The 46,744-nt window shown below is 59.6% G+C and carries 44 protein-coding genes; 24 read left to right on the forward strand and 20 right to left on the reverse strand.

The window, feature by feature from the left end; genetic code table 11:
- The first annotated feature begins 211 nt into the window (after nucleotides 1–211).
- The gene (locus PMI18_RS05635) at nucleotides 212–469 is read left to right on the forward strand and encodes a hypothetical protein (RefSeq protein WP_007905458.1); all 258 of its coding nucleotides are present in this window, start codon (nucleotides 212–214) and stop codon (nucleotides 467–469) included.
- Nucleotides 470–623: 154 nt separating this feature from the next.
- Here the strand turns inward: PMI18_RS05635 and PMI18_RS05630 are convergent, their stop codons facing one another.
- The 5 genes from PMI18_RS05630 to norR form a co-directional block, all read right to left on the reverse strand.
- Nucleotides 624–1,373, reverse strand: a complete 750-nt coding sequence (locus tag PMI18_RS05630; protein ID WP_007905460.1) for a YkgJ family cysteine cluster protein — start codon at nucleotides 1,371–1,373, stop codon at nucleotides 624–626.
- A gap of 83 nt (nucleotides 1,374–1,456) precedes the next feature.
- Nucleotides 1,457–1,783 (reverse strand): hypothetical protein, encoded by a 327-nt coding sequence (locus PMI18_RS05625; RefSeq protein ID WP_007905462.1) that lies wholly within the window; start codon nucleotides 1,781–1,783, stop codon nucleotides 1,457–1,459.
- Nucleotides 1,784–1,929: 146 nt separating this feature from the next.
- A complete protein-coding gene (locus PMI18_RS05620; RefSeq protein ID WP_033036828.1) occupies nucleotides 1,930–2,388 on the reverse strand; it encodes a GNAT family N-acetyltransferase in 459 nt (152 codons plus the stop codon).
- A gap of 27 nt (nucleotides 2,389–2,415) precedes the next feature.
- Nucleotides 2,416–3,318, reverse strand: a complete 903-nt coding sequence (locus PMI18_RS05615; protein WP_007905472.1) for a chemotaxis protein CheV — start codon at nucleotides 3,316–3,318, stop codon at nucleotides 2,416–2,418.
- A gap of 273 nt (nucleotides 3,319–3,591) precedes the next feature.
- Nucleotides 3,592–5,145 carry a nitric oxide reductase transcriptional regulator NorR gene (gene norR, locus PMI18_RS05610; protein ID WP_007905473.1) on the reverse strand — a complete coding sequence of 518 codons (1,554 nt, stop codon included), beginning with the start codon at nucleotides 5,143–5,145 and terminating at the stop codon, nucleotides 3,592–3,594.
- 147 nt (nucleotides 5,146–5,292) lie between these two features.
- On the opposite strand from norR, the gene hmpA reads away from it, so the two are divergent.
- Both hmpA and PMI18_RS05600 read left to right on the forward strand, forming a co-directional pair.
- On the forward strand, nucleotides 5,293–6,474 hold the full coding sequence (gene hmpA / locus PMI18_RS05605) for an NO-inducible flavohemoprotein (RefSeq protein ID WP_007905475.1): 1,182 nt from the start codon (nucleotides 5,293–5,295) through the stop codon (nucleotides 6,472–6,474).
- Between the two features lie 233 nt (nucleotides 6,475–6,707).
- The gene (locus PMI18_RS05600) at nucleotides 6,708–7,484 is read left to right on the forward strand and encodes an ABC transporter substrate-binding protein (protein ID WP_007905477.1); all 777 of its coding nucleotides are present in this window, start codon (nucleotides 6,708–6,710) and stop codon (nucleotides 7,482–7,484) included.
- 131 nt (nucleotides 7,485–7,615) lie between these two features.
- Here PMI18_RS05600 and PMI18_RS05595 read toward each other — a convergent pair whose 3' ends face one another.
- The 5 genes from PMI18_RS05595 to PMI18_RS05575 all read right to left on the reverse strand — a co-directional run bounded on the left by PMI18_RS05595 (nucleotide 7,616) and on the right by PMI18_RS05575 (nucleotide 12,944).
- On the reverse strand, nucleotides 7,616–8,257 hold the full coding sequence (locus PMI18_RS05595; RefSeq protein ID WP_007905478.1) for a helix-turn-helix transcriptional regulator: 642 nt from the start codon (nucleotides 8,255–8,257) through the stop codon (nucleotides 7,616–7,618).
- A gap of 92 nt (nucleotides 8,258–8,349) precedes the next feature.
- Nucleotides 8,350–9,477, reverse strand: a complete 1,128-nt coding sequence (locus tag PMI18_RS05590; RefSeq protein WP_007905480.1) for an NAD(P)/FAD-dependent oxidoreductase — start codon at nucleotides 9,475–9,477, stop codon at nucleotides 8,350–8,352.
- 151 nt (nucleotides 9,478–9,628) lie between these two features.
- Nucleotides 9,629–10,576: an ornithine cyclodeaminase family protein gene (locus PMI18_RS05585; RefSeq protein ID WP_007905482.1), complete on the reverse strand. Its 948-nt coding sequence runs from the start codon at nucleotides 10,574–10,576 to the stop codon at nucleotides 9,629–9,631.
- Nucleotides 10,577–10,714: 138 nt separating this feature from the next.
- Nucleotides 10,715–12,202: an ATP-dependent RNA helicase RhlB gene (gene rhlB / locus PMI18_RS05580; protein WP_007905484.1), complete on the reverse strand. Its 1,488-nt coding sequence runs from the start codon at nucleotides 12,200–12,202 to the stop codon at nucleotides 10,715–10,717.
- Between the two features lie 85 nt (nucleotides 12,203–12,287).
- Nucleotides 12,288–12,944, reverse strand: coding sequence for an alpha/beta hydrolase (locus PMI18_RS05575; RefSeq protein ID WP_007905486.1), 657 nt, complete (start codon nucleotides 12,942–12,944; stop codon nucleotides 12,288–12,290).
- Between the two features lie 469 nt (nucleotides 12,945–13,413).
- Between PMI18_RS05575 and PMI18_RS05570 the strand changes: the two genes are divergently transcribed.
- The 4 genes from PMI18_RS05570 to PMI18_RS05555 all read left to right on the forward strand — a co-directional run bounded on the left by PMI18_RS05570 (nucleotide 13,414) and on the right by PMI18_RS05555 (nucleotide 17,575).
- Nucleotides 13,414–14,445 (forward strand): amino acid ABC transporter substrate-binding protein, encoded by a 1,032-nt coding sequence (locus PMI18_RS05570; protein ID WP_007905487.1) that lies wholly within the window; start codon nucleotides 13,414–13,416, stop codon nucleotides 14,443–14,445.
- 65 nt (nucleotides 14,446–14,510) lie between these two features.
- Entirely contained in the window at nucleotides 14,511–15,692 is a 1,182-nt protein-coding gene (locus tag PMI18_RS05565) for an amino acid ABC transporter permease (RefSeq protein ID WP_007905489.1), read from the forward strand.
- 10 nt (nucleotides 15,693–15,702) lie between these two features.
- The gene (locus PMI18_RS05560; RefSeq protein ID WP_007905491.1) at nucleotides 15,703–16,800 is read left to right on the forward strand and encodes an amino acid ABC transporter permease; all 1,098 of its coding nucleotides are present in this window, start codon (nucleotides 15,703–15,705) and stop codon (nucleotides 16,798–16,800) included.
- Nucleotides 16,801–16,810: 10 nt separating this feature from the next.
- Nucleotides 16,811–17,575, forward strand: coding sequence for an amino acid ABC transporter ATP-binding protein (locus PMI18_RS05555; RefSeq protein ID WP_007905492.1), 765 nt, complete (start codon nucleotides 16,811–16,813; stop codon nucleotides 17,573–17,575).
- A 66-nt stretch (nucleotides 17,576–17,641) separates the two neighbouring features.
- Here PMI18_RS05555 and PMI18_RS05550 read toward each other — a convergent pair whose 3' ends face one another.
- Entirely contained in the window at nucleotides 17,642–18,130 is a 489-nt protein-coding gene (locus PMI18_RS05550; RefSeq protein ID WP_007905494.1) for a type II toxin-antitoxin system MqsA family antitoxin, read from the reverse strand.
- Entirely contained in the window at nucleotides 18,127–18,438 is a 312-nt protein-coding gene (locus tag PMI18_RS05545) for a type II toxin-antitoxin system MqsR family toxin (RefSeq protein WP_007905496.1), read from the reverse strand. The genes PMI18_RS05550 and PMI18_RS05545 overlap by 4 nt, the downstream gene beginning before the upstream one ends.
- Before the next feature lie 167 nt (nucleotides 18,439–18,605).
- On the opposite strand from PMI18_RS05545, the gene PMI18_RS05540 reads away from it, so the two are divergent.
- From PMI18_RS05540 to PMI18_RS05520, 5 genes are all read left to right on the forward strand, one after another.
- Complete coding sequence (locus PMI18_RS05540) at nucleotides 18,606–19,265, forward strand: FadR/GntR family transcriptional regulator (protein WP_033036831.1); 660 nt, start codon at nucleotides 18,606–18,608, stop codon at nucleotides 19,263–19,265.
- Entirely contained in the window at nucleotides 19,255–20,571 is a 1,317-nt protein-coding gene (locus PMI18_RS05535) for a CynX/NimT family MFS transporter (RefSeq protein ID WP_007905500.1), read from the forward strand. The genes PMI18_RS05540 and PMI18_RS05535 overlap by 11 nt, the downstream gene beginning before the upstream one ends.
- A 100-nt stretch (nucleotides 20,572–20,671) precedes the next feature.
- On the forward strand, nucleotides 20,672–21,142 hold the full coding sequence (locus tag PMI18_RS05530; protein ID WP_007905502.1) for a nuclear transport factor 2 family protein: 471 nt from the start codon (nucleotides 20,672–20,674) through the stop codon (nucleotides 21,140–21,142).
- Nucleotides 21,143–21,182: 40 nt separating this feature from the next.
- Nucleotides 21,183–21,503: a GIY-YIG nuclease family protein gene (locus tag PMI18_RS05525; protein WP_007905504.1), complete on the forward strand. Its 321-nt coding sequence runs from the start codon at nucleotides 21,183–21,185 to the stop codon at nucleotides 21,501–21,503.
- An 88-nt stretch (nucleotides 21,504–21,591) separates the two neighbouring features.
- Nucleotides 21,592–22,527 carry a glutathione S-transferase family protein gene (locus tag PMI18_RS05520; RefSeq protein WP_007905507.1) on the forward strand — a complete coding sequence of 312 codons (936 nt, stop codon included), beginning with the start codon at nucleotides 21,592–21,594 and terminating at the stop codon, nucleotides 22,525–22,527.
- Between the two features lie 105 nt (nucleotides 22,528–22,632).
- Here the strand turns inward: PMI18_RS05520 and PMI18_RS05515 are convergent, their stop codons facing one another.
- The gene (locus PMI18_RS05515) at nucleotides 22,633–22,983 is read right to left on the reverse strand and encodes a glutaredoxin family protein (RefSeq protein ID WP_007905509.1); all 351 of its coding nucleotides are present in this window, start codon (nucleotides 22,981–22,983) and stop codon (nucleotides 22,633–22,635) included.
- Nucleotides 22,983–23,987 carry a nucleoid-associated protein YejK gene (gene yejK, locus PMI18_RS05510; protein WP_007905511.1) on the reverse strand — a complete coding sequence of 335 codons (1,005 nt, stop codon included), beginning with the start codon at nucleotides 23,985–23,987 and terminating at the stop codon, nucleotides 22,983–22,985. The genes PMI18_RS05515 and yejK overlap by 1 nt, the downstream gene beginning before the upstream one ends.
- A 498-nt stretch (nucleotides 23,988–24,485) precedes the next feature.
- Here yejK and PMI18_RS05505 point away from each other — a divergent pair, with 498 nt between their 5' ends.
- Nucleotides 24,486–24,767: an HU family DNA-binding protein gene (locus PMI18_RS05505; protein ID WP_007905514.1), complete on the forward strand. Its 282-nt coding sequence runs from the start codon at nucleotides 24,486–24,488 to the stop codon at nucleotides 24,765–24,767.
- Between the two features lie 212 nt (nucleotides 24,768–24,979).
- Here the strand turns inward: PMI18_RS05505 and rlmF are convergent, their stop codons facing one another.
- The 5 genes from rlmF to PMI18_RS05480 form a co-directional block, all read right to left on the reverse strand.
- Nucleotides 24,980–26,002, reverse strand: a complete 1,023-nt coding sequence (gene rlmF / locus PMI18_RS05500; RefSeq protein ID WP_007905515.1) for a 23S rRNA (adenine(1618)-N(6))-methyltransferase RlmF — start codon at nucleotides 26,000–26,002, stop codon at nucleotides 24,980–24,982.
- A gap of 239 nt (nucleotides 26,003–26,241) precedes the next feature.
- Entirely contained in the window at nucleotides 26,242–29,088 is a 2,847-nt protein-coding gene (locus PMI18_RS05495) for a valine--tRNA ligase (protein WP_007905517.1), read from the reverse strand.
- A gap of 268 nt (nucleotides 29,089–29,356) precedes the next feature.
- Nucleotides 29,357–29,746, reverse strand: coding sequence for a hypothetical protein (locus PMI18_RS05490; RefSeq protein WP_007905518.1), 390 nt, complete (start codon nucleotides 29,744–29,746; stop codon nucleotides 29,357–29,359).
- Between the two features lie 8 nt (nucleotides 29,747–29,754).
- Nucleotides 29,755–30,183, reverse strand: a complete 429-nt coding sequence (locus PMI18_RS05485; protein WP_007905519.1) for a DNA polymerase III subunit chi — start codon at nucleotides 30,181–30,183, stop codon at nucleotides 29,755–29,757.
- Nucleotides 30,184–30,243: 60 nt separating this feature from the next.
- Nucleotides 30,244–31,734: a leucyl aminopeptidase gene (locus PMI18_RS05480; protein ID WP_007905521.1), complete on the reverse strand. Its 1,491-nt coding sequence runs from the start codon at nucleotides 31,732–31,734 to the stop codon at nucleotides 30,244–30,246.
- Between the two features lie 296 nt (nucleotides 31,735–32,030).
- On the opposite strand from PMI18_RS05480, the gene lptF reads away from it, so the two are divergent.
- From lptF to pdxJ, 8 genes are all read left to right on the forward strand, one after another.
- The gene (gene lptF / locus PMI18_RS05475) at nucleotides 32,031–33,149 is read left to right on the forward strand and encodes an LPS export ABC transporter permease LptF (protein WP_007905522.1); all 1,119 of its coding nucleotides are present in this window, start codon (nucleotides 32,031–32,033) and stop codon (nucleotides 33,147–33,149) included.
- Nucleotides 33,142–34,203, forward strand: coding sequence for an LPS export ABC transporter permease LptG (lptG, locus tag PMI18_RS05470; protein ID WP_007905523.1), 1,062 nt, complete (start codon nucleotides 33,142–33,144; stop codon nucleotides 34,201–34,203). Before lptF ends, lptG begins: the two co-directional genes overlap by 8 nt.
- Nucleotides 34,204–34,374: 171 nt before the next feature.
- Entirely contained in the window at nucleotides 34,375–36,174 is a 1,800-nt protein-coding gene (lepA, locus tag PMI18_RS05465) for a translation elongation factor 4 (protein ID WP_007905525.1), read from the forward strand.
- Nucleotides 36,175–36,179: 5 nt separating this feature from the next.
- Nucleotides 36,180–37,034, forward strand: a complete 855-nt coding sequence (lepB, locus tag PMI18_RS05460; RefSeq protein WP_007905526.1) for a signal peptidase I — start codon at nucleotides 36,180–36,182, stop codon at nucleotides 37,032–37,034.
- Nucleotides 37,035–37,218: 184 nt separating this feature from the next.
- Nucleotides 37,219–37,908, forward strand: coding sequence for a ribonuclease III (gene rnc, locus PMI18_RS05455; RefSeq protein WP_007905528.1), 690 nt, complete (start codon nucleotides 37,219–37,221; stop codon nucleotides 37,906–37,908).
- Nucleotides 37,901–38,803, forward strand: a complete 903-nt coding sequence (gene era, locus PMI18_RS05450) for a GTPase Era (RefSeq protein ID WP_007905529.1) — start codon at nucleotides 37,901–37,903, stop codon at nucleotides 38,801–38,803. The genes rnc and era overlap by 8 nt, the downstream gene beginning before the upstream one ends.
- 172 nt (nucleotides 38,804–38,975) lie before the next feature.
- Nucleotides 38,976–39,665, forward strand: coding sequence for a DNA repair protein RecO (gene recO / locus PMI18_RS05445; protein ID WP_007905530.1), 690 nt, complete (start codon nucleotides 38,976–38,978; stop codon nucleotides 39,663–39,665).
- Nucleotides 39,666–39,715: 50 nt separating this feature from the next.
- Nucleotides 39,716–40,462: a pyridoxine 5'-phosphate synthase gene (pdxJ, locus tag PMI18_RS05440; RefSeq protein ID WP_007905532.1), complete on the forward strand. Its 747-nt coding sequence runs from the start codon at nucleotides 39,716–39,718 to the stop codon at nucleotides 40,460–40,462.
- Nucleotides 40,463–40,589: 127 nt separating this feature from the next.
- Here pdxJ and mltF read toward each other — a convergent pair whose 3' ends face one another.
- A complete protein-coding gene (gene mltF / locus PMI18_RS05435) occupies nucleotides 40,590–42,050 on the reverse strand; it encodes a membrane-bound lytic murein transglycosylase MltF (RefSeq protein ID WP_033036832.1) in 1,461 nt (486 codons plus the stop codon).
- Nucleotides 42,051–42,324: 274 nt separating this feature from the next.
- On the opposite strand from mltF, the gene purL reads away from it, so the two are divergent.
- From purL to PMI18_RS31635, 3 genes are all read left to right on the forward strand, one after another.
- A complete protein-coding gene (purL, locus tag PMI18_RS05430) occupies nucleotides 42,325–46,221 on the forward strand; it encodes a phosphoribosylformylglycinamidine synthase (protein WP_007905536.1) in 3,897 nt (1,298 codons plus the stop codon).
- A gap of 19 nt (nucleotides 46,222–46,240) precedes the next feature.
- The gene (locus PMI18_RS05425) at nucleotides 46,241–46,552 is read left to right on the forward strand and encodes a Nif3-like dinuclear metal center hexameric protein (RefSeq protein ID WP_007905538.1); all 312 of its coding nucleotides are present in this window, start codon (nucleotides 46,241–46,243) and stop codon (nucleotides 46,550–46,552) included.
- Nucleotides 46,531–46,744: hypothetical protein (locus PMI18_RS31635; protein ID WP_238542621.1), on the forward strand; the 214-nt coding region annotated here is incomplete at its 3' end. The genes PMI18_RS05425 and PMI18_RS31635, both read left to right, overlap by 22 nt.

A 46,744-nucleotide genomic window follows, 5' to 3' on the forward strand; every position in this document is an offset into this window, starting at 1 on the left:
CGCTCCCACAGGATTTGTGCCATACACAGATTTTGTATATGACCGCTGTCCCTGTGGGAGCGGGCTTGCCCGCGATAGCGGCAGGTCGGTCAACACAAAACCCGACGGACTCGCTTGCGGCGTGAAGCTTGCGGCTCCCGACACAGGTATACTGCCGCCTTTCGCGGCTCGCCTACCGGGCCCGACTCTTTGAGCATCACCCGGAGCTTTCATGACTTCCCCGACACAACCGCCGGTTGCCGACGCTTTGAGCGACGACCAGGCAGACCTGCCAGACAGCGTCGACTCCAGCGCAGACAGCGAAACCAAAGCGGCGATCCCAGCGTTCAAGTTTCCGTTCAAACCGGGAGAATTGGCCGCGGCGAAGAATGCCAGCCAGCCTTGGTACAAGAATGGCGCGAAGAATGGCCACACCAAGACCCCAGGTGCAGCGCCTCCTGGCACTCGTCGTTCGATGGGTAAGCGCTGAGTTTTTGCCTCTGCGGTGCCTGATCTATCGTCATCGCGAGCAGGCTCGCTCCCACAGGTGATCTTCATGAGACACAGATAGTGTGTACGACGAAATCCACTGTGGGAGCGAGCCTGCTCGCGATGAGGCCATTAAATACAACACATCCTCTGGCTCAAGCCGCCCGCAACGAAATAAACGCATAGTTCAGCGGCACTTCGGTCGCCACCAGCGCCCCGGCTGCCTGCACTCGCCCGGCGATATCGTCGCCTGACACATGAAAGACCCATTCACCGTCCGATCCTGCCAACGGCTGCTGCGCCACCTGATCGATGACGATGGCAAACGCCGTCATGTCCGGCAAATAAGCAGTAAATCCATCGCCCTTCAACGCAGTCGTCCGAATCCCCAATAGCGCACAAATCGCCTCCTTGGCCTGAATCTCATCGCGATCCGCCTGACGGGAGCGCTGGATCAATCCCACAAGCTCCTGATCCACCAGTTCACCACCGATGATCAAATCCGGCCCTGTTTCCCAGGACTCGGGCGGGCATTCTTTGATCGCCGGGTTGAGCGGGATGTGCGGATTGATTTCCATCGGGTAGATGCGGCACACCAGCGGTCGGCGTTCGTAGATGCGGCAGAGGTTGTCTTCGTCAAGATTCCGGCAGGGGCCGACGTTGTACGCGGCAAAGGTGATCGCCACGTGGGCCTCGCAGGCGCCGCTTCGAACCGCCACCGAACGGCGTTCGGCATGTTCGCGTTGCTGCGCGGGCAGGCCCAGGCCATTGGCGAGGAAGGCCTCTACCAGCACGATCACCTGACCGCCATCGGCCGCCCACATCCGGGCTTCGGCCAGTGTCAGGGGTACATGGTGGTCGTTGCAGCATTTGCCACAACCTACGCAGGAAAACGTTGTATTCATCTAACGGCCAGTCACCTGTGAGGGCATGAAATGGCGACAAAAAGCCACCGCAAAGGCCTGTGCCGAAGCAAGTTATGCGCCATTCATTGCGCTTTTGCTGTTGGGCGGATGGAGTCCCACTCAGTCACGTAGGCGGTTTTGTTTTTCTTGTTGTAGAGGCACAACTCGGTGCCTTGCTGGCCTTTCATGTGTTTTTGCGGGTACTGGCCTTGCAGCAGGAGCGCGGTATAACCGACCCGGTCATCGAACTGCGCGGCGTTGCCGACGGGGTTGGCGTTCTTCAGGCCGCTGGCCTTGGTGCAACTGGCGAGCACGGCTTTATCGTAGGCGGCCCAGGCGTCGGGGCTGGAGGCATGGGCTTGGGTGGTGAGGGTGATGAGGCAGAGGAAGGTCAGGGTGGTGGCTTTCATGGTTTGGGCATCCTTGGCGTGTCGTGGCCGAGGTCGGAGTATGCCTGATGGTTTTGGGTGGTTGTGCGGGCCTCTTCGCGGGCAAGCCTCGCTCCTACACAGGTCACCGAACCCTGTAGGAGCGAGGCTTGCCCGCGAAGGCGGTGTCAGGTTGGAACCTGCTCCCGGCGGACCACATACATCCCGGCACTTTCATACAAGCGCTGGGCCCGAAGGTTGTTTTCCAGCACCTTCAGATCCACAAAGCCTTCGCGACGTTGTTGAAATGCGTTGAAAGCATTTAGCAGCAATGCACGGCCAAGTCCGAGGCCTTGAGCGCGCGGGTGCACCACCAGGCTCTTGATGTAAGCGCTGGTCCAGCACTGGGCGACGCCGACGATTCCTTCGGCGTCGAACGCGATGAAGCACAGGGACGGATCGTATTCGGGATCGGTTTCGAAACGCTGTTGCCAGACGTCCAGCGCCGGCACGCGACCGCTACCTTCCCGATAGCCGAGTTCCATCAAGTGATGAACGGCTTCAGCAAGTTCGGGACGGTACCGGGTCAACTCAATGCCATTTGGCCAAGTGAAAGGCGGCACAACCTCACCCAGGTTGCGCCGCATCAGAAAACAATAGTCCTCGGCCAAAACTCAGTGACCTTGTTCGGCGACGGCCCTGGCCGCCGCGATCAGGCATTTGGTCAGTTCCGGCGAGGAGAATTTAGTCAGCACCGCGTTGGCCCCGGCCAGTCGAGCTTTCTCGCTGTTCATCGCGCTGTCCAGCGAGGTGTGCAGCAACACATAGAGGTGTGAGAAGTCGGGGGTTTCGCGCAATGTGCGGGTGAGGGCGTAACCGTCCATTTCCGACATTTCGATATCGGAGACGATCAGATTGATCTGCTGGGCGGTGCCTTGCAGGTCCAGCAGGCAGTCGATGGCTTCCTTGGCGCTGCGAGCAGTGTGGCATTGCAGGCCGAGGTTGCGCAGGGTGTGCACCGATTGTTGCAAGGCGACTTGGCTGTCATCGACCACCAGAATCCGCGCATTGCCGAGGACTTCGGCGTCTTCCATGCTCAGTTCGGTCGGGGCCGTTTCGATCTGCGCCGGAGCGATGCCGTGGATAACCTTTTCGATGTCCAGCACTTGCACCAGCGTGCCGTCGACCGAGGTCACGCCAGTGATGTACGAGCGCACGCCGCCGGAGCCGAAGGGTGGTGGACGGATGTCGGTGGTCAGACAATGGACGATCTTGCTCACCGCCTGAACGTGCAGGCCCTGTTTGGAGCGGCTGACGTCGGTAACGATCAGGCAGCCACCGTTGGGGTCTTCCAGCGGTCGCTCGCCGATGGCGCGGCTCAGGTCGATCACCGACAACGATGCGCCGCGCAGGGTGGCGATGCCTTTGACGTGGGGGTGCGACTCCGGCAGCTTGGTCAGCGGCGGGCAGGGGATGATTTCGCTGACTTTCAGCAGGTTGATCGCCATCAGCTTGCCGCTGCGCAAGGTAAACAGCAGAAGCGAAAGTGAATCTGCGCGGGCTTTGTTGGAAGACATAAAAACCTTCTGTGGAGAAAGGTGATGGGCGATTGTGAAGATCGCCAACAGCTATCGATGCCGGGTTATCGACTTGTCGGGGGCAGGCTTTAGGGGAAATGCCCACTGCCAGCCAAACGGTGAACCCCTGTGGCGAGGGAGCTTGCTCCCGTTCGGCCGCGAAGCGGTCGTGAAACCAGCAATGAGGTTCTACTCTGGAAAAAACGGGAGCGCTACGCACTCCAACGGGAGCAAGCTCCCTCGCCACAAGAGTACGATGTTATCCGGGTGAGACTATTTCATACCCAACCGCTTGGCCATCCGTCCAAGGTTCGCCCGATCCAGGCCCAGCTCCCGCGCCGCGCTGGCCCAGTTGTTCTGGTGTCGTTGCAGGCAAGCGCTGATCAGTTGGCGCTGATAATGCTCGGTGGCCTCACGCAAGTCCCCTGAAATTAACGCAACCGTTGGCGCAGCAATCACCTGTTCTGGCGCGGGTTCAACGCTGCCATTGGGCAAATCCAGATCCGCCGCGTTTAAGCTGAGAATCTTCGGCCGTTGCTTGCAGTTACCCAACGCCTTCAATGCGCTACGGCCAATCAAATGCTCCAGCTCCCGCACGTTCCCCGGCCAGTCATACGTCAACAATGCCGCTTGCGCATCGCTGGTCAGGCGCAGGCTGTTGAGGCCCATGCGTGAGCGGTTTTGTTCCAGGAAGAAGCCGCTGAGCAACAGCACATCCCGACCGCGATCGCGCAGTGCGGGCACCAGCAGCGGGTAAACGCTCAGGCGATGATAGAAGTCGGCACGGTAGCGACCGCTGCGCACTTCTTCGGCCAGGTCGCGATTGGTCGCTGCGATCAATCGCACGTCGACCTGATGTTCCTTGTCTGAGCCCAGGCGCTGCAGTTGACCGCTCTGCAGCACCCTCAACAATTTGGCTTGAACTGTCAGCGACAGTTCGCCCACTTCATCGAGGAACAACGTACCGCCATTGGCCAGCTCGAACTTGCCGCGCCGATCGTTCGTCGCCCCGGTGAAAGCACCGCGCACATGGCCGAACAATTCGCTCTCCACCAGCGTGTCTGGCAGGGCGGCGCAATTGAGGCTGATGATCGGTTTGTCGGCCCGTGGGGACGCGGCGTGGATGGCTTGGGCCACCAGCTCTTTGCCGACTCCGGTTTCGCCGGTGATCAGCACCGTCAGGTCACTGCCGCCCACCAAGCTGATCTCTTCCACCAGTCGCTTGTAAGTCTTGCTCTGGCCGATCATTTCGCGGTTCTGTTGGCCGCTGGCCTGACGGTAAACCTCGGCGCGCTGATGTTCGTCTTCGACGCGATTGGCCAGCCGTTCGATGCGCTCGGCGGCGTTGACCGTGGCGGCGGCGAGGCTGGCGAAGGCTTGCAGGGCGTCCAGTTCGATCGGTTCGAAACGTTCCGGGTCGAGCGCGTCGAGGGTCAGCAAACCCCACGGGCGCTCGTCGATAAACAGCGGGCAGCCCATGCAGTCGTGGACTTCCAGGTGATCGTGAAGACCATCGACCAGGCCGTCATAAGGGTCAGGCAAATCGCTGTCGGCGGCGAAGCGAGTCGGGCCGGGGCTGCTGAGCAGCGCTTCGAAGCGCGGGTGTTCGCTGACCTTGAAACGTCGACCGAGGGTGTCGGTGCTCAACCCGTCCACCGCCAGCGGCACCAGCCATTCGCCATCGAGTCGCAGCAGGGCCGCGGCGTCGCACGGGAGCAGGGCGCGCATGGCTTCGAGCAGGCGCCGGTAGCGCTCGCCTTCGGGCAGTTCGCGGGACAGGTCGGAGACCAGGGGCAGTAGGGTCGTGAGCAGTAATTTTGCAGTCATAATGACTCCGTGTAGTCGGTGTGACTATAAAGCGTCGTGTGTCGATATGACTACTGTGTTTTTAACTAACTGATTTATAAGGATTTAATAGTTGGCATGGAAACTGATACGTAAAGGTTATTCATATAAAGCCCAGGAGTTGCTCTTATGCTTAGCGTTCAAGACCGTGCCATCGTCAAGTCCACCGTTCCGTTGCTGGAAAGCGGCGGCGAAGCGTTGATCACTCACTTCTATCGCATGATGCTCTCCGAATATCCGGAAGTCCGCCCGCTGTTCAACCAGGCCCACCAGGCCAGCGGCGATCAGCCTCGCGCCCTGGCCAACGGTGTATTGATGTATGCGCGGCACATCGACCAACTCGATCAGTTGGGCGACCTGGTGGCCAAGATCATCAACAAGCACGTGGCCCTGCAGATCCTCCCGGAGCATTACCCGATTGTGGGCAGCTGCCTGTTGCGAGCGATCTCCGAAGTGCTGGGCGAAGAGATTGCCACGCCTGAAGTGATGAGCGCGTGGGGCGCGGCCTACGGTCAATTGGCCGAGATCCTGATTGGCGCCGAAGCCAGCATCTACGACCAGAAAGCACAGGCGCCGGGCGGCTGGCGTGGTGCGCGGGAGTTCATCGTGGTGGCCAAGGTCGAGGAGAGCGCAGAAATCATTTCTTTCTACTTCGAACCGGCGGACAAGGGCCCGATTCTCGCGGCAGAGCCAGGCCAGTACATCGGCATGAAACTGATCCTCGATGGCGAAGAAATTCGGCGTAATTATTCGCTGTCGGCGCTGGCCAACAAAGGCCAGTACCGCATCAGCGTCAAGCGCGAAACCGGCGGCCGCGCTTCCAACCATTTGCACGATCAACTGCATGTCGGCGCAAGTATCCTGCTGTTCCCTCCAGCGGGGGATTTCACCCTGACCGCCAGCGACAAACCGCTGGTGCTGATCAGTGGTGGCGTCGGCATCACCCCGACGCTGGCGATGCTCGAAGCAGCTCTGGCGACCGAGCGGCCGGTGCACTTTATCCACTGCGCACGCAACGGTAGCGTGCATGCTTTCCGTGACTGGATCGATGGCCTGGCCGAGCGTCATCCGCAGCTCAAGCGTTTTTATTGCTATGCCGAAGACGATGGGATCAGCCCGGCGGCGGACAAGGTTGGCCTGTTGAGCCAGGAACAACTTGGCGAGTGGTTGCCGGAACAGCGTGATGTGGATGCGTACTTCCTGGGGCCTAAAGGCTTCATGGCGGCGATCAAGCGTCACCTCAAGGCTTTGGGTGTGCCGGAGAAGCAGAGTCGTTACGAGTTCTTCGGGCCGGCTGCCGCGCTGGAGTAACGCTCTGGGAGGTTCCTGAGGGCCGGGTCGGTGCTTCGCTTGTTCGCGAAGTATCGACCCGGCCTTTTTTGCATTCGGCTAGCACCCGACCAGAGGCCGGGTATAAGGCTGTCTGCTCGATTGACGGATAATACGTAAAAGTCCAGTATGGAATTCTAAGTACAAAAAAGGTTTACCCCGTTTCAGTTTTCTTCTGTCTTGCCAAACCAACAACAACCCGCGAGAGAACGAATATGAAGAAATTCCCCCTCATCACCGGTCTGGCCCTGAGCCTGTTGGCGTGCAGTAGCTTGTTCGCCGCCGAGAAAGACCTGCGTATCGGTATCGAAGCGGCTTATCCGCCGTTTGCATCCAAAACCGACAAAGGCGAGATTGTCGGTTTCGACTACGACATCGGCAATGCCCTGTGCGCGCAGATGAAGGTCAAGTGTGTGTGGGTTGAAGGCGAGTTCGACGGTCTGATTCCTTCCCTGAAAGTGAAGAAAATCGACATGGCGCTGTCGTCCATGACCATTAACGAAGACCGTAAGAAGTCGGTGGACTTCACTCACAAGTACTACTTCACCTCATCGCGTCTGGTGATGAAGGACGGCGCGGTAGTGGATGATCAGTACGCCAGCCTCAAGGGCAAGAACATCGGCGTGCAGCGCGCAACCACCACTGACCGTTACGCTACCGAGGTTTTCGAACCCAAGGGCATCAACGTCAAGCGCTACGGCAACAACGAAGAAATCTACATGGACCTGGCAGCCGGTCGTCTCGATGCGATTTTTGCCGACACCATTCCACTGAATGACTTCCTGTCGATGCCGCGTGGCAAGGGCTATGCGTTTGTCGGGCCGGAATTGAAAGACCCGAAATACGTGGGTGAGGGCGCCGGGATTGCCGTGCGCAAGGGCAACACGCAGTTGGTGGCGGATCTGAACAAGGCGATCGACGAGATTCGCGCCAATGGCGAGTATCAGAAGATTTCGCAGAAGTACTTCAAGTCCGATATTTACGGCGATTGATCGATCGCCATCGCGGGCAAGCCTCGCTCCTACAGTCCAACGTTGTTCACAAATCGGGTGAACGACGCGAAACCTGTAGGAGCGAGGCTTGCCCGCGAAGGGGCCCTTTCAATCGACGAAGATCTCAACACTCAACCCTTCAATTCCTTCAAATGCTTGTACACCGTCGCCCGCCCCATGTTCAGCACATTGGCCACATAGTTGGAGGCGCTTTTGCCTTTGAAGGCGCCTTCGGCGTGCAGCGCCAGCACCAGTTCGCGTTTGTGGTCGCGAGTCAGCACATTCAGGCTCAACTGACGCTCGCGCAGCCAGGCGTGCAGAAAGGTGTTGATCCGTTCCTGCCAGTCATCGCGAAACAGTGAGTCCGGTTGCGGGATCAGCTTGGTCGGCGACAGGAACAAATCCAGCGCCGCTTTCGCGTTCTCGAACAACGAGATATTCAGGTTGATGCACAGCACCGCCAGCGGGCGACCCTCGCTGTCGCGCAGCACGCTGCTGAGGCTGCGAATCTTCTGGCCGTCCCAGTTGAGCTTTTCGTACGGCCCGATGTTTCGTTCGCTGACGTCTTCGCTGAGCATGTCTTCCAGCGACGAATCGTCGCCGATTTCCCGTTTGGACAGGTTGTTGGCGATGTAATCGACCTTTTGCGTGCGCAGGTCGTGCAGCACCACCTCGGCGTGAGGGAAGAACAACGTGGCGATCGCATCGGCAATCGCGCGAAAGTTGTCCATGGACGTAGCGTCCAGGGCCGAGTCTTTTTCAGGTGCGTTCATACAGTGGAACTCCAGGCAGCGTCAGTGCCCCGTTAAAAAGGGGCACTGGAAGTTTGCCGCAATCGTGTGGACACGTCACCTGACGGGCAGGATCAGCTCAGGCGGGCGGGGGAGAGCATCTCGGCGTCCAGGCCGAAACGGGTGAGCTGCTCGGGCAAGGCTTCACCGCGTACCAGTGCCGCGCTGGCCTGGCCCATGGCCGGTGAAGTCTGGATGCCGTAGCCGCCTTGCGCCGCGACCCAGAACAGCCCCGGCACCTGCTGATCGAAGCCGGACAGCAAATCGCCGTCGCGCACGAAACTGCGCAGGCCGGCCCAGGTGCGGGTCGGACGGCGAATGGTCAGGGTGGTGGCTTCTTCGATCTGGTAAATGCCCATGGCGATGTCCAGCTCTTCGGGCTGCACGTCGTGCGGTTCCACCGGGTCGGCGTTGGCCGGTGAGCCGAGGAACATGCCGGCATCGGGCTTCATGTAGAAGGATTCATCGAGGCTGACCAGCATTGGCCAGTCGTGGATATCCAGACCTTCAGGGCCGGCAAAGATAAAGGCTGCGCGGCGCTTGGGTTGCAAACCCAGCGGTTTGGCGCCAGCGAGCTCGCCAATCTTGTCGGCCCAGGCACCGGCGGCGTTGATGATGATCGGGGCGCTGAAGGTCTGAGTCGCGGTTTGAACCTGCCACTGTCCTTCGGCATCACGGCTCAGGCTCAACACTTCGCTGTCGGTATGAACTTCACCTTTATTGCGTCGGATACCGCGCAGATAGCCCTGATGCAGAGCATCGGTATCGATGTCGCTGGCGGTCGGGTCGTAGATCGCGCCATGGACTTTTTCCCGACGCAGGATTGGCAGGCGCGCACAGGCTTCGTCGGCACTCAGCTGCTGCATTTCTGGCACCGTGGCTTTGGCGCTCAGGTATTGATTGCTCAGCTCGGCCGGATCGCCGGTGAAGTCGACGGTCATCTCGCCGCGCGGGGTCAGCAGCGGGTGTTCGCAGAAACCGGGCGGTGGAGCGTCGAAGAAGTCGCGGCTGGCCTGGGTCAATGCCCGAACCTGCGGTGTGCCGTAGGCGGCGGTGAACAGCGCCGCCGAGCGTCCGGTGGAGTGATAGGCCGGATGGGATTCGCGTTCGAGCACAATCACCCGCCCGTGCTGCGACAGCCAGAAACCGGTGGAAGCGCCGGCAATCCCGCCGCCGATGATGATGAAGTCTGCCTGGCTCATGAACGTCTCCTGTGGGGGCGCAAAATGCCGAAATTGTAGAGAACTGCTGTAGGAGCGAGGCTTGCCCGCGAAGGCGATGTGTCAGTCTTGGTTTATGTCTACTGACACACCGCCTTCGCGGGCAAGCCTCGCTCCTACGAAGGGCGTGGTGTTAGCGCTGTAGTTGGTAAAGGGCATTGGCCAGTGCGATGTCTTCCAGGCCCAGGCCGATGGAGCGGAAGAACACCGGGCGGTCGTAGTCGGGGCGCTGGACTTTTTCACTGAGCAAGTCGGGCAGGTCGCCGACAATCGAACGCTTGTCCCAGCCATGCTGCTCACCGGCGATCAGCATTTCGCCGGCCGAGCCCGGAGTGGTTTGACGATAGTCACAGAACACCTGCATGTCATTGAGGCTCTGCGGCGGCACTTCATGGGCGCGTGGGGCGTTGGTGCTGATGGAGGTGATCAGCGCCGGTTTGCTCAAAATTGACGGGTCGATCACCGGGCCGGCGGACGAGGTGCAGAGCATGATCACGTCGGCATCCTGAATCGCGGCTTCGCAACTGTCGACGAGGGTCAGCCGTGGATCGAGGCTTTTAAGCTGTGCCAGCGCTTCGGGATTCTTGCCCTTCAGGCTCGGCGAATAAAGGCTGATGCTTTGCCAGTCCCGCAGGCCCTTGACGTAGTGCAGGTGCGCCTGGGCCACGTTACCGCTGCCGATGATCGCCAGGCGCCGGGCGTTCAATGGAGCAAGGGCATCGACCGCCACCGCCGTCGTCGCGGCGGTGCGTGCGGTGGTCAATTCACCGGCATCGCAGAGCAGCAGCGGCTGACCGGTCTGCATCGACATCAGCAACGTCCAGGCGGTTACCAGCGGGCCTTGCTCGCGCACGATGTAAGGCGACGTCTTGACGCCATAGACCCCGTCTTCGGCCAGCACACCCAGGTAGTTGATGAAGTCCCCGGCACCCTGCGGGAATTCCACCCACTGTTGCGCCGGTTGCACAGCCTGCCCGGCGGCCAGGTCGCGGAACAGTTTGCGCAGGATCTGCGGTACGTCGACTTGCGCCAGCAGTTCGCGGGCCTGGGGTTGGGTGATCACGTAAGGCGTGCTGGGCATGGTCGGCTCCGGGCGCTGAAAGTAAACTAATTTGTCCATTATGGACTTTTAGTTGTCTCTAGCAAGCTCCTGTTAAAAAAACCGGACGAAAAAAAAGCGCAGTCCGTTTCCGGCTGCGCCTCTTTCTGAAGGCCCGCGTTACGGGCGCTTGCGCTCAACCGCCCGCAGCAGGTGCGTCGGTGGCGTTTCACAACTGATCTTGCGACCCAGCAGCGCCTCGATGGACGGTAGCTGGTAGGAGTCGTCTTCACCGGCAAAACTGATGGACACGCCATCCGCGCCGGCACGGCCGGTACGACCGATGCGGTGCACGTAGTCGTCCGGGACTTCCGGCAGGGTGAAGTTGATCACGTGGCTGATGCCATCGATGTGAATGCCGCGACCGGCCACATCGGTGGCTACCAGCACGCGGATCTTGCCTTCGCGGAAACCTTCCAGGGTCTTGATGCGCTTGTGCTGCGGCACATCGCCAGACAGTTGCGCCGCGTTGACGCCATCGCGCACCAGGCGTTCTTCGATGCGCCGCACTTCGTCCTTGCGGTTGGCGAAGACCATGACCCGTTCCCAGCCGTTATCGTTGACCAGGTTGTAGAGCAGTTTGTATTTGTCGGCACCGGCCACCGCGTAGATGTGTTGCTCGACGTTTTCGCTGGCCACGTTCTGCGCTTCGATCTCGACGATCGACGGGTCGGTGGTCCATTGCTTGGCGAGGTTCATCACGTCTTCGGTGAAGGTCGCGGAGAACAGCAGCGTCTGGCGCTCGTTCTTCGGCGGAGTCTGGCGAATGATCTGACGCACTTGTGGGATGAAACCCATGTCGAGCATCCGGTCGGCTTCGTCCAGCACCATCACTTCGACCATGTCCAGGTGCACATCGCCGCGCTGGTTGAAGTCCAGCAAGCGGCCCGGAGTGGCCACCAGGATGTCGCAGTGACGGGCCTCAAGGTGCTTGAGCTGCTTGTCGAAGTCCATGCCGCCGACAAACGTCATGACGTTGAGGCCGGTGTACTTGGTCAGGTCGGCTGCGTCCTTGGCGATCTGTACCACCAGCTCCCGGGTCGGGGCGATGATCAGTGCCCGCGGTTCACCCATGTAGCGCTCTTTGGGCGGCGGGGTTTGCAGCAGCTGAGTGATGATCGAAATCAGGAAGGCAGCGGTTTTGCCGGTGCCGGTCTGGGCGCGACCGATGGCGTCTTTGCCCGCGAGGGTGAAGCCGAGCACCTGCGCCTGGATCGGCGTGCAATACGGAAAACCCAGGTCCTGAATGGCGTGCATCAGTTCGGGGGCGAGTTTGAAATCGTGGAAGCGGGTTTTGCCTTCCTGGGGTTCGACGACGAAGTCTTCGAGTTTCCAGGGAATAACCGGCGCTTTTGGTTTTGGTTCGCGACGCGGTTTTGCCGGTTTCGGGGCTTCGCTGCGCGGCTGTTCAGAGACAATGGCCGGGGCAGAGGGGGCGGTCGGTGTGGTCACCGGCTCGTGCTTCGGTGCCGCTACGGTTGCGGTCCGGCCAGGCTGATTACCGTCGGTGCGGTGGCTGGGAATATGAGAAGGAGCGCTGGAGACTGGCGCGAGCTGCTCAGTCTCGCTTTTACCGAACATTTTCTTGAGTGCTTTGAGCACGGTCATCTCATCAATTGGTTAAGGAATATACGCCGGCCAGTGTAATGCAAGAATCGGGCGCGGCGTAGTGGGATGGATCAATGGGTAGCTTTTAACGCAAACGCTCGGCGAGCCAGACGCCGATGTCACGAATTTCTTCGGGTAACACTTCGTGGCCCATTGGGTATTCCTGCCATGTCACGGTGACACCACGCTGCTTCAAATGCTCATAGGCGGTTCGGCCCATGGAGTTTTGAACCACCTCATCGTACTGGCCGTGCAATGACAGCACCGGAATGCGCTGCTGGCTGGCGGAAAGCTCCAGTTCATCACTGAAGGTCGGTGCATAAGTAGAGAGGGCAAGTACGCCACCCAGCGGTCCCTGCCATTGCACAAAGGCCGTGTGCAATACCACGGCGCCACCTTGGGAAAAACCGGCGAGAAAGATGCGCGAGGCGTCTATTCCGCTGGCCTTCTGCTCTTCGATCAAATCAAAGACCCGTTGCGCGGACACTTCTAGCTGCTCGCGGCTGATCGCGCGCGCCGGGCTCATGGCCAATATGTCGTACCAGCTCGGCATTTCGTAGCCACCATTAATAGTGACGGCGCGAGTCGGTGCCTGGGGCAGGACGAAGCGGGTAGTGAGCAGACTTTCCTGTAGCGCTTCGGCTACCGGCAAAAAGTCGTAGCGGTCGGCGCCCAGCCCGTGCAGCCAGATTACGCAGGCATCTGCGGGCTTGACGGGTTCCAGAATCAAGGGCTCGGTCATGGGTGCTCCATATTTGTGCATGCGCTCTCATTTAAGTGCGAGGTTCGAGTGCGCAACGGGTTGATCAGTTAAGAAGATGTCGCAAGGCTGCAAGTTTTGCTATTGACCTGTCGCTGAATCGCTTTAGCGAGCGGTCTGGTACGGGCTTTGCTATAGGGAAGCCTGTGCAACCAATCTTATGCCTGGCGGTAACACTATCAGTGTACGGCTGGTCTTGGGATAGCAAAGAATCCGGTGATGGATGTTCGCCAAAGGCCGCTACGGGCTTCGCGAACGTGAAAGGGCTACCGCCCGTTCGGCCGATTGGTGAGAAGGGAGTTGTCCATGATGTGGATTTTCTCCTACTAGACTCATAGCGACGGTCCTGCTTCGGTTGACCCTAAAAAAAGCCAACACGGGTCAACAACGCCTCATAAGGGTGCGACAGGGCTTAAGCTCCGACACAACAAGAGCAAAACTGGAGGTTTGAATGAAGATGTTGAAATCCACCCTGGCCATCGTGACTGCAGCCGCAGTGCTCGGTGTCAGTGGGTTCGCTCAGGCGGGTGCAACCCTGGATGCAGTGCAGAAGAAAGGTTTCGTACAGTGTGGTGTGAGTGACGGTCTGCCGGGTTTCTCGGTTCCGGACTCTACCGGCAAGATCGTTGGTATCGATGCTGACTTCTGCCGCGCTGTGGCTGCTGCCGTATTCGGCGACGCGACCAAGGTCAAATTCAGCCAGTTGAATGCCAAGGAGCGTTTCACTGCTCTGCAATCTGGCGAAATCGACGTGCTGTCGCGCAACTCCACCATGACCAGCTCTCGTGACGCGGGCATGGGCCTGAAGTTTCCAGGCTTCATCACCTACTACGACGGCATCGGCTTCCTGGCCAACAGCAAACTGGGCGTCAAGAGCGCCAAGGAACTGGACGGTGCAACCATCTGCATCCAGGCCGGTACCACCACTGAGCTGAACGTCTCCGACTACTTCCGCGCCAATGGCCTGAAATACACCCCGATCACTTTCGACACCTCCGATGAAAGCGCCAAGTCGCTGGAATCCGGTCGTTGCGACGTGCTGACCTCCGACAAGTCCCAGCTGTTCGCCCAGCGCAGCAAGCTGGCTTCGCCGAAGGACTACGTAGTTCTTCCGGAAACCATTTCCAAGGAACCACTGGGCCCGGTCGTGCGTAACGGCGACGACGAGTGGCTGGCTATCGTGCGCTGGACGGGCTATGCCCTGCTCAACGCCGAAGAAGCAGGCGTGACTTCGAAGAATGTCGAAGCCGAAGCCAAGTCGACCAAGAACCCTGACGTCGCTCGTATGCTGGGCGCTGACGGTGAATACGGTAAAGACCTGAAACTGCCCAAAGACTGGGTCGTGAAGATCGTCAAGCAAGTCGGCAACTACGGTGAGATGTTCGAGCGCAACCTCGGCAAGGACACTCCGCTGCAAATCGACCGCGGCCTGAATGCGCTGTGGAACGCTGGCGGCATTCAATACGCACCACCAGTGCGCTGATGGTTCTATCACCCGGCGGGCCAACCGCCGGGTGATGTTCTGTTCCATTATTTCCGGGGCACTTCATGCAAAATTCAATCGGCGCACCAAAGCAGAGGCTCAGCCTCAGCGATCCACGAGTGCGTGCGTGGCTGTTTCAGATCATCACGGTTGTCGCCGTGGTCGGGATGGGTTGGTACCTGTTCGACAACACGCAAACCAACCTTCAGCACCGGGGCATTACCTCCGGTTTCGACTTTCTTGAGCGCAGTGCCGGTTTCGGCATCGCTCAGCACCTGATCGACTACACCGAATCGGACAGCTATGCCCGTGTGTTCGTCATCGGCCTGCTCAACACCCTGCTGGTCACCTTTATCGGTGTGATCCTGGCGACGATCCTCGGTTTCATCGTCGGTGTGGCACGGCTGTCGAAGAACTGGATCATTGCCAAGCTGGCGACGGTGTATGTAGAGGTCTTCCGTAACATTCCGCCGCTGCTGCAAATCCTGTTCTGGTACTTCGCGGTGTTCCTGACCATGCCAGGGCCACGCAACAGCCATAACTTCGGCGACACCTTCTTCGTCAGCAGCCGCGGCCTGAACATGCCCGCAGCGTTGGCGGCAGACGGTTTCTGGCCGTTTGTGGCGAGCATCGTCGTGGCCATCGTCGCGATCGTGCTGATGAGCCGCTGGGCGACCAAACGTTTCGAAGCGACCGGCGTACCGTTCCACAAATTCTGGGCAGGCCTGGCGCTGTTCCTGGTGATCCCTGCGCTGTGTGCCTTGATCTTCGGCGCGCCATTGCACTGGGAAATGCCGGAGCTCAAGGGCTTCAACTTCGTCGGTGGCTGGGTGCTGATCCCGGAACTGTTGGCGCTGACCTTGGCCTTGACGGTGTACACCGCGGCGTTCATCGCCGAAATCGTGCGTTCGGGCATCAAGTCGGTCAGCCACGGCCAGACCGAAGCGGCCCACTCGTTGGGATTGCGCAACGGTCCGACCCTGCGCAAGGTGATCATCCCGCAAGCCCTGCGCGTGATCATTCCGCCGCTGACCAGCCAATACCTGAACCTGGCGAAAAACTCCTCGCTGGCGGCCGGTATCGGTTATCCGGAGATGGTGTCGTTGTTTGCCGGTACGGTGCTGAACCAGACCGGGCAGGCGATCGAAGTCATTGCCATCACCATGAGCGTGTACCTGGCGATCAGTATCAGCATTTCCCTGCTGATGAACTGGTACAACAAGCGCATTGCGCTGATCGAGCGGTAAGGAAGAGCGCATGACGACTCATACTTTCAAACCCGACATGCCACCACCGAGCAGTAGCATCGGTATCGTGGCGTGGATGCGGGCGCACATGTTCTCCAGCTGGATCAACACCCTGCTGACGCTGTTCGCGTTCTATCTGATCTACCTGATAGTTCCGCCTGTCGTGAGCTGGGCGATTCTCGATGCCAACTGGGTCGGCACCACTCGCGCCGATTGCACCAAGGAGGGCGCCTGCTGGGTGTTCATCCAGCAGCGCTTCGGCCAATTCATGTACGGTTACTACCCGACAGACCTGCGCTGGCGCGTAGACCTGACCGTGTGGTTGGCGGTGATTGGCGTGGCGCCGTTGTTCATCGCACGCGTTCCACACAAGGCAATCTACGGCCTGAGCTTTCTGGTGCTCTATCCGATCATTTCCTACGTCTTGTTGCACGGTGGATGGTTCGGTCTGACCGAAGTGGCGACCAGCCAATGGGGCGGCTTGATGCTGACTCTGGTGATCGCCACCGTCGGTATCGTCGGCGCACTGCCGCTGGGTATCGTTCTGGCCCTGGGCCGACGTTCGAACATGCCGGCGATTCGCGTGGTCTGCGTGACCTTCATCGAGTTCTGGCGCGGCGTGCCGTTGATCACGGTGCTGTTCATGTCTTCGGTGATGTTGCCGTTGTTCCTGCCCGAAGGCATGAACTTCGACAAACTGCTGCGGGCGCTGATCGGTGTGATCCTGTTCCAGTCGGCCTACATCGCTGAAGTGGTGCGTGGCGGTCTGCAAGCGATCCCCAAAGGTCAGTACGAAGCGGCTGCAGCGATGGGCCTCGGTTACTGGCGCAGCATGGGCCTGGTGATTCTGCCGCAAGCCCTGAAACTGGTGATCCCTGGCATCGTCAACACCTTCATTGCGCTGTTCAAGGACACGAGCCTGGTGATCATCATCGGCCTGTTCGACCTGCTCAACAGCGTCAAGCAGGCCGCCGCCGACCCGAAATGGCTGGGCATGGCCACTGAAGGCTATGTGTTCGCGGCCCTGGTGTTCTGGATTTTCTGTTTTGGTATGTCGCGCTATTCCATGCATCTGGAACGCAAGCTCGACACTGGCCACAAGCGTTAGGAGTTCTGTAATGAGCGAAGCAATCAAAAAGCCTGTGAGCCCTGAAGGCATTATTCAGATGCAGGGCGTGAACAAGTGGTACGGCCAGTTCCACGTGTTGAAAGACATCAACCTGAACGTCAAGCAAGGCGAGCGTATCGTCCTGTGCGGCCCGTCGGGTTCCGGCAAATCCACCACCATCCGTTGCCTTAATCGTCTGGAAGAACACCAGCAGGGCCGCATCGTGGTCGATGGCGTGGAGCTGACCAACGACCTCAAGCAGATCGAAGCGATCCGCCGTGAAGTCGGCATGGTGTTCCAGCACTTCAACCTGTTCCCGCACCTGACTATCCTGCAGAACTGCACCCTGGCACCGATGTGGGTACGCAAGATGCCCAAGCGCAAGGCCGAAGAGATCGCCATGCATTACCTGGAGCGCGTACGCATTCCGGAGCAGGCGCATAAATACCCGGGGCAACTGTCTGGTGGTCAGCAACAGCGTGTGGCAATTGCCCGTGCCCTGTGCATGAAACCGAAAATCATGCTGTTCGACGAACCGACTTCGGCACTCGACCCAGAGATGGTGAAAGAGGTTCTGGACACCATGATCGGCCTGGCCGAAGACGGCATGACCATGCTCTGCGTGACCCACGAAATGGGCTTCGCCCGTACCGTGGCCAACCGCGTGATCTTCATGGACAAGGGTGAAATCGTCGAACAGGCCGCGCCGAACGACTTCTTCGACAACCCGCAGAACGAGCGCACCAAACTGTTCCTGAGCCAGATCCTGCATTGATTGGCGCTTGGCAGTGAAATAAACCCGGACAGTGTTCCGGGTTTATTTTTTGTTCTGCGTATGGGGTCAGGAGGTGAGCTCTGCCTCCCGTTCCGGATGGCGAGCGGCCAATAGTTGTTTGAGGGCGGCACCTTCGTTCAAGACCTGAATTTCAGCCAGCAAATAGGGATGACGATCCAATAGCTGCATTAGTGTGAGTAACGGTTTTGGTGCAGGTAGCTCGCCTCGTTCATACCGCGAAAAAGCATTGTTCCCACCGCCGGACAGCAACTGCACTGCGTTTTTTTGCGTAAGATGGAGTTTACGGCGGATGCGCTTTATCTCGGAGCCGATCAGTTGCAAGCAGTCCTTGAGCAACTGATCGCCTGCTTCCGAATAACGGTCAGCGCTGTCGGTGTCATGATCGAATTCGATTTCCCCGCAAACTCTGCATTCCCAGCCCGCAAGATTGTTAACAAGTCGAGACATTTGTTTGTAATTGACGGAGAGGGTGCGTCCTTCAAAGTGCCCCATTCCATCGTGAGTACCGCAGTTGACGCATTGCTGCGTTCTCATAGGTTTTTCTCCTTGAAGGAGACTACCGGATGTCCACCACCGGGGCGGTAAGACACTTTGATGTAAATCTCCATTCCATGAAATGTTGTGTGATAAACGTCTTGCCAGACCCGATGGTCGACATAGGTGGTCATGGATTTGAAGAGCATTCGGCGTTCCAGTGCGCTGGTCGCCTGGATCATTTGGCAGAGGTTTAAGCCCATGTCATTGCCTGATTCCAGAGCTCGTCGGGTGAATGCCTTTCTGCCCAGCCTGACAATCTCCGCCTTGACCACTGCCAAGTCGTAGTGGGGGGTATTCTTTTCCATAAGAAGCCGCTTGCCCTGTCCCTGAAATTACCCTTAAAGGGTAATTTTGACTAATCGAAAATCCCGCTCCTTCTCCTGCCCTTTGAACGTAGGCGGTTGCCGTCCTACATGAAGCTGACTAACATGTCAGAAAATTCATCCTATGATTGGATGAAATGGCGAATCCTATGTCAGACATTTCTCCATTAATTAAACGATCCCTCGTCGATCAGGCCCTGGACCAGTTACGCCTGCGCATCAATCAAGGTGTCTGGACGGTCGGCCAGCGCTTGCCCACCGAGCCGGAACTGGCGACTGAGCTGGGCATCAGCCGCAACACGGTGCGTGAAGCCATGCGCGTATTGGCGTTTTCCGGGTTGATCGAGATTCGCCAGGGCGACGGCAGCTATCTGCGGGCGGTGATTGATCCGCTGGACACCATGAAGGCGCTGTCCCTTTGCACTCAGGAACAGGCTCGGGAAACCCGGCACATTCTGGAAGTCGAAGCCATCGGCCTCGCGGCGTTACGCCGCACCGATGAAGACCTGGTGGCATTGCGCGAAGCGCTAGGCGTCAGCGGCAGTCACTACCACGGCGATCTCGACACCTACATCGCCTGCGATTTGGTGTTTCACCGTCGACTGGTGGATGCGGCGCACAACCCGACACTCAGCGAACTGTATCGCTATTTCTCCAGCATCGTCGGCGCGCACTTGCGCCAGACCCTGAACATCTCACCCCGACGCCAGGCGGTGTTCGACCTTCATGTCGCGTTGCTTGATGCCGTCGAGCAACGCGACCCGGAACGGGCAAAAGCCCTGTCGAGGCAGTTGATCAATGAACCTTGAAACCGAGAACCCCATGTCCACCCAGCAGGCCAGCAACAGCAGCATTATTGAGCGCAAGCGTACGGCGGAGCTCGAAGAGCTGTTGATCGATGCCGAGGCCGATGACGAGCAGGTTCAGCAAACTCACCCGGTCCTGCGGCGACCGTGGCTGTTGTTGCTCGGCCTGATTCTGGTGGCGCTGAACCTGCGCCCGGCATTGTCGAGCATGGCGCCGATGCTCAGCGATATCTCGAAGACGCTGGGGCTATCGGCTGCCCAGGCCGGTTTGCTGACGACCTTGCCAGTACTCTGTCTCGGTCTGTTCGCCCCCTTGGCGCCGGTGCTGGCACGACGTTTTGGTGCCGAGCGGGTGGTGTTGGGGATTCTCCTGATGCTGGCCGGCGGGATCATTTTGCGCAGTTCGTTCGGCGAAGTTGGCCTGTTCGCTGGCAGCGTGCTGGCCGGCGCCAGTATCGGGGTGATCGGCGTGCTGCTGCCCGGCATCGTCAAACGCGACTTCCCGAAACAGGCTGGCACCATGACCGGCGTCTACACCATGGCCCTGTGCCTGGGCGCGGCTATGGCGGCCGGGGCGACCGTGCCGTTGAGCGAACATTTCGACAAAAGCTGGGCCTTGGGTCTCGGCTTCTGGGTGGTTCCAGCGTTGGTCGCGGCAATTTTCTGGCTGCCGCAAGTTGGTCAGAAACACGGCGCGCATCATGTTGCCTATCGGGTCCGAGGGCTGTTGCGTGATCCGCTGGCCTGGCAAGTGACCTTGTACATGGGCCTGCAATCGTCTTTGGCCTACATCGTGTTTGGCTGGCTACCGTCGATTCTGATCGGCCGCGGTCTGACACCGACGCAAGCGGGGCTGGTGTTGTCGGGGTCGGTGATTGTCCAGTTGATCAGCTCGCTGGCGGCACCCTGGCTGGCGACCCGTGGCAAGGATCAGCGATTGGCGATCGTGATCGTCATGGCAATGACGCTCGGCGGTTTGTTCGGTTGCCTTTATGCGCCGATCGATGGCTTGTGGGGCTGGGCGATCCTGCTGGGGTTGGGGCAGGGCGCCACGTTCAGCCTGGCGCTGACCCTGATCGTGCTGCGTTCGCGGGATGCTCATGTCGCGGCCAATCTGTCGAGCATGGCCCAGGGCTTCGGTTACACCCTGGCGTCCATGGGGCCGTTCGCGGTTGGCGTGGTACATGACTGGACCGGCGGCTGGAGCGCCCTGGGCTGGATCTTCGGTGTCATTGGCCTTGGCGCGATCATCGCCGGCCTCGGTGCCGGGCGTTCGCTGTACGTGCAGGTCGAAAGCGAAAAGATCTGATTTGCACACACTGTCGGTATTCGGAGTGCGAATGCTGATGGTGTTTCGTCCGCTTGCAGATTATCGTGCTGGCAATCTGCCTATTCTCCGGAGCCTGCCCATGAGTGATGCCCACAACGCCTTGATCACCCGGTTCTACCAAGCCTTCCAGCGGCTGGATGCCGAGGCCATGAGCGCTTGCTACACCGACGATGTGGTGTTCAGTGATCCGGCGTTCGGCGAACTGCGCGGGCGCGATGCCGGCGACATGTGGCGCATGCTCACCACCCGGGCCAAGGACTTCTCCCTGACCTTCGATCACGTGCGCAGCGATGAGCGCACCGGCGGTGCCCACTGGGTGGCGACCTACCTGTTCAGCCAGACTGGCAATACCGTGGTCAACGACATCCAGGCGCGTTTCGTGTTTCGCGACGGCAAGATCTGCGAGCATCACGACAGCTTTGACCTGTGGCGCTGGTCGCGTCAGGCGCTGGGTTTCAAAGGGCTGTTGTTGGGGTGGACGCCAGTGGTGAGAAACGCCGTTCGTGCCCAGGCCTTGAAGGGGCTGAAGGCATTCCAGGCCAGTCGCTGATAAGATCGCGGCTTATTTCCTTTCAAGCCTTGATCGTCACGTGAACACCTCGAGCGAATCTTCCGTCATTGCCGCCGAACCGCCGCTGCCCGTCAGCAAACCCTGGTTCGTCTACCTCGTTCGCGCGGCCAATGGTTCGCTCTACTGCGGGATCAGCGACGATCCCGTTCGCCGTTTCGCCACTCACCAAAGTGGCAAGGGCGCGCGCTTCTTTCTGTCCAGCCCGGCCGTGGCATTGGTCTACACCGAAGTCTGTCGTGACAAAAGTGAAGCCCTGCGCCAGGAGCGCCTGATCAAAAAACTCAAGAAAAGCGCCAAGGAATGTCTGGTGGCGAGCGCGGCTGCGGGCTTATCAATCTGACTGATAAGCGCCCATCAGGCAGATGGGTAGGCCGCTTGCGGATTGCGCGCTAAGCTGCGGGCTCCTTATCCGAGCGGCGGAGCCGAGCATGTCCGAGTTGATTCTTCATCACTACCCGACGTCCCCTTTCGCCGAAAAGGCCCGGTTGCTGCTGGGCTTCAAGGGGCTGTCCTGGCGCTCGGTGAACATCTCGCCAGTGATGCCCAAGCCCGATTTGACGGCGCTGACCGGCGGCTATCGCAAGACGCCGGTATTGCAGATTGGCGCTGATATTTATTGCGACACCGCGTTGATGGCTCGTCGTCTGGAGCAGGAAAAAGCCTTGCCGGCGTTTTTTCCGGAAGGCCAGGAAATGATCACCGCCACCTTCGCGGCGTGGGCCGATTCGGTGGTGTTCCAGCATGCGGTCAGCCTGGTGTTCCAGCCGGCGTCGGTGGCGGTGCGCTTTGGCAAGTTGTCGCCGGAAGCGATCAAGGGGTTCCTGGCCGATCGCGCTGGCTTGTTCAGCGGTGGCAGCGCCACCCGGTTATCGGCCGAACAGGCTCGGCATCAGTGGCCAACGATCATGGCGCGTCTGGAGCAGCAGCTTCAGCGCGAACAGGGCGACTTCCTGTTTGGCGAGCCGTCGATTGCCGACTTTGCTCTGGCTCACTCGTTGTGGTTTCTCAAGGCAACGCACGTGACGTCACCGTTGGTGGATGCTTATCCGGCCGTTTCGGCGTGGTTTGGTCGTGTGATGGGCTTTGGTCATGGCGCGTTCAGCGAGATGACGGCCGAGGAAGCCTTGGCGATTGCCCGCAACGCCACACCGGCGGCGTTGCCGGATGAGCAGTTCGATGAGCCGAACGGGTTCGAGGTTGGCCAGCAAGTGGTGATCGCCGCGACTGATTACGGTGTTGATCCGGTGGCGGGTGAGTTGTTGTTTGCGGGTAGCGAGGAGCTCATTTTACGTCGCGAAGACGAGCGGGCTGGCGTGGTGCATGTGCACTTTCCGCGGTTCGGGTTCCGAATCGAAAAACGCTGAACCCCGTAGGAGCGAGGCTTGCCCGCGAAGAACGATGACGCGGTACAACAGATACACCGCGTTATCGTTCTTCGCGGGCAAGCCTCGCTCCTACAGGTTTTGGATTTACTTCAATGCAGCAAGAACCTTGTCCGGGTCATACCCGCGTATCAACGTGCCGTTCACATCGATCAGCGGAATCCCGCGTCCTCCGAGCGCCTCGTAGGCCTTGCGCGCCAGGGCATCTTTCTCGATATCGAATTCCTTGTATGGAATGCCCTTCTGGTCGAGAAAGCGTCGGGTCAGCTTGCAGTAGCCACACCATTCAGTGGCGTAGAGCACGACGTTGGCCTTGGCCTGGGTCTGCTCGGACACCACTTGCGAGGGGTGAAACACCCGCTCGATCTTGCCCCAGTTCTGGTAAATAACGACCACCAGCAGAATCAGCAGGCATTTCTTCAATACACCGCCGAGCATCAGTTGCGTCGCTTGAGCTGATCAGTCAATTGGGTCGGCAGGCCTTTGATGATCAGCGTACCGGCTTCTTCGTCGTATTCGATCTTCGAGCCCAGCAGGTGCGCTTCGAAGCTGATGGACAAGCCCTCGGCACGGCCGGTGAAGCGGCGGAACTGGTTCAGGGTGCGCTTATCCGCAGGGATCTCAGGCGAGAGGCCATAGTCTTTGTTGCGGATGTGATCGTAGAAAGCTTTCGGGCGTTCTTCGTCGATCAGCCCGGACAGTTCTTCCAGGCCCATGGGCTCGCCCATTTTTGCCTGGCTGCTGGCGTAATCCACCAGGGTCTTGGTCTTCTCGCGCGCGGATTCTTCCGGCAGGTCTTCGCTTTCGACGAAGTCACTGAAAGCCTTGAGCAGGGTGCGGGTTTCGCCGGGGCCGTCGACGCCTTCCTGGCAGCCGATGAAGTCGCGGAAGTACTCCGAAACCTTTTTGCCGTTCTTGCCTTTGATGAACGAGATGTACTGCTTGGACTGTTTGTTGTTCTGCCACTCGGAGACGTTGATCCGCGCTGCCAGGTGCAACTGGCCAAGGTCCAGGTGTCGCGAAGGGGTCACATCCAGCTGATCGGTCACTGCTACGCCTTCGCTGTGGTGCAGCAGGGCGATGGCGAGGTAATCGGTCATGCCCTGCTGGTAATGCGCAAACAGCACGTGGCCGCCCACAGAGAGGTTCGATTCTTCCATCAGCTTCTGCAGATGTTCCACCGCCACCCGGCTGAAGGCTGTGAAGTCCTTGCCGCCGTCGAGGTATTCCTTCAGCCAGCCACTGAACGGATGCGCCCCGGACTCGGCATGGAAGAAGCCCCAGGCCTTGCCTTGTTTGGCGTTGTAGCTCTCGTTGAGATCGGCAAGCATGTACTCGATGGCGCTGGACTCGGCCAGTTCGGAATCGCGGGCATGAAGAACTGCAGGTGTGCCGTCGGGTTTTTTGTCGATCAGGTGGACGATGCAATGACGGATCGGCATGGGCTTCTCGGCTGATTGAAGAGAGGAGGGCGTGCTCCCCCGAAAAAGCGCTCAGTGTACCCGATTCTCTCGACAGGACGTTGTAACCGTCCCCCTGTAGGAGCTGCCGAAGGCTGCGATCTTTTGATCCTGTTTTTAAAAAATCAAAGTCAAAAGATCGCAGCCTTCGGCAGCTCCTACAGGGGGTTGCGGGGTAAAACAGGGGGGCACGACCGGGCTTATGCAGTTTTTTACCGATTTAGAGCAATAAAGCTGACCAAATGGGTAGCTAGAGGCGGATATTTCCCCGTCTCTGTGCTAGTTTTGCCCGGTCTTACGCGAAGTCACTGCGTTAAGCGTGCATTCAGCATTTGTCAGGTCGAACCAAACCCTGATTTCGGTATCTATAACCCCGACTCGTCGTGGTTATGGCCGAGGGTGCCAGATCCAGAAGATCGGGCTCGATGGCTGACACTGCACTCTGCAATCCATATGAATTTGATAGGGAAGGAACATTACATGGCTCTTACTAAAGACCAACTGATCGCCGACATCGCTGAAGCTATCGACGCGCCAAAAACCACCGCGCGTAACGCTCTGGACCAACTGGGCCAAATCGTTGCCGATCAGCTGGAAAACGGCGGCGAAATCACCCTGCCAGGTATCGGCAAGCTGAAAGTGACTGAGCGTCCTGCCCGTACCGGCCGCAACCCTTCGACTGGCGCTGCCATCGAAATCGCTGCCAAGAAAGTTATCAAGCTGGTTGTGGCCAAAGGCCTGACCGACGCTGTTAACAAGTAAGACTTGTTAAAAAAACCGTGCTCCGGAGTAATCCGGGCACGGTTTTTTTGTGCGTGCGATTTACCACAAACACCGCTAAACCAATGAGGGGGCGGGCTTGCTCGCGAAGGCGGTGTGTCAGTCACCATTAAAGTCGACTGACACACCGCCTTCGCGAGCAAGTCGAATCGTCGCACCGCCGCTCCCACAGTTGATCTACGTCAGTCAGTTACTCAGCTTTTACGCGCCCAACGTTCGCGCCAGACCTGCTGCTCGCTTTTCGTCTGGAACGTCCAGGCGACGAAGCGGCTTTGCTTCTGTCCTTGGGACATTTCCACGACCTGGCTTTCCAATACGCCGGCCTTTTTCAGTGCTGTCTGGATCGCAGGCAGGTTTGAGGCTTTCGAGACCAGTGTGCTGAACCAAAGCACTTTGTGTTGAAAATGCGCACTCTCGGCAATCAGTTGCGTCACAAACCGTGCTTCGCCGCCTTCACACCACAGTTCGGCCGATTGACCACCAAAGTTCAGCACCGGCAGTTTGCGTTTTGGGTCGGCGCGGCCCAGTGCGCGCCATTTACGCTCGCTGCCCTTGGTGGCCTCGTCCATTGAGGCGTGAAACGGCGGGTTGCACATGGTCAGGTCGAAGCGTTCGCCGGGCTCGAGCAGGCCCAGCAGAATGTGCTTGGGATTGCTTTGCTGACGCAGCTGGATGGCTTTGTTCAGCCCGTTGGATTGCACGATGGCTTTGGCGGCGGCTACGGCCGTCGGGTCGATTTCCGAGCCGAGGAAGTGCCAGCGGTAGTCGCTGTAGCCGATCAGCGGATAGACGCAGTTGGCGCCCATGCCGATATCGAGCACCTTGACCGGCGCACCGCGAGGAATCTCGCCGTCGTTGACGCTGGCCAGCAGGTCGGCCAGGAAATGCACGTAGTCAGCACGGCCCGGTACCGGCGGGCACAGGTAATCGGCCGGGATATCCCAATGGGCGATGCCGTAGAACGACTTCAGCAGCGCCCGGTTGAACACCCGAACCGCGTCCGGGCTGGCAAAGTCGATGCTCTCCTTACCATACGGGTTGATGATCACGAACTTCGCCAGCTCCGGCGTGGTTTTGATCAGCGCCGGGAAGTCGTAACGTCCCTGATGGCGATTGCGCGGGTGCAGGCTGGCCTTCTCGCGGGGTTCCACGGCTTTGGCCGGGGTAGCGGAGTCAGGCTTCTTGCGCGCAGGTCTTGGTGTGCGGGGGGCGTTCATGGGCGTTGTCGATTCGGGTATGGCTAAAAGTGGCGGGTATTGTCCCACAGACAATGGCAGCGCGGGGGATCCCGTAGGAGCGAGGCTTGCCCGCGAAGGCTGCGACACGGTCAATCAGGTACACCGCGTTATCGTTCTTCGCGGGCAAGCCTCGCTCCTACAGAAAGCGGTTTTTGGTGTTTGGCGGGCATAAAAAAGGGAGGCCGTTGCGGGCCTCCCTTTTTCATTGCGATTTGCCGTTACAGGCTGGCAATCCGCGCATGCTGCTCGGCCAGCTTGCCCAAAGCCTGTTCAGCTTCAGCCAGTTTGGCGCGTTCCTTCTCGATGACGTCGCTAGGGGCCTTGTCAACGAAACCGGCGTTGGACAGCTTGCCGCCGACGCGCTGAACTTCACCCTGCAGACGCAGGATTTCCTTGTCCAGGCGTGCCAGTTCGGCATCCTTGTCGATCAGGCCAGCCATTGGCACCAGCACTTCCATCTCGCCGACCAGAGCAGTGGCGGACAGCGGTGCTTCTTCTCCGGCCTTCAGAACGGTGATCGATTCCAGACGGGCCAGCTTCTTCAGCAGCGCTTCGTTCTCGGTGAGGCGGCGCTGATCTTCGGCACTGACGTTTTTCAGGAACAGGTTCAGCGGCTTGCCTGGACCAATGTTCATTTCGCCACGGATGTTACGCGTGCCGAGCATCAGGCCCTTGAGCCATTCGATGTCGTCTTCGGCGTCCTGATCGATGCGTGCCTCAACGGCCACTGGCCAAGGTTGCAGCATGATCGTCTTGCCTTCGATACCGGCCAGCGGCGCGACGCGCTGCCAGATTTCCTCGGTGATGAACGGCATGAACGGGTGCGCCAGGCGCAACGCGACTTCCAGCACTCGAACCAGCGTGCGGCGGGTGCCGCGTTGACGTTCGACCGGTGCATTTTCGTCCCACAGCACAGGCTTGGACAGTTCCAGGTACCAGTCGCAATACTGGTTCCAGATGAATTCGTACAAGGCTTGTGCGGCCAGGTCGAAGCGGAACTGATCAAGCTGACGAGTGACTTCGGCTTCAGTGCGTTGCAGCTGCGAAATGATCCAGCGATCCGCCAGCGACAGCTCGTAAGCTTCGCCGTTCTGACCGCAGTCTTCGCCCTTGTCCAGCACGTAGCGCGCAGCGTTCCAGATCTTGTTGCAGAAGTTGCGATAGCCTTCGACGCGGCCCATGTCGAACTTGATGTCGCGACCGGTCGATGCCAGCGAGCAGAACGTGAAGCGCAGGGCGTCGGTGCCGTAGCTGGCGATGCCGTCGGCGAACTCGTCGCGGGTCTGCTTCTCGATCTTCTTCGCCAGTTTCGGCTGCATCATGCCGGAAGTGCGTTTCTGCACCAGCTCTTCCAGCTCGATGCCGTCGATGATGTCCAGCGGGTCCAGGACGTTGCCCTTGGACTTGGACATCTTCTGGCCCTGGCCATCACGCACCAGACCGTGCACGTAAACAGTCTTGAACGGAACCTGCGGCGTGCCGTCTTCGTTTTTCACCAAGTGCATGGTGAGCATGATCATCCGGGCAACCCAGAAGAAAATGATGTCGAAACCGGTCACCAACACGTCGGTGGAGTGGAATTTTTTCAGGAATTCGGTCTGCTCCGGCCAGCCGAGCGTGGAGAAAGTCCACAGGCCCGAGCTGAACCAGGTATCCAGAACGTCATTGTCCTGTTGCAGCGCAACGTCCGGGCCCAAGTTGTGCTTGGCCCGTACTTCGGCTTCGTCGCGACCGACATAGACCTTGCCCGACTCGTCGTACCAGGCCGGAATCCGGTGGCCCCACCACAGCTGACGGCTGATGCACCAATCCTGGATGTCACGCATCCATGAGAAGTACATGTTTTCGTATTGTTTTGGTACGAACTGAATGCGGCCGTCTTCAACCGCAGCGATGGCCGGCTCGGCCAATGGCTTGGTGGAAACGTACCACTGGTCGGTCAGCCACGGCTCGATGACGGTGCCGGAGCGGTCGCCTTTCGGCACTTTCAGGGCGTGATCGTCGACGCTGACCAGCAGGCCGGCGGCTTCGAATGCCGCAACGATTTCCTTGCGGGCCTGGAAGCGGTTGAGGCCGACGTATTCGGCGGGCAGCGTGCCGTCGATTTGCTCGTTGACGCTGCCGTCGAGGTTGAACACCTGGGCTGCCGGCAGCACGTCAGCATTCTTGTCGAAGATGTTCAGCAGCGGCAGGTTGTGGCGCTTGCCGACTTCGTAGTCGTTGAAGTCGTGGGCCGGGGTGATTTTCACGCAGCCGGTGCCAAATTCAGGGTCGCAGTAATCGTCGGCGATGATCGGGATGCGGCGGCCGACCAGCGGCAACTCGACAAATTTGCCGATCAGGGCTTTGTAGCGTTCATCGTTCGGGTTAACGGCCACGGCGGCGTCGCCGAGCATGGTTTCCGGACGCGTGGTCGCGACGATCAGGTAACCGTTACCTTCAGCGGTTTTGGCGCCGTCGGCCAGCGGGTACTTCAGGTTCCACAGGAAACCTTTCTCGTCGTGGTTTTCCACTTCGAGGTCGGAAATCGCCGTGTGCAGTTTGGTGTCCCAGTTGACCAGACGCTTGCCGCGATAGATCAGGCCGTCTTCGTGCAGGCGCACGAACGCTTCCTTAACCGCTTCCGAGAGGCCGTCGTCCATGGTGAAGCGCTCACGGCTCCAGTCCACGGACGAGCCGAGGCGACGGATCTGACGGCTGATGTTGCCGCCGGACTGATCCTTCCATTCCCAGACTTTCTCGAGGAATTTTTCGCGGCCCAGATCGTGGCGATTCTGGCCTTGGGCTTCGAGTTGGCGCTCCACCAGCATTTGCGTGGCGATACCGGCGTGGTCGGTGCCCGGCTGCCACAGGGTGTTGCGACCCTGCATGCGGCGGAAACGGATCAGGGCGTCCATGATCGCGTTGTTGAAGCCGTGACCCATGTGCAGGCTGCCGGTGACGTTCGGCGGCGGGATCATGATGGTGTAGGACTCGCCCGCGCCTTGCGGGGCGAAGTAATTCTCAGACTCCCAGGTGTTGTACCAGGAAGTTTCAATGGCGTGCGGCTGGTAGGTCTTATCCATGCGCGGCGGGACCCTATTGGCATTTATTCAGGAAAAGCCGGCAAGTATAGCGGGGCGTGGGGCGTAGGGCGAGCGAGTGCAGACCGGGCGCAGATCAAATGTGGGGGAAGAGCTTTTGTGGCGAGGGAGCTTGCTCCCGCTGGGGCGCGAAGCGGCCCCAATATCTGCAAGTCGGGTATATCAGGTACAACCCATGCTCAGGTTTACGACTGCTTCGCAGCCGAGCGGGAGCAAGCTCCCTCGCCACAGAAGCCCGCTCGGCTCAGGGTTACTCGTACTGGCTTAACAACCGTTCCATCCGCGCATCAAGACGGCGTTTGATTTCGGTTTCGATGTGCGGGGCGAAGTCGTCGATCACGTCTTGCATGATCAATAGCGCGGCGGCGCGCAGTTCGCTGTCCAGGTGCAGCAGGGCGTCAGGGCCTTTGCTCGCGGCAGGCGACGGTTGCGCGGCTGGGGCGGGCGGTGGTGTCGTTTCGACCGGTTGCGGCGCATTGCCGACGGTGTCGAACAGCATGGGGATCTGTTCCTGATCACCTTCGATGACCGTGTCGGTCAGCAAGGGCGGTTGCAGGTTGTCATCGCCGAGCAGTTGGCGGATCGACTCGAGGTCATCCAGCAGATGCGCGGAATTTTTCTGCGGTTTTGGAGTGTCCATCGGAATGCTCAGAGTCGCTGTAAACGGTGATCTTGCAGAGAATAGCCCTGTTCGCGGTAGAAACGGAAACTCTCCCGCGCAGCTGTACGAATCGTCGGATCTTCCACCACCACTTCCGCCACGCGGGCGAACTGTTTGGCAAATACCGGGACTTTCAGGTCAAGATTGACCAGCAGATCCTGATGCTGACCGCAGTCATCGCCAAGACCCAGGACAATCAAACCCTCCGGCTCGCTTTCGGCGGGGCCGTGGGGCACGAAGCTTTCGCCCTTGAAGGCCCACAAACGCGCATCGAGGTCATCACGCTGGGCGGCATCGCTGCAGTGCAGGTAAATGCGATGGCCCATGCGCCAGGCTTTTTCGGTGAGCTTGCAGGCGAAATCCAGCCGTGCCGAAGGATCGGCGCTGGGCAGGATATAGAAGTCGACTTTGGTCATTGCGGTTCCTGAGCCCTGAGCGGCGTCACCGGAAAGTGACGTCACTCAGGTTCATTGGTTTCAGGCTTTGGCGCGGTCCAGCAGGTATTGGGTCAGCAGGGGAACCGGACGGCCAGTGGCGCCCTTGTCCTTGCCGCCGCTGGTCCAGGCCGTGCCGGCGATGTCCAGGTGCGCCCAGTTCAGGTTCTTGGTGAAGCGCGACAAGAAGCAGGCGGCGGTGATGGTGCCGGCTTTCGGGCCACCAATGTTGGCGATGTCGGCGAACGGGCTGTCCAGCTGCTCTTGATACTCATCGAACAGCGGCAGTTGCCAGGCGCGGTCGTCGGCGGATTGGCCGGCGCTCAGCAGTTGGCCGATCAGCTCGTCGTTGTTGCCCAGCAGGCCCGAGGTGTGGGAGCCCAGCGCAACGACGCAAGCGCCGGTCAGGGTGGCGATGTCGATTACCGCTTGCGGCTTGAAGCGTTCGGAGTAGGTCAGGGCATCGCACAGCACCAGACGGCCTTCGGCGTCGGTGTTGAGGATTTCCACGGTCAGGCCGCTCATGGTGGTGACGATGTCGCCCGGACGCGAAGCGTTGCCACTCGGCATGTTCTCGGCGCAGGCCAGGATGCACACCAGGTTGATCGGCAGTTTCAGCTCAAGCACGGCACGCAAGGTACCGAACACGCTGGCGGCGCCGCCCATGTCGTACTTCATTTCATCCATGCCGGCGCCCGGCTTGAGGCTGATGCCGCCGGTGTCGAAGGTGATGCCTTTGCCGACCAGTGCGTACGGCTTCTCGGATTTCTTGCCGCCGTTGTATTGCATGACGATCAGGCGCGGCGGCTGGGCGCTGCCCTGGCCAACGGCGTAGAACGAGCCCATGCCCAGGTCCTTGATCTTCTTCTCATCGAGGACTTCGACTTTCAGGCTCTTGAATTCTTTGCCCAGGTTCTTGGCTTGCTCGCCCAGGAACGTTGGGTGGCAGATGTTTGGCGGCAGGTTGCCCAGGTTACGGGTGAAGGCCATGCCATTGGCGATCGCGGTGGCATGGGCCACGGCGCGTTCGACTTCAGCCTGTGCGGCCTTGATGGTCACCAGGGTGATTTTCTTCAGGGCGAGCGGGTCGGCTTTCTGGCTCTTGAACTGATCAAAGGTGTATTCGCCATCTATCAGGGTTTCTGCCAGCAGGCGGGTCTTGCCATAGCTGTCACGGCCTTTGACCACGACTTCGTCCAGGGCCAGCACTGCATCGCTGCCGCCCAGGCCTTTAAGGGTGTTGAGGATGCCAGCGATGATTTTGCGGAACGGGCGATCGCCCAGCTCTTCATCCTTGCCCACGCCCACCAGCAGCACGCGCTCGGCCTTGAGGTTGGGCAGGCTGTGCAGCAACAGGCTCTGGCCGACTTTGCCGGCCAGGTCGCCGCGCTTGAGCACGGCACTGATGGTGCCACCGCTCAGCTCGTCGAGTTGTTTGGCAACGGCGCCGAGTTTGCGGCCTTCGCCGACGGCGACCACCAGCGTGGCGGTCTTCAACGTTTCCGGGCTAACGCTTTTTACAACCAGTTCCATGTCTGGGTCCCTGAATTAATGGTCAAAGTGCGCGACGCGCAGAGGCTTGCTTATAAGTAGAAAGGCGCAGGTAGCAGTGCCAGCGACAAAGGCCGCAGTTTGAACCTCGCTACCGGCGCCTGACAACCCTCGGTGGTGCGAACTTCAGCGGTTCAGGTGTCTGCTTGAGCATGCGCAGTGACAGGCGCACCCAATCACAGGATAATGCGCCATCTTTTTCGGCGGCTCTGCCCTGCGGGCCGACCGATACGTTTGTTTGTTTGGCCGCTTAGCCTGACAACCCTGGAGTGTCTGGTTTGATTGTCTTCCGTTATCTATCCCGCGAAGTCCTGTTGACCTTGAGCGCCGTCAGCGCCGTGCTGCTGGTCATCATCATGAGCGGACGCTTCATCAAATACCTCGCCCAGGCAGCTTCTGGCCTTCTGGACCCGGGTTCACTGTTCCTGATCATGGGTTTCCGTCTGCCGGGTTTCCTGCAGTTGATCCTGCCTTTGGGGCTGTTTCTCGGGATTTTGCTGGCCTACGGTCGTCTGTACCTCGACAGCGAAATGACCGTGCTGTCCGCCACCGGCATGAGCCAGCAGCGACTGTTTCGCATCACCCTGTTTCCGGCCACGCTGGTTGCGCTGGTAGTCGCATGGCTGAGCCTGAGCCTGGCGCCACAGGGTGCCAACCAGTTCCAGTTGCTGCTGAACAAACAGGACGCACTGACTGAATTCGATACCCTTGAGCCAGGCCGCTTTCAGGCCTTGCGCGACGGTACTCGGGTGACCTACACCGAACAACTGTCGGATGACCGCATCAATCTGGGCGGCGTGTTCATTTCGCAGAAAAATATAAACTCCGACAAAAAGGATCGCGGGATTTCCGTACTGGTGGCCGAGAAGGGGCGCCAGGAAATTCGCCCCGACGGTAACCGCTACCTGATTCTCGACAACGGCTACCGCTACGACGGCAATCCGGGTCAGGCCGATTACCGTGCCATCAAATACGACGAGTATGGCGTATTGTTGCCCAAGCCGGACGTCAGTGACGAAGTCACCGACCGTGACGCGATGACCACCCGCTCCCTGCTGGGCAGCGATGACATCCGCTCGCGTACCGAACTGCAATGGCGTCTGTCTCTGCCGCTGCTGGTCTTCATCGTGACCCTGATGGCGGTGCCGCTGTCGCGGGTCAATCCGCGGCAGGGCCGTTTCCTCAAGCTGCTGCCGGCGATTCTTCTTTATATGGCTTACCTGACCATCCTGATTGCCGCTCGCGGCGCGCTCGAAAAGGGCAAGATCCCGTCGGCATTGGGCTTGTGGTGGGTGCATGCGATCTTCCTGTCCATCGGTTTGGGCTTGCTGTACTGGGAGCCGTTGCGCTTGAAGATGGCGAGTCGCCGCAGTGCGCTGGAGGTGGCCCGTGGATAAGCTCGATCGTTACATCGGTAGCAGCGTGTTTGTCGCGATCCTGGCAGTGCTGGGGATCATCCTCGGCCTGGCCACGCTGTTTGCCTTCATCGATGAAATGAGTGAAGTCAGCGATACCTATACGCTGATGGATGTCTTGAGCTATGTGTTGCTGACCGCGCCGCGCCGTCTTTACGACATGCTACCGATGGCGGCGCTGATCGGTTGCCTGATCGGTCTCGGCAGTCTGGCCAGTCACAGCGAACTGACCATCATGCGCGCCGCGGGTGTGTCGCTCGGGCGGATCGTCTGGGCTGTCATGAAGCCGATGCTGCTGTTGATGGCGGTGGGGCTGGTGATTGGCGAGTACGTCGCGCCGGCCACGGAAGTTACCGCTCAGGCCAACCGCTCGCTGGCCCAGGGCAGTGGCGACGCGCAAAGCGCCAAGCATGGTCTGTGGCACCGGCAGGGTGACGAGTTCATTCACGTCAACTCTGTGCAACCCAATGGCCTGCTGTACGGCGTGACCCGTTATCGCTTCGACGATCAGCGCCACATGTTGTCTTCGAGCTTCGCCAAACGCGCGGAATTCGATACGGATCACTGGCAACTGAGCGACGTCACGACCACGTTGTTCCATGACAAAAGCACCGAAGTGGTGACGACTCCGGTGGAGCGCTGGGAAGTAGCCTTGAGCCCACAACTGCTGAGCACCGTGGTGATGGCGCCTGAATCACTGTCGATCACCGGTCTGTGGAGTTACATCCACTACCTGGCTGATCAGGGCCTGAGCAACGGTCGTTACTGGCTGGCGTTTTGGGTCAAGGTGTTGCAGCCGCTGGTGACCGCTGCATTGGTGCTGATGGCGATTTCCTTCATCTTCGGTCCGCTGCGTTCGGTGACCCTCGGTCAGCGGGTCTTTACCGGTGTGCTGGTGGGCTTCACCTTCCGCATCGTCCAGGATTTGCTAGGCCCTTCGAGCTTGGTATTCGGTTTCTCGCCGCTGTTTGCGGTGCTGGTACCGGCCGGTGTCTGTGCCCTGGCCGGGGTCTGGTTGTTGCGCCGGGCCGGTTGATCGCGGGTTTTTCCCGATGTGGCTTGTCACTCAAAACGCCCCTGTCGCAAGACCGGGGCGTTTTTGTATGCGCCGTCTGACCTGCAAACGTGACGCTTGCGCCGTGGATCAGGTACAATTCCCGGCTATTTTTCGGCGGGCTATGCCTGCAGCCTTTTTGAGTGTTGATCCGTGAGTGATTTGAGTCATATCCGCAATTTCTCCATCATCGCCCACATTGACCATGGCAAGTCGACGCTGGCCGATCGCTTCATCCAGATGTGCGGCGGCCTTGCCGAGCGCGAAATGGAAGCCCAGGTGCTGGACTCCATGGACCTGGAGCGTGAACGCGGGATCACCATCAAGGCCCACAGCGTCACCCTTTATTACACCGCCCGCGATGGTATCAAGTACCAGCTGAACTTCATTGACACCCCCGGCCACGTCGACTTCACCTACGAAGTCAGCCGGTCGCTGGCGGCCTGTGAAGGTGCGTTGCTGGTGGTCGATGCCGGTCAGGGCGTTGAAGCGCAGTCGGTTGCCAACTGCTACACGGCGATCGAGCAGGGCCTGGAAGTCATGCCAGTCCTGAACAAGATCGACCTGCCTCAGGCTGATCCGGACCGGGTCAAAGAAGAAATCGAAAAAATCATCGGCATCGATGCCACCGATGCGGTCGAGTGCAGCGCCAAGACTGGCCTGGGCGTCGACGAAGTGCTCGAACGCCTGGTTCACACCATTCCCGCGCCGACCGGCAACTACGAAGATCCGCTGCAAGCGTTGATCATCGACTCCTGGTTCGACAACTACCTGGGCGTTGTTTCCCTGGTACGCGTGCGTCACGGTCGTGTGAAGAAGGGCGACAAGATCCTCGTCAAGTCCACCGGCAAGATCCACCTGGTGGACAGCGTCGGTGTGTTCAATCCGAAACACACCCCTACCGTCGACCTGAAGGCCGGTGAAGTGGGCTTCATCATCGCCAGCATCAAGGACATTCACGGTGCGCCAGTGGGCGATACCCTGACCTTGAGCTCGACGCCGGACGTCGATGTGCTGCCAGGCTTCAAACGCATTCAGCCGCAGGTGTACGCCGGTTTGTTCCCGGTCAGCTCCGACGACTTCGAAGATTTCCGCGAGGCGCTGCAAAAGCTCACCCTCAACGATTCGTCGCTGCAATACACACCGGAAAGCTCAGACGCACTGGGTTTCGGCTTCCGTTGCGGCTTCCTCGGCATGCTGCACATGGAAATCATCCAGGAGCGCCTGGAGCGCGAATACAACCTGGACCTGATCACCACGGCGCCGACGGTAATCTTCGAGCTGCTGCTGAAAACCGGTGAAACGATTTACGTCGATAACCCGTCGAAGCTCCCGGACCTGTCGTCGATCGAAGACATGCGTGAGCCGATCGTGCGGGCCAATATCCTTGTGCCGCAAGAACACCTGGGTAACGTCATTACCCTGTGTATCGAAAAACGTGGCGTGCAGCACGACATGCTGTTCCTCGGTACCCAGGTACAAGTGACCTACGATTTGCCGATGAACGAAGTGGTCCTCGACTTCTTTGACCGTCTGAAATCCACCAGCCGTGGCTATGCTTCGCTGGATTACCATTTCGATCGTTACCAATCGGCTAGTCTGGTGAAACTGGATGTGCTGATCAACGGCGACAAGGTCGACGCTCTGGCGTTGATCGTGCACCGTGACAATGCGCACTACAAAGGTCGCCAGTTGACCGAGAAGATGAAGGAACTGATTCCGCGGCAGATGTTCGACGTGGCAATCCAGGCCGCCATTGGCGGGCAGATTGTGGCGCGGACAACCGTCAAGGCGCTCAGAAAGAACGTATTGGCCAAATGCTACGGTGGTGACGTCAGCCGTAAGAAAAAGCTGCTGGAAAAGCAAAAGGCCGGTAAGAAACGCATGAAGCAGGTCGGTAACGTGGAAATTCCACAAGAAGCCTTCCTTGCAGTGCTCAGGTTGGATAGTTAGGTCCTATGTCACTAAATTTCCCGCTGTTGCTGGTCATCGCCGTGTTCGTCTGCGGCCTGTTGGCGTTGCTCGATCTGCTGTTCCTGGCGCCACGGCGCCGGGCTGCCATTAACTCCTATCAAGGAAGCGTCAGCCAGGCTGACATGGTGGTGGTCGAGAAACTGAACAAAGAGCCGCTACTGGTCGAATACGGCAAGTCGTTCTTCCCGGTGTTGTTCATCGTGCTGGTGCTGCGTTCGTTCCTGGTGGAACCGTTCCAGATTCCTTCCGGCTCGATGAAACCGACCCTGGACGTCGGCGACTTCATTCTGGTGAATAAATTTTCTTACGGGATCCGCCTGCCGGTGATCGACAAGAAAGTCATCGAAGTCGGTGATCCGCAGCGCGGCGATGTGATGGTGTTCCGCTACCCAAGCGACCCGAACGTCAATTACATCAAGCGTGTGGTGGGCCTGCCGGGTGACCAGATTCGCTACACCGCGGACAAGCGTCTGTTCGTCAACGGTGAGTCGATCGCCGAACAACTGGTCGGCTCCGAGCCGGGCACGTTGGGCAGCGCCGAGCTCTACAAGGAAAAACTCGGCATCGCCGAGCACCTTATCCGCAAGGAAATGAGCCGCTACCGCGCAACGCCGGATCGTTCGTGGACCGTGCCTGCCGGGCACTACTTCATGATGGGCGACAACCGCGACAACTCGAACGACAGTCGCTACTGGGATGATCCGAGTATTCCCAAGAATCTGCTGGGCATGGTTCCCGACAAGAATATCGTCGGCAAGGCCTTCGCAGTCTGGATGAGCTGGCCGGAACCCAAACTCAGTCACCTGCCGAATTTCTCGCGGGTTGGCCTGATCAAGTAATCACACACGGCGCTGTTGAACACAGCGCCGAATGCATTTCTGGAGTCGGCATAATCGGCACCGGACGCATGAAAACAACGATATTCAGGACGTTATTTTTGAACACAGCGTTAATTGTCCCAAGCCTGCGCCGCACCACGGCGATGGCGGTGGAATCCAGCCACGAACTCAGCGTGGGTAAACCGTGAGCGTCTCCTTAAGCCGTCTAGAGCGTCAGCTCGGCTACACCTTCAAAGACCAGGAACTGATGGTCCTGGCCCTGACTCACCGCAGCTTTGCCGGGCGCAACAACGAACGCCTGGAGTTCCTCGGTGATGCCATCCTCAACTTCGTCGCTGGCGAGGCGCTGTTCGATCGCTTCCCGCTGGCCCGCGAAGGCCAGTTGTCGCGTTTGCGCGCCCGCTTGGTGAAAGGTGAAACCCTGGCCGTACTGGCCCGTGGTTTCGACCTGGGCGAATACCTGCGCCTGGGCTCCGGCGAATTGAAAAGCGGTGGTTTCCGTCGCGAATCGATTCTGGCCGATGCCCTGGAAGCGCTGATTGGTGCGATCTACCTGGACGCCGGCATGGACATGGCGCGCGAGCGCGTGCTGGCCTGGCTGGCCGGAGAGTTCGAAGGCTTGACGCTGGTCGACACCAACAAAGATCCGAAAACCCGTCTGCAGGAATTCCTGCAGTCCCGTGGTTGTGAGCTGCCGCGTTATGAAGTGGTGGATATCCAGGGTGAGCCGCATTGCCGGACGTTCTTCGTCGAATGTGAAATCATCTTACTGAATGAAAAAAGCCGAGGTCAGGGTGTGAGTCGTCGTATTGCCGAACAGGTAGCGGCCGCCGCAGCACTGATTGCCCTGGGTGTGGAGAATGGCAATGACTGATTCAACCGCAACTCGCTGTGGCTATGTTGCCATCGTCGGCCGTCCCAACGTGGGCAAGTCCACGCTGCTGAACCACATTCTGGGTCAGAAGCTGGCGATCACCTCGCGCAAGCCGCAGACCACCCGTCACAACATGCTCGGCATCAAGACCGAAGGCGCCGTTCAGGCGATCTACGTCGACACCCCGGGCATGCACAAGGGCGGCGAAAAGGCCCTCAACCGCTACATGAACAAGACTGCTTCGGCGGCGTTGAAAGACGTCGACGTGGTGATCTTCGTGGTTGACCGCACCAAGTGGACCGACGAAGACCAGATGGTCCTCGAGCGCGTTCAATACGTGACCGGCCCGCTGATCGTGGCGCTGAACAAGACCGATCGTATCGAAGACAAATCCGAGCTGATGCCGCACCTGACCTGGTTACAGGAACAGCTGCCGAACGCGCAGATCATGCCGATCTCGGCCCAGCATGGGCATAACCTCGAAACGCTGGAGCGCGTGATTGCCGGTTATCTGCCGGAAAACGATCACTTCTTCCCGGAAGACCAGATTACCGACCGCAGCAGCCGCTTCCTCGCCGCTGAACTGGTGCGCGAGAAAATCATGCGCCAGATGGGCGCCGAGCTGCCGTACCAGATCACCGTGGAAATCGAAGAGTTCAAGCAGCAGGGCAAAACCCTGCACATCCATGCCTTGATCCTCGTCGAACGTGACGGCCAGAAGAAAATCATCATTGGCGATAAGGGCGAGCGCATCAAGCGCATCGGCACCGAGGCGCGCAAGGACATGGAGCTGCTGTTCGACTCCAAGATCATGCTCAACCTGTGGGTCAAGGTTAAGGGCGGCTGGTCCGATGACGAACGTGCGTTGCGTTCGCTGGGTTACGGCGATCTGTAAACCCGGTCTGCGCTGCACCGTAGAACCCTGTGGGAGCGGGCTTGCCCGCGATGAGGATGTAACATTCAGCAGAGATGTTGAATGTAAGTCCGCCATCGCGGGCAAGCCCGCTCCCACATTGGTTTTGGGTTGTTTGTAAAACTGCGCTCCTTCATTGAGAACTGCGATTTCCATGTCTCCAACCCAGCCCATTGCCCAGCCCGCCTACGTCCTCCACTCCCGCGCCTACCGCGAAAGCAGTGCGCTGGTGGATTTCCTTACGCCGCAAGGTCGGCTACGGGCGGTGTTGCGTAGCGCGCGGGGCAAGGCCGGGACGTTGGCGCGGCCTTTCGTGCCGCTGGAAGTCGAGTTCCGTGGCCGGGGCGAGTTGAAAAACGTCGGTCGCATGGAAAGCGCCGGTGTTTCCACCTGGCTCAACGGCGAGGCGCTGTTCAGCGGTCTCTACCTCAACGAATTGCTGATCCGTCTGCTGCCCGCCGAAGACCCCCATCCCGCAGTCTTCGATCACTACGCCGCGACCTTGCTCGCCCTGGCCGAAGGCCGTCCACTGGAACCTTTGCTGCGCTCCTTCGAATGGCGTTTGCTCGACGACCTCGGTTACGGTTTCGCCTTGAACACTGATATCCATGCCGACCCCATCGCGCCGGATGGCCTCTACCGCTTACAAGTGGATGCAGGCCTGGAACGGGTCTATCTGCTGCAACCGGGCCTGTTCAACGGCACTGAGTTGCTGGCCATGGCCGATGCCGACTGGTCCGCGCCTGGTGCGCTGTCCGCCGCCAAGCGCTTGATGCGCCAGGCACTGGCCGTTCATCTGGGTGGTCGTCCGCTGGTCAGTCGTGAGTTGTTTCGCAAGCCCTGATCACCCCGTATGCTGTGCACCGAACTTTCCCCTATTTCAGGAGCGCTTCCGTGAGCACCAGCAATCGCATTCTTCTTGGCGTGAACATCGACCACGTTGCCACCCTGCGTCAGGCCCGGGGTACTCGCTACCCGGATCCAGTCAAGGCAGCGCTGGACGCGGAAGAGGCGGGTGCTGACGGCATCACCGTGCACTTGCGCGAAGACCGCCGGCACATTCAGGAACGCGATGTGCTGCTGCTCAAGGACGTGCTGCAAACCCGCATGAACTTCGAAATGGGCGTCACCGAAGAAATGATGGTGTTCGCCGAACGCATCCGTCCGGCGCACATTTGCCTGGTCCCGGAAACCCGTCAGGAACTGACCACCGAAGGCGGTCTGGACGTGGCTGGGCAGGAGGCGCGGATCAAGGCTGCGGTGGATCGCCTGGCGAAGATCGGCTGTGAAGTATCGCTGTTCATCGACGCTGACGAGCGGCAGATCGAAGCGTCCCGTCGTGTCGGTGCACCGGCCATTGAATTGCACACCGGGCGTTATGCGGACGCCGAGACGCCGACCGAAGTAGCTGAAGAGCTCAAGCGCGTGGCTGATGGCGTGGCGTTTGGTCTGGCCCAGGGGTTGATCGTCAACGCCGGTCACGGTCTGCACTATCACAACGTCGAGGCTGTTGCGGCGATCAAGGGCATCAATGAACTGAACATCGGCCATGCGCTGGTGGCTCACGCGTTGTTCGTCGGGTTCAAGTCGGCGGTATCGGAGATGAAAGCGCTGATTCTGGCTGCTGCACTAAAAGGTTAGATCGGCGGCGCCGCCATCGCGGGCAAGCCTCGCTCCTACAGTTTCGTGTCGATCGCAATTGTGTGTTTGACACAAACCTGTAGGAGCGAGGCTTGCCCGCGAAGGCGTCTTTGGAGATGACAACGATTTAAAGCGGTGGGGTTTCCTGGCTCGGCTTGGTCTTGTCGACCCCTGGCACATGCAGGTTGCCTTCAGCGACCTGATTGCCTTCCAGCTGCGGCTGCGTGACCCACGTCAGGATGTCGTAGTAACGACGGATGTTCGCCACGAAATGCACCGGCTCGCCGCCCCGGGCGTAGCCGTAACGAGTCTTGCTGTACCACTGTTTCTGCGACAGACGCGGCAGGATTTTCTTCACGTCCAGCCACTTGTCCGGGTTCAACCCTGCCTTGGCCGTCAGTTTGCGCGCGTCATCCAGATGACCGCTTCCGACGTTGTAGGCTGCGAGCGCGAACCACGTACGATCCGGCTCCTGGATCGACTCATCCAGTTGCTCCTTCATATAGGCCAGGTACTTCGCGCCGCCCATGATGCTCTGTTTGGGGTCGAGGCGATTGGACACGCCCATGGCTTGCGCGGTGTTCTGGGTCAGCATCATCAAGCCGCGCACGCCGGTCTTGGACGTGACCGCCGCTTGCCACAGCGATTCCTGATAACCGACCGCGGCCAACAAGCGCCAGTCGACTTTCTCTTTCTTGGCGTACGTCTTGAAATGCTGTTCGTACTTGGGCAGCCGCTGCTGCAGATGCTGGGCAAAGGTGTAGGCGCCCATGTAACCGAGTACATCGACGTGCCCGTAATAGCGATCCTTGAGGCGTTGCAGGGTGCCGTTCTTCTTCACTTTGTCGAGGTAATCGTTGATCTCGTTGAGCAGGCTATTATCTTCGCCGGCGGCCACGGCCCAGCTCTGGTTGCTGGCGTCACCGAGATCGAAGGCGACCCGCACGTTGGGGAAATACACCTGGTTCATCGCGACTTCGTTGGAATCGACCAGGGTCAGATCGATCTGGGCTTCGTCGACCATGCGCAGCAAGTCGACGACTTCAACCGCGTCGGACTCTTCGTATTCAATGCCGGGATATTTCTTTTTCAGCTCTGCCAATTGCTCGGCGTGGGTGCTGCCCTTGAGCACCATGATCTTCTTGCCGACCAGATCGCCTGCATCGGTCGGCCGCGACTGGCCGTTGCGGTAGATGATCTGTGGGGTGACTTCGAGGTAGGAGTGGGAAAACCGCACCTGCTGTTTGCGTTGCTCGCTGCTGACCAGGCCGGCAGCAGCCAGCACCGGGCCATTGGGCTTGCCCACCTGATTGAACAGGTCGTCGAGGTTGTCGGCGGTTTCGATCTTGAGCTCGACCCCCAGATCGTCGGCGAAGCGCTTCACCAGCTCGTATTCGAAGCCGGTTTCACCGTTGCGATCCTGAAAGTAGGTGGCGGGACTGTTACGGGTAACCACCCGCAGCACGCCATCCTCCTTTACGCGCTCCAGCGTGTTGGGTTTATCAACACAGCCACCGAGCACCAGGAAGAGTCCGGTTGCGATCAGCCATTTGGCGTACCGCGGACGCAAAGCCGTTGGGGAAAACATCTGCGCAGTATACGCAAAGGACCACGAGCGCCATATCTCGACAGCGAAGGGCTTGTCTGCTAGAGAGTCTAAAACCCGCTTGGAGCCCGCAGGAATGGGCCCGAACAGCATTTTGTGACAGAAAAAATAACCCGCGGCGCGCGCCTGTTTCGGGCCCGAATACCCGGCCCGACGTTCGGGTGCAGCCGTGCGTACCGTTTCGGGTGCTGTCGCGGACGGTTTAGGCTAGAATGCACGGCCTCAAAGCACACCCCTTCCCGAGGCTGTCCCGAAGATGTTGATCCTGCGCGGCGCTCCTGCCCTTTCTGCCTTTCGCCACAGCAAACTCCTTGAGCTACTGAGCCAGAAGGTTCCGGCTGTCAGTGGCTTGTATGCTGAATTCGCTCACTTCGCCGAAGTTACCGGCGTCCTGACCGGCGACGAACAGCAGGTGCTCGCGCGCCTTCTGAAGTACGGCCCAAGCGTTCCAGTACAAGAGCCAACCGGTCGTCTGTTTCTGGTGTTGCCACGTTTCGGCACTATCTCGCCGTGGTCCAGTAAAGCCAGCGACATCGCTCGCAACTGCGGCCTGACCAAGATCCAGCGCCTGGAGCGCGGTATCGCGTTCTACGTCGCCGGCCAGTTCAGCGACGCCGAAGCGCAACTGATCGCAGGCGCGCTGCATGACCGCATGACCCAGATCGTATTGGACAACCTTGAACAAGCCGCCGGCCTGTTCAGCCACGCCGAGCCCAAGCCCCTGACCGCGATCGACGTGTTGGGTGGCGGCCGCGCCGCGCTGGAAAAAGCCAACACCGAGCTGGGCCTGGCCCTGGCCGAAGACGAGATCGACTATCTGGTCGCAGCCTTCGTCGGCTTGAAGCGCAACCCGCACGACATCGAACTGATGATGTTTGCCCAGGCGAACTCCGAGCACTGCCGTCACAAGATCTTCAACGCCAGTTGGGACATCGACGGTCAGAGCCAGGAAAAAAGCCTGTTCGGCATGATCAAGAACACCTACCAGATGCACAGCGAAGGTGTTCTGTCGGCTTATAAGGACAACGCCTCGGTAATCGTCGGCTCCGTTGCCGGCCGTTTCTTCCCGGACCCTGAAACCCGCCAGTACGGCGCGGTGCAGGAACCGGTGCACATCCTGATGAAAGTCGAAACTCACAACCACCCGACCGCGATTGCCCCGTTCCCGGGCGCATCCACCGGTAGCGGCGGCGAGATTCGCGACGAAGGTGCAACCGGTCGCGGCGCCAAGCCAAAGGCTGGCCTGACCGGTTTCACCGTGTCCAACCTGCAAATCCCGGGTTTCGAACAGCCATGGGAAGTGCCGTACGGCAAGCCTGAGCGCATCGTTACCGCGCTGGACATCATGATCGAAGGCCCGTTGGGCGGTGCCGCGTTCAACAACGAATTCGGTCGCCCGGCCCTGACCGGTTATTTCCGTACCTTCGAACAATCGATCACCACCCCGCGTGGCGACGAAGTTCGCGGTTACCACAAGCCGATCATGCTGGCTGGCGGCATGGGTAACATCCGTGCCGAACACGTACAGAAAGGCGAGATCACCGTTGGCTCTAAGCTGATCGTTCTTGGCGGCCCGGCAATGCTCATCGGCCTGGGCGGCGGTGCTGCCTCTTCCATGGCCACCGGCACCAGCTCGGCGGATCTGGACTTCGCATCCGTACAGCGCGAAAACCCGGAAATGGAACGTCGCTGCCAGGAAGTCATCGACCGTTGCTGGCAGTTGGGTGACAAAAACCCGATCAGCTTCATCCATGACGTCGGCGCGGGCGGTCTGTCCAACGCCTTCCCGGAACTGGTCAACGACGGCAACCGTGGCGGTCGCTTCGAACTGCGCAACATTCCGAACGACGAGCCGGGCATGGCCCCGCACGAAATCTGGAGTAACGAATCCCAGGAACGCTACGTTCTGGCAGTCGGCCCTGCGGACTTCGAACGCTTCCAGGCGATCTGCGAACGTGAGCGTTGCCCGTTTGCCGTGGTCGGCGAAGCCACTGCCGAACCGCAACTGACCGTGACCGACAGCCACTTCGGCAACAGCCCGGTGGACATGCCGCTCGAAGTGCTGCTGGGCAAAGCCCCGCGCATGCACCGTTCGGCCGTTCGCGAAAACGAGCTGGGCGATGATTTCGATCCGTCGACCCTCGAGATTGCCGACTGCGTCGAGCGCGTTCTGCATCACCCGGCCGTGGCCAGCAAAAGTTTCCTGATCACCATCGGCGACCGCACCATCACCGGCCTCGTGGCTCGTGATCAGATGGTCGGCCCGTGGCAGGTTCCGGTGGCCGACGTTGCCGTCACCGCTACCAGCTTCGACGTCTACACCGGTGAAGCCATGGCGATGGGCGAGCGTACTCCGTTGGCTCTGCTGGACGCTCCGGCGTCGGGCCGCATGGCCATCGGCGAAACCCTGACCAACATCGCGGCTTCGCGCATCGCCAAAATCTCCGACATCAAACTGTCGGCGAACTGGATGTCCGCCGCCGGTCACCCGGGTGAAGACGCGCGTCTGTACGACACCGTGAAAGCGGTCGGCATGGAATTGTGCCCGGACCTCGGCATTACCATTCCGGTAGGCAAGGACTCCATGTCCATGGCCACCCGCTGGAACGACGAAGGCGTCGACAAGACGGTGACTTCGCCGATGTCGCTGATCGTGACCGGTTTTGCCCCAGTCGCTGACATCCGTCAGACCATGACCCCGCAGCTGCGCATGGACAAGGGCACCACCGACCTGATCCTGATCGACCTCGGTCGCGGTCAGAACCGCATGGGCGCTTCGATCCTTGCTCAGGTTCACGGCAAACTCGGCAAGCAGGCCCCGGACGTCGATGACGCCGAAGACCTGAAAGCCTTCTTCGCCGTGATCCAGGGCCTCAACGCCGACGGTCACTTGCTGGCTTACCATGACCGTTCCGATGGCGGTTTGCTGACCAGCGTCGTGGAAATGGCCTTCGCCGGTCATTGCGGCCTGAGCCTGAACCTCGACGGTCTGGCAGAAACCTCCGCCGACATCGCCGCGATTCTGTTCAACGAAGAACTGGGTGCTGTGATCCAGGTTCGCCAGGACGCCACTCCGGACATCCTCGCGCAGTTCAGCGCAGCTGGCCTGGGTGACTGCGTGTCGGTGATCGGTCAGCCGATGAACAACGGCGAGATCAGCATCACTTTCAACGGCGACACCGTGTTCGAAGGTCAGCGTCGTCTGCTGCAACGTCAGTGGGCCGAGACCAGCTACCAGATCCAGCGTCTGCGTGATAACGCCGACTGCGCCGAACAAGAGTTCGACGTGCTGCTGGAAGAAGACAATCCGGGCCTGAGCGTCAAGCTCAGCTACGACGTCAACCAGGACGTCGCTGCGCCTTACATCAAGAAAGGCATCCGCCCACAGGTTGCCGTGCTGCGTGAGCAGGGCGTCAACGGTCAGGTGGAAATGGCGGCCGCGTTCGACCGCGCCGGTTTCAACGCGATCGACGTGCACATGAGCGACATTCTGGCCGGCCGTGTCGACCTGAACGAGTTCAAAGGTCTGGTGGCTTGCGGCGGTTTCTCCTACGGCGACGTACTCGGTGCCGGCGAAGGCTGGGCCAAGTCCGCGTTGTTCAACAGCCGCGCTCGCGATGCCTTCCAGGGCTTCTTCGAACGTAACGACAGCTTTACCCTCGGCGTGTGCAACGGTTGCCAGATGATGTCCAACCTGCACGAGCTGATCCCGGGCAGCGAATTCTGGCCGCACTTCGTGCGTAACCGTTCCGAGCAGTTCGAAGCTCGCGTTGCCATGGTTCAGATCCAGGAGTCGAACTCGATCTTCCTGCAAGGCATGGCCGGTTCGCGCATGCCGATCGCCATCGCACACGGTGAAGGCCATGCCGAATTCGCCAGCGAAGAAGCGTTGCTGGAAGCCGATCTGTCGGGTTGCGTGGCGATGCGTTTCGTCGACAACCATGGCAAGGTCACTGAAAACTACCCGGCCAACCCGAACGGCTCGCCGCGCGGGATCACTGGTTTGACCAGCCGCGACGGTCGCGTGACCATCATGATGCCGCACCCGGAGCGGGTGTTCCGCGCCGTGCAGAACTCGTGGCGTTCGGAAGACTGGAACGAAGACGCACCTTGGATGCGTATGTTCCGTAATGCTCGCGTGTGGGTGAACTAAGAGCGGGGAGCTGATTGCCGTGTACAAGCTCGGTTTTTTTGTTCCGGCCAGTCATGTCGAAGTGGTCAAAAGCGCTGTGTTCGCTGCCGGTGGTGGGCGGATCGGGGCTTATGATCACTGTGCGTGGCAGGTGTTTGGGTTGGGTCAGTTTCGGCCTTTGGATGGCAGTCAGCCGTTTATTGGTGAAGCGGGGCAGGTCGAGCAGGTTGAGGAATGGAAGGTTGAGCTTGTGGTCAGCGATGAGTTGATTCGGGCGGTGGTGGTGGCTCTGAAAGAGAGCCATCCCTATGAGACGCCGGCTTACGAGGTATGGCGGTTGGAGGATTTCTGATCTTCCTTGCCGCTGAAATGAGGAACCCGCTGAAAGTGATTTCAGCGGGTTTTTTGTTGGCTGCGATTTTGGGCGTGGCGGCCTTCGGGCCGACCATGCTTTGGTTGGGTTGTGTACATATCCGTTGCTGCGGTAACGGCGGCTTAGGGTTTCGCCCTTACGGCGAGGCACTTTTGGCAAACGCCCCAAAAG

This window comes from Pseudomonas sp. GM102, from assembly GCF_000282555.1.
Lineage (GTDB): Bacteria > Pseudomonadota > Gammaproteobacteria > Pseudomonadales > Pseudomonadaceae > Aquipseudomonas.

Bases quoted from the DNA above. Each gene is read 5' to 3' on its own strand.
- PMI18_RS05635 (WP_007905458.1), top strand. From the start codon at position 212: ATGACTTCCCCGACACAACCGCCGGTTGCCGACGCTTTGAGCGACGAC.
- PMI18_RS05630 (WP_007905460.1), bottom strand. From the start codon at position 1,373: ATGAATACAACGTTTTCCTGCGTAGGTTGTGGCAAATGCTGCAACGAC.
- PMI18_RS05625 (WP_007905462.1), bottom strand. From the start codon at position 1,783: ATGAAAGCCACCACCCTGACCTTCCTCTGCCTCATCACCCTCACCACC.
- PMI18_RS05620 (WP_033036828.1), bottom strand. From the start codon at position 2,388: ATGCGGCGCAACCTGGGTGAGGTTGTGCCGCCTTTCACTTGGCCAAAT.
- PMI18_RS05615 (WP_007905472.1), bottom strand. From the start codon at position 3,318: ATGTCTTCCAACAAAGCCCGCGCAGATTCACTTTCGCTTCTGCTGTTT.
- norR (WP_007905473.1), bottom strand. From the start codon at position 5,145: ATGACTGCAAAATTACTGCTCACGACCCTACTGCCCCTGGTCTCCGAC.
- hmpA (WP_007905475.1), top strand. From the start codon at position 5,293: ATGCTTAGCGTTCAAGACCGTGCCATCGTCAAGTCCACCGTTCCGTTG.
- PMI18_RS05600 (WP_007905477.1), top strand. From the start codon at position 6,708: ATGAAGAAATTCCCCCTCATCACCGGTCTGGCCCTGAGCCTGTTGGCG.
- PMI18_RS05595 (WP_007905478.1), bottom strand. From the start codon at position 8,257: ATGAACGCACCTGAAAAAGACTCGGCCCTGGACGCTACGTCCATGGAC.
- PMI18_RS05590 (WP_007905480.1), bottom strand. From the start codon at position 9,477: ATGAGCCAGGCAGACTTCATCATCATCGGCGGCGGGATTGCCGGCGCT.
- PMI18_RS05585 (WP_007905482.1), bottom strand. From the start codon at position 10,576: ATGCCCAGCACGCCTTACGTGATCACCCAACCCCAGGCCCGCGAACTG.
- rhlB (WP_007905484.1), bottom strand. From the start codon at position 12,202: ATGACCGTGCTCAAAGCACTCAAGAAAATGTTCGGTAAAAGCGAGACT.
- PMI18_RS05575 (WP_007905486.1), bottom strand. From the start codon at position 12,944: ATGACCGAGCCCTTGATTCTGGAACCCGTCAAGCCCGCAGATGCCTGC.
- PMI18_RS05570 (WP_007905487.1), top strand. From the start codon at position 13,414: ATGAAGATGTTGAAATCCACCCTGGCCATCGTGACTGCAGCCGCAGTG.
- PMI18_RS05565 (WP_007905489.1), top strand. From the start codon at position 14,511: ATGCAAAATTCAATCGGCGCACCAAAGCAGAGGCTCAGCCTCAGCGAT.
- PMI18_RS05560 (WP_007905491.1), top strand. From the start codon at position 15,703: ATGACGACTCATACTTTCAAACCCGACATGCCACCACCGAGCAGTAGC.
- PMI18_RS05555 (WP_007905492.1), top strand. From the start codon at position 16,811: ATGAGCGAAGCAATCAAAAAGCCTGTGAGCCCTGAAGGCATTATTCAG.
- PMI18_RS05550 (WP_007905494.1), bottom strand. From the start codon at position 18,130: ATGAGAACGCAGCAATGCGTCAACTGCGGTACTCACGATGGAATGGGG.
- PMI18_RS05545 (WP_007905496.1), bottom strand. From the start codon at position 18,438: ATGGAAAAGAATACCCCCCACTACGACTTGGCAGTGGTCAAGGCGGAG.
- PMI18_RS05540 (WP_033036831.1), top strand. From the start codon at position 18,606: ATGTCAGACATTTCTCCATTAATTAAACGATCCCTCGTCGATCAGGCC.
- PMI18_RS05535 (WP_007905500.1), top strand. From the start codon at position 19,255: ATGAACCTTGAAACCGAGAACCCCATGTCCACCCAGCAGGCCAGCAAC.
- PMI18_RS05530 (WP_007905502.1), top strand. From the start codon at position 20,672: ATGAGTGATGCCCACAACGCCTTGATCACCCGGTTCTACCAAGCCTTC.
- PMI18_RS05520 (WP_007905507.1), top strand. From the start codon at position 21,592: ATGTCCGAGTTGATTCTTCATCACTACCCGACGTCCCCTTTCGCCGAA.
- PMI18_RS05515 (WP_007905509.1), bottom strand. From the start codon at position 22,983: ATGCTCGGCGGTGTATTGAAGAAATGCCTGCTGATTCTGCTGGTGGTC.
- yejK (WP_007905511.1), bottom strand. From the start codon at position 23,987: ATGCCGATCCGTCATTGCATCGTCCACCTGATCGACAAAAAACCCGAC.
- PMI18_RS05505 (WP_007905514.1), top strand. From the start codon at position 24,486: ATGGCTCTTACTAAAGACCAACTGATCGCCGACATCGCTGAAGCTATC.
- rlmF (WP_007905515.1), bottom strand. From the start codon at position 26,002: ATGAACGCCCCCCGCACACCAAGACCTGCGCGCAAGAAGCCTGACTCC.
- PMI18_RS05495 (WP_007905517.1), bottom strand. From the start codon at position 29,088: ATGGATAAGACCTACCAGCCGCACGCCATTGAAACTTCCTGGTACAAC.
- PMI18_RS05490 (WP_007905518.1), bottom strand. From the start codon at position 29,746: ATGGACACTCCAAAACCGCAGAAAAATTCCGCGCATCTGCTGGATGAC.
- PMI18_RS05485 (WP_007905519.1), bottom strand. From the start codon at position 30,183: ATGACCAAAGTCGACTTCTATATCCTGCCCAGCGCCGATCCTTCGGCA.
- PMI18_RS05480 (WP_007905521.1), bottom strand. From the start codon at position 31,734: ATGGAACTGGTTGTAAAAAGCGTTAGCCCGGAAACGTTGAAGACCGCC.
- lepB (WP_007905526.1), top strand. From the start codon at position 36,180: ATGTCACTAAATTTCCCGCTGTTGCTGGTCATCGCCGTGTTCGTCTGC.
- era (WP_007905529.1), top strand. From the start codon at position 37,901: ATGACTGATTCAACCGCAACTCGCTGTGGCTATGTTGCCATCGTCGGC.
- recO (WP_007905530.1), top strand. From the start codon at position 38,976: ATGTCTCCAACCCAGCCCATTGCCCAGCCCGCCTACGTCCTCCACTCC.
- mltF (WP_033036832.1), bottom strand. From the start codon at position 42,050: ATGTTTTCCCCAACGGCTTTGCGTCCGCGGTACGCCAAATGGCTGATC.
- purL (WP_007905536.1), top strand. From the start codon at position 42,325: ATGTTGATCCTGCGCGGCGCTCCTGCCCTTTCTGCCTTTCGCCACAGC.